The sequence below is a fragment of the Paenibacillus dakarensis genome, from assembly GCF_001373415.1.
Taxonomy (GTDB): Bacteria; Bacillota; Bacilli; order Paenibacillales; family Paenibacillaceae; genus Paenibacillus_AQ; species Paenibacillus_AQ dakarensis.
This window is the reverse complement of the sequence record NZ_CDSE01000042.1, coordinates 1-57671: the sequence shown is the minus strand read 5'-3', so window position 1 is coordinate 57671 and position 57671 is coordinate 1. Positions and strand designations below refer to the sequence as shown.

Sequence of the window (57671 nt, the reverse complement as noted above, 5' to 3'; positions counted from 1 at the left end):
GAATCGGGCATCGGTCTTTATTTAGCAATGTTTCCTCGTTACGGTGACGGTGTGAAGGACTCAACAGGAAACTACTTCACAACGAACTACCCGGAACAAATTATGGAGAATTACACGGCATCAGCTAAAGAGACATTAGCAGCCTACAATGTGAAGATGTGGAAAGATCTGTGGCCTAAAGAAGATGAATTTAAAGAGAAGCCTTGGGGCGCTGCTTACAATATCCCGGTACCGTCGGATTCCAATATCAATATTACGTACAAAAAGGTCGAAGAGATTACACGCAAACGGATTCCGGAAATCATTCTTGCCGATCCTTCTAAATTCGACTCCTTATATGACAGCTTTCTTCAAGAATTGAATGCTGCAGGCGCAGAGAAAATGGAGAAGGAATATACAGAGCTTGTACGCAAGCGCGTAGAGCTGTGGAATAACTGAAAATCCAGGTCGTTCAAGATTTCATCCTTGGGCGACCTGTTTATCTTATGACTGAATTAGGCCCGATCACATTTTTTAGGAGGATTCATTCATGCTTAGTGAACAATTGCCAAAGATCTGGTACGGAGGAGATTACAATCCCGAACAGTGGGATGAGGCCACGTTGGAAGAGGATATGCGGATGTTTAAGCTGGCAGGAATCGATGTCGCAACAATTAACGTCTTTTCCTGGGCAAAGTCCCAGCGGGATGAGAATACTTATGATTTTGCGTGGCTTGATCGTATTATGGATCGTCTGGCGCAGGAGAATATTCGGGTCTGTCTTGCAACAAGCACAGGGGCCCATCCAGCATGGATGGCTAAGAAATATCCGGATGTGCTTCGTGTCGATTATCATGGCCGTAAGCGCAAATTTGGCGGACGTCATAATTCATGTCCGAACAGTCCGACCTACCGCAAATATTCTGTAAAGCTCGCAGCTATGCTAGCAGAGCGTTACAAGGATCACGAGATGCTATCCGCATGGCATATCTCCAATGAGTATGGGGGGTACTGCTACTGTGATCAATGTGAGCAGCAGTTCAGGGTGTGGCTGAAAGAACGTTATGGAACGATCGAGAAATTAAATAAGGCTTGGAATACAGCATTCTGGGGACATACATTTTATGAGTGGGATGAGATCGTTGTCCCGAATATACTGAGTGAAGAGTGGGATGGCAACCGGACGAATTTTCAGGGTATTTCACTCGATTACCGCCGGTTCCAATCGGACAGTCTGCTCGAATGCTATAGACTTGAATACGAGGCTTTGAAGTCCGTGACGCCGCAAATTCCAATTACAACGAACCTGATGGGCACGTATCCGGAGCTGGATTATTTCAAGTGGGCCAAGTATATGGATGTCATATCATGGGACAATTATCCGTCTATGGATACGCCGTTCAGCTTTACATCCATGAGCCATGACCTGATGCGCGGGTTAAAGAGCGGACAGCCGTTTATGCTCATGGAGCAGACTCCAAGCCAGCAGAACTGGCAGGCTTATAATGCATTAAAGCGTCCAGGTGTGATGCGGCTGTGGAGCTATCAAGCTGTAGCGCACGGCGCCGATACGGTTATGTTCTTCCAGCTTCGCCGTTCCGTCGGTGCCTGCGAGAAGTATCACGGGGCTCTCATTGAGCATGCAGGTCACGAGCATACTCGTGTGTTCCGTGAGTGTGCAGAACTTGGGAAAGAGCTGCAGGGACTCGGGGACAAAATCGTTGATTCACGGTCCAGAAACAGAGCTGCCATCATGTTCGACTGGGAAAATCGCTGGGCTGTGGAGCTGTCAAGCGGACCAAGCGTGGCTCTAAAATATGTGGATGAGGTTCATAAATATTACGATGCGCTGTACAAGAACCATATCGGAACGGATATGATCAGCGTCGAAGAGGAGTTAAGTGCCTATGATCTTGTCATTGCTCCGGTCATGTATATGGTGAAGCCGGGCTTTGCGAAGAAGGTAGAGGATTTCGTTGCCCGCGGAGGTACGTTTATAACGACATTCTTTAGCGGAATTGTGAATGAGAATGACTTGGTTACGCTCGGGGGGTACCCGGGTGAACTGCGGAAGGTTCTTGGAGTATGGGCTGAGGAGATAGATGCGCTTTATCCGGGACAGTTTAATGAAATGGTGATGAAAAAAGGTATGGGCAGTCTCCAAGGCTGCTATCCTTGCGGCATATTGTGTGATATTATCCACGCGGAGACAGCAGAGGTACTGGCGGAATACGGATCTGATTTCTATCAGGGGACTCCCGTTCTGACACGTAACAAGTTCGGCGAAGGTCAGGCGTATTATGTGGCCAGCAGTCCGGTTTCGGACTTCTTGGAAAGTTTCCTGGGTCATCTGTGTGCAGACATGGGAATTCACGCTCCACTGGATGCACCGGTTGGCGTTGAAGTATCGGAACGGGTGAAAGGTGATGTCTCTTACCTGTTCGTTCTGAATCATAACACTGATGAAGCCGTAATTGATGCAGGCGACAAGCCGCTTATCGAGCTTCTCACAGGGCGGAAGGTGTGCGGTAAGGTTACCATTGCCGGCCGTGATGTGATGATTCTGGAGCGAGTGGCGAAGGAATAAATAGTATAAATGAAAAACAGCCGGATTAGCAGGCATGGAGCCTGAGGATATCCGGCTGTTTTTGTCCTGTCATATGATGCAGGATAGGAGCCTACTGAACTGAAAGGGTATACGTACCGCGCCCATTTTGCAAGGTAACCTGCTTGTCTCTCACTTCGGTGCGGGACAGATTATCGACTGGAATTGTAAACGTGCTGTCAGGGAGAGGAGCCTCATGCCCGTCAGTAATGACCACTCCGCTTCCATGAAGCAGGAGAGCCTTGCAGGCAATATAGTCGTCAATAGAGCAGTTATCATTATCCCGGTACCCGATAAATTCAAGCAGAAGACGGACCTGATCCAGATCGTCCTGTTCTTTTTTTTCGATAAGAATATTCTGGTTGGTGTGGGATTTTAACCACTCCGATACTTGTTCCAGAGGATGTGCCATACCGTTCACCTTCCTTAAGTACAAAATTGTTCGTATGAGTAGTCATTACCCAAACCAGGCTGTCTTATTTCAATTTTTTATCCATACTGCCAAAGAACCATCGTTTTTTGTGAATATATCGCGGTATGTGTCTAACAGGCCCCGTAAACGGTTAATAGCGATTAGAAACTGTAATTTAGGGAGGATAGACTATTGGAACGCAAACAGCAACAAGACAGAGTCCCTTGGTGGAGCTTAGAGAGGTCAGCAGGGCTTTCTTTGCTTGCAGGCGGATTGCTGCTGGGGATTTCAACAGCTATGCATCCACCTGCGGCGAACCCTTGGAGCGGTCTCGAAGCTATTCATATTATCCATGAAGGCACATTCTATTGGCAGATAGACCATAGTCTGATGCTTCTGGCTGTTCTGCTGTGGTTCAGCGGCCTGTCGGCAGGAGAAACATACGCCGGAGCGGGACCAACAGCCCGGTTAGCCGCGCGTTTTTTCGCTGCTGCATTAACCATCTGGGTCATTATCCTGGCGATGGAGATGACCATTCTCCCTACGGCTGTTCATTATATAGGGCTTGACAGAGAGCCGGCAGCACAAGGGATATTGATCGGAATATATGCCTTCGGGATTATGGTTGGCGACTTCGCCATGGCACTGGCCTGGATTGGGGTGTCCTTGACTGCTTTAGCTCTATTCAAAGAAAAAAACAGCTTTCCAAGATGGCTTTCCACCGCCGGTATTTGGGCGGGAATCTGGGGAGTCGCGGGTATTATTGCGGCGCTTCTGCTGCCTGATTACAGCCTGCCTATCTATCTAGTTAGCGCGGGTCCGCCCTATGTATGGACGCTTCTGTTCGGCTGGAGGATGATGCGTTCAGGTAAATCTGATGTATAAACAGAATGCGCGCTGTTTCAATTGCAAAAAAAAGGATGTTTTTCAGGCCCGGACCTGAGAGACATCCCTTTTTTTGTATATATTGTCCTGACATTTTATAAAAATATGGTACGATTAAACAGGAATCTTCATCTATGCAGAGTCATTCATTATTCCGGTTTGGCCTATATACGATCGTTACTCCAAGCTGGTTATACGTTTCCTCGGTATAGTGATGGTCGGGACAGTGCTTGGTCAGCGTCATATGGTCATAATGCGAAACCAGTTTTTGTTCACATTCGGGACATCTGTCTTGGAACATGGATTTGAACTTGCTGAACAATGGGAGAGCACCTCCTGTTTTTCCGATCTAATTACTTGGTTTTATTATAGTCGATAATCTGGGGACAGTACAGTATTAATATTGCCTATCTCGAACTCATTTCATAACATATACCTCAGTTAAATGTATTAAGCGTTGATTTATTATACAATCATAACGAATGGGGATCCGTCAGTATGGTTATAGAGTATATCATCATGGTTATTATCGGTCTTTTCGGTTCATTTTTCTCCGGACTGCTTGGCATCGGGGGCGCAATCATCAACTTCCCGCTTCTGTTATACATACCTGAATGGTTCGGGTTTACAGGCTTTACGCCTAAAGAGGTTGCTTCGATCAGTATGCTGCAGGTATTTTTTGCATCGTTGTCGGGTATGGTATCGAACCGGATCAGCACGAAGAAGGGACCCTCGCTCGTACATAAAAAGCTCGTCCTTCAAATGGGGCTCGCCACCTTGATCGGGAGTCTGATCGGCAGTGTGTCTTCCCTATATCTAAACAGTGCTTCGATCAATATGATATATGGAGTTCTGGCGATCATTGCCGCAGTGATAATGGTTATTCCGGCAAAAGCCACAGCGGAGAGCAAGCCGGTTTCCGAGGTTGTTTATAATGTATTGATTGCTGTTTCCGCTGCCTTCCTTGTGGGTATTGTATCTGGTATTGTAGGGGCTGGCGGAGCGTTTATTCTGATTCCGATCATGCTTATAGTGCTTAAAATCCCAACGAGAATAACCATTGCCTCATCACTGGCCATTGTCTTTCTCTCAGCCTTAGGCGGAGTAATCGGTAAATTAGCAGCAGGAGGCATACCCGTCTGGCCGGCTGTATTTGCGGTGGTTGGCAGCTTGCTGGGTGCACCTGTTGGCACCTATGTGAGCCGAAGAGTGAACGTGAAGCTGCTTCGGTACGCGCTTGTCGTTCTGATCGCTGTAACAGCGGTGAAGATATGGATGGATATTTTGATATAGAAACAAGGAGGGTTTACGAATGAAGAAAAATCAATTGGGCTCATCGGACTTGTATGTAGGTGAAATCGGACTCGGCTGCATGTCTTTGGGAACGGAAGAGAAGCAGGCGATTCGACTTGTTCAGGAGGCCCTGGAGCAAGGGATCAATCTGCTGGACACAGCTGATCTCTATGATGCGGGAGTAAACGAGGAACTGGTCGGTAAAGCAATTAAAGGCCGCCGGAAAGACGTAATCCTTGCGACCAAGGTCGGTAACCGCCGTGTCCCTGGTGAAGAAGGCTGGGTATGGGATCCTTCGAAGGCGTATATCAAGTCAGCCGTAAAAGACAGTATGCGGCGCCTTGGCACGGATTACATAGATTTATATCAATTGCACGGCGGAACCTTGGATGATCCGATCGATGAGACCATAGAAGCTTTTGAAGAGCTGAAGCAGGAGGGCTGGATTCGTTATTACGGCATATCCTCGATTCGCCCGAATGTGATCCGTGAGTACGTGAAGAGATCAAACATCGTTAGTGTGATGATGCAGTACAGCATTCTCGATCGGCGTCCTGAAGAGGAGGTCCTGCCGCTTCTTGCAGAGAGCGGGATATCTGTTATTGCCAGAGGACCAGTAGCTAAGGGCATCTTGAGTGATCGAAGTGAAGAGAAGGCGGAGAAGGGCTATCTCGACTATACACAAGAAGAGCTTCTGGATATTACGAGACAGCTGAACAAGGAATTCAAATCCGTACGCGATTTGTCTCATACGGCAATCCGGTATGCTCTTTCACATAAAGCGGTTGCCAGTGTTATTCCCGGGGCAAGTACGGTGGATCAGCTAAGACACAATGCCGCTGCAGGGGGGCTTACGCCGCTCACACCGCAGGAGATTCAGTTAATTCAGGCGATTAGCAGGGCGAACCGTTATGAACAGCACCGGTAATTTCTTCTGCTGAAACTCTGTGATTTACTGCGTAAATAATATATATGATTAATGTTTAATATTGTACAGACCCTATACCCGGTGAGCCTTCTATTGGCCGCCGGGTATATTTGGGACTTCATTGAAATTTTATTGAAGGTATATGATAGGGATACAAACTTTTTTATGGTCTGCTTCGTTTCCATAATAAGAACCGCGCGGACTAATTATTTAAGATGTCATGAAAGGGCCTGGCACATGATTACAATTGAGCATTTATCCAAAACTTATAGGAAAGGCGCCTGGGCGCTGCTTGATGTTTCCCTGACTTTTGAGAAAGGGATGACGGGGCTGCTTGGGCCTAACGGTGCCGGTAAAACAACATTAATGCGTATTCTAGCGACACTGCTGGCTCCAACTTCAGGGCAGGTCACGATAAATGGGATACCCATTGGAAGATCAGAAGAAATCCGGAGGATGATCGGATATCTTCCACAGCATTTCCGTATTTACCCGAAGATGACCGGACGTGACTATTTGGATTATGTCGGTGTCATGAAGGGAATCACAGATAAAACGATGCGTCGAAATGAAATTACAAAGCTTCTGGAGATGGTCAATTTGCAAGAAAAGGCGGACCAAAAAGTCCGTACCTACTCCGGAGGCATGAAGCAGCGACTGGGTATCGCCCAGGCTCTTCTCGGCTCCCCGGAGGTGCTCATTGTGGATGAGCCTACCGCCGGTCTTGATCCGCAGGAACGGGTACGGTTTCGCAATATGCTCACCCGGTTCAGCATAAACAGGACGGTACTGCTGTCCACTCACATCGTAGCTGATATCGAGAGCAACTGCCGCCGGGTCGCTGTCATGAACAGGGGCTGCCTGCTTATGACCGGTGATTTAGCCGAGCTTCAGGCCTGCGGGGAGGGATATGTATGGGAGGTCTTGCTGAATTCGGGGCAGCTTTCAGCGGTAAATCCGGCCCGGATTGTTTCAACCCGTACGGTGTCCGAAGGGATTGTGTGCAGAATGACAGGAGCTGCCTCACCCATGAGTGGAGCGGTTCAGGTTCCGCCGACGCTTGAGGATGGTTATTTAACGTTACTTCGGAGGGACAGAAATGAATAAATGGATGAAGCAGTGTGGACTTGAGCTTCGGCTCGTTCTGGGAAATCCTCTATTGGTCCTGCTTCCTGTGCTTTATGGTGTGGCGTTCCTTCTGTTTGCATTGGATGCCCAGGAATACATCGAACCTAGAGTTTACTCCCAGCTTATATCAGTTCATTCCGTCGCCCATACCATCTCTCTTGGACCTGCGATGATGCTTGGCATTCTAACGGTTCGCCGGGACATGAAGCAATCGTCCTATGAGTGGAACCGAAGTTTACCTGTATCTTTCGGGATGCTGCTCTCCTCTAAATATTTGGTGGCTGTCTTATACATGTCCTTGTTCACACTGCCGACGTCTGCAGCGATCTATGCGATATCAGTAAACCAGGGTGTCAGCGGTGCTGTCGCCCTGCGGCTTATGCTGAATATTGCACTACAGGCGGAGGTATCGTATCTGGTTACTGTGGCCCTGGCCATGCTGCTTGCGGTCTGCATTCCGAACCGTGTGGTCTATTTGATCGGGTTCTGTGCATGGATGTTCGGCACCTTTTTTATGGATATTTTCCTGATAGAACAATCGGGATTTTATGCGCTTAAAACCTTTCATTTGAACCAGTTCTTTCTGACCTCCAATCCTTTAACCGATGAAACCTGGGGATATGAGCTGTTCAGGGGAGAGATGAATCAATCGCGGATGTTCGTCTTGTCCTTTACAATGCTCTTACTGACGGTCTGCCTGCTGTTGTTAAACCGTACCCGGCCCACGATGAATATGAAATGGCACTGGCTTGCCGTGGCTGGGGCGGCTCTATTGTCCACGTCAACTTTTATTCCATACGCTACGCTGTGGCAGGATCGATATGCTTCGGTTCAGGTGAAGAAGAACGATCCTTCCATCCGCTTGGCTGAAACGGTTTTTTCCAAGGATGAGAGACTGAACATCACCAAGTACGATATTGCCTTGAAGAGACAGAAGGATGACCTGCTTGTCCTCCATGCCAAGTTGGAGGTTCCGCATAAGGAACTCGAAAGAAGAACGACATTTCCGCTTACACTGCATCGGGGCTTTGAAGTGAATAAAGTGCTTGTGCAAGGAGTCGATAACACATACCGGCGTCAAGGAGATCACCTGAATATTGATATTCCAAGCGGTATACAGGGGGATATGGAGATTGAGATATCTTACCGCGGGAAGATGATGGAGTTTCTCCAGGATTATAATGGGGAAAAATACCCTGTCTTCAGCGTGGGAGCAGAGGTGAATCTGCCCAAGTCTATGGCTTGGTATCCGCTCCCCGGACATCAGGATGTTTACGTAAAGGACGTTGACCCGGCTAGAAGAATATTTACCGGCTTTCGCTACTCAGGAATGTATTTCCCGCCGGCAGAAATGAGACTGAAGGTCGAGGGTTACTCCAATCCCTTGTATACAGGCATCCCGGAGCTGGTCCGAGAGAAGGGATACCAGCTTTTCGAGGGAAAAGAAGTGATGGGGCTTACGCTGATTGGCAGCCGTGATTGGCTCGAGCTGAAGCAGGAGGGACTTCCCGTCACGGTCGTAACAACACCTTTTAACCGGGAGTATACCGAGGGGATGCTGGAGGTGTTAAAAGAACAATATGATTATTTTACCCAGTGGATTCCTGAACTAAAGCCTGATATTACGCACATTATGTATATAGGTTCAGATATAGGTGCGAATCTGGATACGCTGGAGGATGAGCATAGCAAGCGGGACAATGGGTTGATTTTATCTTTCAGAAATTATACCTATGATTCAACAAGCGGCTTATCTGGAACCTGGATGAATAACATGCTTTTCGGCAGTCAAGAAGGGCTGATGTGGTACTCAGAAAGCGCAGATATTGAGCGGGATGTTCGCGGAAAGATCAGCAGCTTGTTCTGGTATATGTATTTACGGGAAGCAGAAGGTTTAAGTAATGAAGAGGTTGTTAATCGATACGGCTGGACGCAGCCTATTCAATTATTGACAATGAAGGATCCGGACATGGATCCTAAGGGGATTGGCCGTCAAATGCTGAAGCAGGTTTCACAAGCCTTAGCCGAGGGAAAAGATGTTCAGGTGAAAGAGCTTCTGCTGCATTTTTATAATCAGGGCATTTTTCAGCCGGGCAGCAGGGACAATCTATATTTGAATGAGCGTCCAATATCTCTGGAAGAATGGCTCCAGGAATGGGATAGAATCGTAGGCGATGCAGGAACGGACTCAAAGAAGTAGTGCTCCTCGTCCGTCATTCAGCTTAGGCCATGATATTAAATACAGAAAGGGGGGATTAGGCTTTGATTTCCGATCAGGAGCTATCCGAAAGAATGGCTGCCGGTGACCAGGATGCCTTCGAGATGCTGATAACCCGTTACCACGGTCCGCTGCTTCATTATATATCCAATCAGCTGCAGGATCGTCAGAAGGCTCAGGATATCGTACAGGAAACCTTCATCAGGCTGATTCGTCATTTTAGAGAACACGGAGCTTTAGAGCATGTCAGATCATGGCTCTATCGTGTGGCCCTCAATCAATGTAAAGACTATTGGAAGAGCTCAGCGTACCGGTCAGAGGGACTGGCTGGTGAGGAGATGCCGGAGCGTTCTGACCCGTCAGCGGGAGCTGAAGAGCTGCTGGAGAGGCAGGAAACATCTACAGAAATTGCAGCTTCACTGGAACGACTTCCGGTGGTCCAGAAGCAAGTTGTGTCATTACGGTTCTTTCACGACATGAAGCTTCAGGAAATATCGGAGCTGCTGGACATCCCCCTTAGCACAGTGAAGACACATTTATATAACGCTCTGAGAAAGCTAAAGAAAGTGATGACATTAGAAGACTCTTACGCACCGGCGTCTGCTGCCCGCTCAAGCGGTCCGCCAGGCGGTTCCGATGCCAAGAAGAAAACCGGAAGTAAAGAAGACTTACCCATCCAACAAAAAGAAAGTGAGGTGTATTCCCATGGATCATCCTTCCGATAACGAACTGAGAGAGCTTGAGGAGGAGCTTAGAGGCCCGTTAACCCGGGCAATCATGCCGCCTCCCTCGTCTGCTGAAACAGCGCAGATGATTGCTTCGCTGCAGGGAGAATTCGATCAGCTTAAGCTTGAAGCCACGCCGCCTAAACTGGATTTCAATCCGCAGGTAGACCCCCCTTCATTAGGACAACTGCTGCGCAATCAGCTTCGACTGAATCAGAAATCGATTCTGCTCGCAAGCAGCGCTGTATTCAGCATGCTTGTCCTGCTCATTAATCCGGAGTATCCGCTGGATCAATTCGCTGGCATCCCGGGTGGGATCTTTCCGCTTATCACACCGCTTCTGCTGATTGCTTCGATGCTCTTTAGCAGCCGGACATGGGACCGGGGCATGCGGGCGGTGGAGTCCATTACTCCTTATCCGCCGGCTCTCGTATTATACAGCCGTTTACTTATGGTCACCGCTATTGTGGTAGGCATGGCACTGCTTAGTACACTGGTACTAGGTATACGAGCTATGAATGCGGAGTCGTCTCATTTTTTGTTTGGACCCTTTGTACTTGAATGGATGAGTGTTCTGCTCATGACAGGCGGTGTCGCCATGTATATGATGTTCCGAAAGGGAATCGTGGCTTCCATGGTATCTGCTATTTTCGTGTACGGCTTGTGGATCCTGCTTCAAGGACAGATCAATGCCTATGGAGAACCGCATTTTATGAAAACTCCAATAGATGTTGGCTTCCTTCTGGTTGGTGCATTTTTTCTGATATCCTCTTATGGCCGGAGTCGCAGAGACAGCACATTTACCGGAGGAGCTGCGCATGATTAACATGGAGGGCCTCGTTCGTCAGGCTGGCACATACCGATTGGAGATCGAAAGAGCGAGACTCTTTTCCGGATTAAACCTGATTGTCGGGGCGAACGGGGCGGGCAAAACAACACTTTTGGAGATGCTGACAACGCTTCAGGCTCCGGATGAGGGGACGATTTTGTACAAAGGGCGCAAGGCTTCGGATCATCTGCCGCTTGTTCGCAGCCAGATCGGCTATGTTCCTTCGGAAATTGAGCTCTATGGTGATATGAAGACTGGCAAGCTGTTGACCTATTTAGCAGAAATGAAAGGCGTTTATGCTTCTGAAAGAATTGATCGTCTTATGAGTGACTTTCGCCTGGAAACATACCGCCGTACCAAGGTGAAGAACCTGTCCCAGGGTGTGCAGCGCAGAATTGCGGTAGTGCAGGCTCTTCTGGCTTCGCCGACATTTCTGTTTCTGGATGAGCCGCTGAATGGCATGGATGCGGAGGAGCGTAAATTCCTGATCACTTATTTATCAAGGTACGCCAAGGATCGATTGGTCGTTGTCGCTGCCCATGAGCTGAATGAGTGGGAGGATGTGACTGACACCGTGCTTTGGATTCATAGAGGACGTATTCGCTACAATGGCTCGCCCAGAGCCTGGAAGCTTGCCGCACCTTTGAAGGTGTGGGAGGGAGCCGTCAGTCTTGAGGAGTTTGAGACGATTCCGGAACAGAATATCATCCACTTCAGAATGCTGCCGGAGGGCGTTCGGGTAAGGCGCATGGGAAGTACGGCGCCCGGCCCCGAATACTCGGAGGTGGAGCCAACGCTTGAGGATACTTTTTTTGTCCATATGGACGTCCTTGCTCGAAGAGCATAACATGAGTCAAAAGAAAATAAGCTGTATCTGCAGCCCGCAGCGTTCCCGCAACCAGGTAACGGCACTGCAGCTAAAGGGGCAGTCCCTTAGGTCATATCGACCTGCCCGGGACTGCCCCTTTCTGGTATTCAGATTAGCTTTTATTCTTGTGTCTGAACCTCTCCGGATTTAGTTATTTTGGGTTCATATTCTATCAGCGATACGCCTCCCGGGTATAAAGAATAGAGGGACAGCGCCATTTTCCAGTGAAGCCTGTTCCGCTAACAACTATTTATCCGAAGGGAGAGAATACATTATGGGAACGGCAGGAGCTCAGGAAAATGAGAAGGTGGCTCTGATTACCGGAGCAGGAATCGGGATCGGCAGGGGAATCGCGAAGGTATTGGCTGAAAAAGGGTATCGGCTGGCATTGACCTATCGCTCCAGCGAGGAAGATATCCGTAAGGTGGAAGAGGATATTTCCCACATTTACGGTAAAGCTCCACTCATCATTCAGAGTGATCTAACCATCAGGGAAGAAGCGGAGTCGGTCGTGAAGAAGACGGTGGAAGAGCTGGGACGTATAGATTTGCTTGTAAATAATGCGGGGGTCGGGAATCATTCGATCCTGACGGAGATGGATGAAGATGATATAGATACAACGATTAATCTGGACTACAGGGCCCCCATGCTGCTCAGCAAATATGCAGTGAAGGAAATGATAGCCCATCATATTCCGGGGAATATCATCTTTATTACTTCTTCCCGGGGAGAAAGAGCTTATCCGAAAGACAGTATTTACGGCGGGATGAAGGCTGCCTTAATCCGTTCGGCACAATCACTGGCACTGGAGTGTGCCCCTTATGGTATTCGCGTCAATTGTGTAGCACCGGGTGCGACTGTAATCCGGCTTAATCAAAATGCGGAAGAAGAGCCGTTGGGTAAAAAAATACCGCTCGGACGTATTGGTACACCGTCTGATATCGGTGAAGCCATTGCCTGGCTTAGCTCGAATGCCGCATCCTACATTACCGGCATCAATCTTCGTATTGATGGCGGCCTGATTCTGCCAGGTATGCCTGAGGATACGTCACCTGAGGCAGGTTATGGCTGGGGAATGGTGAAGGAAGAATAAGTTATCCTGCCAGTGAGGATGATATTAAACGTCCAATTAATTCCGATTGATATAATAGGAATTAATCCTTTTCAAACGTTGGAAAGTGTGAGAGAATGAGAGAAATTATAGCATCATATTTTCCATCGAATGTAAAGGGAGGAAGTATCCATGTCAGAAGAGCACAAATTTTCTTTTGAAACATTAGCCGTACATGCCGGACAAGAGATCGACCCGACAACGATGTCTCGTGCGGTGCCGCTTTACCAGACGACTTCTTATGGATTTCGGGATAGTGAGCATGCAGCTAATCTGTTCTCACTAAAGGAATTCGGCAATATTTATACCCGGATTATGAACCCGACAACAGATGTGTTCGAGCAGCGGATTGCAGCACTGGAAGGCGGGGCAGGCGCATTGGCTACAGCCTCGGGTCAAGCAGCGATCACGTTCTCGATTCTTAATATAGCGGGCGCGGGTGATGAGATTGTATCCTCCTCAAGCCTTTACGGTGGTACTTATAACTTATTCTCGAACACATTTGCTAAACTGGGGATTAAGGCTCACTTCGTGGACTCCTCAGATCCGGAGAATTACCGCAAGTATATTAACGATAAGACCAAGGCCTTGTACGCTGAGACGATCGGTAATCCCCAGGGGAATGTTCTGGATATAGAAGCTTTAGCGAATATTGCGCATGAGCACGGAATTCCGCTTATTGTTGATAATACATTTCCAAGCCCTTATCTCCTTCGTCCGATTGAGCATGGTGCAGACATCGTTGTGCATTCTGCTACGAAGTTTATCGGCGGTCACGGCACTTCGATCGGCGGCGTGATTGTAGACGGTGGTAAGTTTGACTGGGCGGCAAGCGGGAAATTCCCTGGATTAACCGAGCCGGACCCTAGCTACCATGGTGTAGTGTACACAGAAGCGGTTGGACCAGTAGCCTATATAATAAAAGCCCGTGTTCAATTGCTCCGAGATATAGGGGCTTCCATTTCTCCGTTTAACTCCTGGATGCTGCTCCAGGGACTCGAAACCCTTCACCTTCGTATGGAGCGTCACAGCCAGAACGCGCTTAAGGTAGCACAATACCTGGAAAGCCATGATGCTGTGGAGTGGGTTAGTTATGCGGGGCTGCCAAGTCACCCGTCGTATGAACTGGCACAGAAATATTTGCCGAAGGGCCAAGGTGCTATTCTGACATTCGGAATTAAGGGCGGAACAGAAGCGGGACGCAAAGTGATTGAGAATGTAAAACTGTTCTCCCACCTTGCAAACGTGGGCGATTCCAAATCACTGATTATTCACCCTGCAAGCACGACTCACCAGCAGTTAACGGAGGAAGAACAGATTAAGGCAGGTGTAAATCCGGAGCTTCTTCGTATTTCGGTCGGAACGGAGTCCATTGACGATATTTTATATGATCTGGAGCAGGCTTTAGCTGCAAGCCAGAAGTAAAGAGTAAAACAAAAGGCATTTTCCCCTGAATGGAGGAGAGTGCCTTTTTATTTTGGCATTTTTGCAAAACGCCTATTTACATATTTGAAAACCCCATTAATCTGTATATTTCCAGCTGCTTCATAATAATCATTAAGGAGGTTGCAGGAACAACCAATTGAGGTGAAAAGGGGTAGAACGAATATCATGACCGATGGGAAAAGGGGAAACGGCACGGAACTCGGGAAGCGCCTTTATGACATGTTCAGCAGAAGCGACCGGGAGCGGGGGGCAGGAAGTGGAACGGAATTTGATGTATTTAGTAAATGGACAGTTACCGGTGGGATTACTCATGAGGAAGCACTGCTGTTGCTTGCGGCTCCAGAAGATATAGAAGAACTTATACGTAAAAAAGAAGCTTCCGGTAAAGATCAGTCATCATTCATGCGCCTGCTTCAATGGAGTGACAGTAAGAGGAAATTAAAAGTGCTGGCAAGAGCCGAAACCTCGGATCAAGCGGATGCGGGAATGAGGAGAGGCGCTCAGGGGATCGGCCTGTTAAGAGGGGAAGCTATGCTTCATGCGAATGTACTTTTGCATGAGATTTATCGGGATTGGCTTGATAGTCAGGATGAAATAGAGAAGCTGTACTATCGTACTCGTCTGGTCTCGCTTTGGACCGAGGAGGGGACCGCTATTATTCAAGCCGCCCGAGGCGCTTTATGTTCAGTAAGCCTTGCGTGGGATAAGGCAGTAGAATGCAGTCCTGAAGCGAGGTATGAGCTGCAGGATATTCAGCTCGAATCATGGTACCGGGCATTAGCACGTTGTCAGGAAGAAGGAACGGAATGCCGGCTGGAGCTGCTTGCTTTTTGGCCTGCAGATGCGGCGGATTTCACGGCAGCGTATGAATTTATGGATGAAGTAGGTAAACAGACGCTTTGTCAATTGAAGCCTACCGTTGAACTTAGAATCGGTGCGCTGCTCCATCCCGAAATTGCACCGGATGATGCCGCAGACATTGCCCGGTTGGCTGATGTCATTGTTATGGATACAGAGTATGATTTAACACACCAGGTTAGCGAGAATCGTGACAATCCCAGAGCGATACGGGGAGGGATTGATCTTACGAAGGAGATTACGGAATGGGCTAATCCGGTTTTGCTTCAGTACAATATAGAGGAAGTGATCTCCGGAATTCGACGTGTTAAGCCGCATATTGGGATAAGAGTTAGCGGAGAAGTGACCGCAGCTGACCTTCATACGATATACCGTTTAGGTATTTCAGAAGTGTGCTGTGAAGCAGGATCAATTGCTCCGGTACGGCTGGCAGGAGTTCGGTTGGAATGGATGTTTAATCGTTTATCTGCTGCGGAAGAGGCGTGACAAGCCAGAACGAAGATGTGAATAATCCGAGGATAGAGAGTCCATTACATCCGCGCCGGATGTTTGGGCTCTTTTGATCTGTTACAAAGGACAAGCAGGACTAAAGTGTCATCATATATTCATGATTTTATCGAAAGAACAGGCCAACAGATGTTTACAAGTATTTAGGTTGAGGGTAATATAATAATATAAAGTTGCTCTAAGGAAAATAAATTGGTATGAGACAACAATGATTTTCATTCTCAATAAGCATGCTGCTCCGGCTAAGCCGGGGCAGCATGTGGCATTTTAAGGGGAATAAGAATGGCTCTCATTATCAAGTAGGAGGGTGATTAGTTATGGAAATGCTTCATGGAACTAAGTTGGATTCCGTATCTACAGTTGAGGAGGGTTCTGGTCCTCGAAAGCCGAACCATCCGGGTAAATGGGATCTTCGAAGTATGCTTCGAAATCCGGAAGTGCTGGCTGCACTGGGCAGCGGCTGTCTGATGCTTATTGCATGGGCAGTAGGCCATTGGTCAGAAGGATGGTCCGTTGTCCTTTATGTGTTGTCTTATATATCAGGCGGTTGGATCAAGGCTAAAGAGGGTATAAAGACGCTTGTCACCAAGCATGATCTTGACGTCAACTTACTGATGATCGCTGCAGCTGTGGGGGCAGCAACCATTGGTTACTGGAATGAAGGAGCCATGCTGATCTTTATCTTTGCATTAAGTGGTGCACTTGAGAGCTATACGATGCAGCGGAGCCGTAAGGATATTTCCTCCTTAATGGAGCTGCAGCCGGAGACGGCGCTTCTCATCAAAGATGGCGAGGTAACCTCCGTACCTATTGATCAGTTGAAAATTGGGGATCAAATACTTGTGAAACCGGGTGAACTTATCCCGGCAGATGGCAGGGTATACCGGGGCAGCTCCTACGTTAATCAGGCATCGATCACTGGAGAATCTGTTCCTGTGGATAAAACCGAAGGAGATGATGTATTCGCAGGTACAGTGAATGGAGAAGGTGCTCTATACTTGGAAGTTACACAAGCATCGGATGCTACACTCTTTTCTAAAATCATTAAACTGGTTGAGAAAGCAGAGAGTGAAGTTCCAGAATCCGAGCGGTTTATTAAGCGTTTTGAAGCGATTTATGCTCGTATCGTGGTGATCGTGACGATTGCTATCATCGGGCTGGCCACACCGCTGCTTGGATGGGACTGGGATACTTCGTTCTATAAAGCCATGGTGTTTCTGGTCGTTGCATCTCCTTGTGCACTCGTCGCATCCATCATGCCGGCCATGCTGTCCGCTATTTCGAACCGTGCACGGAAAGGGGTATTGTTCAAGGGAGGTGCCCATATTGAGAATATGGCCCAAACTGCGGTCGTTGCGCTTGATAAGACGGGAACACTGACAAGGGGGACTCCGGTCATCACCGATTTTATTACAGGCAGCGGCATTACACGGGAAGAGTTGCTTGGTATTTGTGCATCTGTGGAGAGCGTCTCAAAACATCCGCTCGCCGTTGCGATCGTCAGCAAGGCAGAAGAGGAAAATATTGAACTTTATCCGACTGAGCACGCGCAGTCTATTACAGGCTGGGGAATGCAGGCTGAGGTCCAGGGCAAGCTGTGGAAGATCGGGAAGAGTAATGTTCTGGATGGCAAAGGTAATGAAACTGCTCATTCAGCTCCGGAAGAACCTGAAATGGAAACGGGAACTCCAGCGTTGAATTGGAAAGAAATCCGTACCAAGCTGGAGTCTGAAGGAAAAACGGTATCGGTTGTCATGCAGAGTGACCGGATCATGGGAATGATTGCGATGCAGGATGAGATACGTCCCCAAGCGGTGTTAGCTGTAAAACATCTTCAGGAGCTCGGTATCCAGGTAGCGATGTTGACGGGGGACCGTAAGGTAACTGCAGAAGTTATAGCCAAAAAAATCGGTGTAGATATGGTGTTCTCTGACTTATTGCCAGAGGGTAAGGTCGAGCATCTTAAACAACTGCGTGAGAAGTATGGGCATGTCGTCATGGTCGGTGACGGGGTAAACGATGCTCCTGCACTGGCTACAGCTACCGTTGGTATTAGCATGGGGGTAACCGGAAGCGGAACAGCGCTTGAAGTGGCCGATGCGGTATTAATGAGCGATAACATCGAGGAAATTGCTGAGACCGTTAAGCTGGCCCGCAAGGCTCAACGAATCGTGAAGCAAAATATAGCGTTCGCCATTATGGTGATCCTGACGCTGGTTATTACGAATTTCGTGGAGGGAGTTCCACTCCCGCTGGGTGTCGTTGGACATGAGGGAAGTACGATTTTGGTTATTCTGAACGGACTCCGTTTGCTTCGTACGAATAAATAGCAAGAAAGAGCATTCCACTCTTCATGGCGGGATGCTCTTCTTCGTCTAAAATAAAGTGTTTCAACAGCGTCTATTGACACGGCACGCAAAAGTAATCATAATAATGTAACAATTTATTTAGAATTATTCTAATTTATACCTGTGTTATTTTGCATTATTCTGTGTATTAACTCATCGTAAGATATAAGGAGGTATGTTTCATGTATAAATCTGTTATTATCGGTACCGGACCCGCTGGCCTTACCGCAGCGATATATTTGGCACGTGCGAACCTTAAGCCATTGGTTATTGAAGGCCCGCAGCCTGGGGGTCAGCTGACGACAACCACAGAGGTTGAGAACTTTCCGGGATTTGTAGACGGGATTATGGGTCCCGAGCTGATGGATAATATGCGTAAACAGGCCGAACGGTTTGGTGCTGATTTCCGCATGGGCTGGGTTAACAGCATTGAATTCGGAGAGCGTCCTTTTAAGCTGAATGTTGAAGGCTTAGGAGAGATTGTGACGGACACGGTTATTCTTTCGACAGGTGCGACAGCGAAGTACTTAGGCATTCCCGGTGAAGAGGAGAACGTGGGCCGGGGAGTCAGCACCTGCGCTACTTGCGACGGATTCTTTTTCCGGAACAAAGAGATCGTTGTGGTGGGCGGGGGCGATTCTGCCTTGGAAGAAGCTAATTTCTTAACTCGCTTCGCTTCCAAAGTCACGCTGATTCACCGCCGTAATGAGCTGCGTGCCTCGAAGATCATGCAGGACCGTGCACGTGCTAATGACAAGATTGAATGGGCTCTGAATCGCACCCCGCTTGAAGTCGTTGCTGACGAGCAGGGTGTTACGGGAATTAAAGTTCGAAATAACGAAACGGGAAATGAAGAAATCATTGAAGCCCGTGGTATATTCGTGGCTATCGGTCATCATCCGAATACGGAATTCCTTGGAGGCAAGATCACGACGGATCCTAATGGTTATATCATGACTACTCCGGGAACGACAGAGACAAATATACAAGGTGTATTCGCATGCGGCGACGTTCAGGATACACGCTACAGACAAGCGATTACAGCTGCTGGCAGCGGCTGCATGGCGGCAATGGACGCAGAAAAATATATTGAAAGTTTGGAACACGGCGAAGTCGTGTTGTAACCAGCTAAACACAAAAGGGCTCTTCCCGGTCGGGGAGGGCCCTTTTGTTATGGCGAAGCCGCAGCTTCGGGTTTTACATTATGGATGGTTGTTAGAATAGTTTGTTATGCCGTGCTATCTAAAAAAGATAATCATGATCGTCTGAAAAATAGCGTATACCCCGCCTCCCGCACCAATGAGCGAAAAGCCTGCTTTTTTCTTCCCCTGAAAGAAACGAAGAATAGCCAAGCTGAACAATGGCGCAATTACTAAGAGAAATAGCAGCACGGTGACAAACATCTGAGCCGAAATATTTGATGTATCGACATAAGTCATGAAATGTTCCTCTCCTATTCTGAATCTTCCGAATGCGATTGTTGTGTCAATCTATGACATAAATCACACACATATATAAATCCATTATATAGGAAACGTATACATTTTACCTTAGGTACCGATGAAAAAATGAGGCAAAATTACGTCAATTTTACCGGCATTGATACACGTACAGGTCCAAGGAAATGCGAAGTAGCAGAGTAAGCTGCACCGATTACAGTAGAGCGGCTTCCCAGTTCAGCAAATCGCACTTCCATCCGTTCCCGGTGATAGGGCAGGGTTCGCTGGGAGACAACCTCTTGCATAGGTTTTTGTAACCAATCACGCGCGTCTGACAACGGACCGCCAATCACTACAGATTGGGGATTGAAGCTGTTGACCAGATTCGTAATACCGATTCCAAGAAAACGTCCAATTTCAGCAAAATGAAGGATGCTCTCCGCATGGCCTTGCTCGGCCAAACTTACCAGTTCAGATGTCAGGCGTGAAGGAAGACGGGCTCCTGCAAGATCATAAGCTTTCTCAGAAGCATACAGCTCCCAGCAGCCCCGGTTGCCGCAGGTGCAGGCTTTACCATCTGCCTCGATGCTCATATGTCCCGTTTCACCGGCATATCCCCGTGCTCCGGTATAAAGCTCTCCATTGATGATAATGCCTGAGCCGATACCGCTTCCGGCACTAATGTACAGCAGATGCTGCGTATCACGGCCGGCTCCGAAGCGGAGCTCTCCCTGAGCGCCCGCATTAGCTTCATTATCAATGGTTACCGGAACGCCGATCTCATCTTCAAGAAGCTGGCGGAGCGGAACCCCTTCCCATCCGAGGTTAGGCGCAAACAGAACAATTCCGTCGCTGTCCACCATACCAGGCACGCCAACGCCGACCCCAACAATGCCGTAATGGGAGCTCGGAGCAAGTACCATCAGATCTTTTACCAGCAGAATCATCGTATTCAGTACAGACGATACATCATGCTGCTCCAGTGAGCTTTCATTCTCCGCAATGATGTTCCCTTCCAGATCTGTGAGCACGGCCATCATCTGCGCGAGACGGATCTCTACACCAACGGCATAACCTGCTTTACCGTTAAACAGCAGCATTCTGGGCTTGCGTCCGCCGCTGGATTCGCCGGGACCGATCTCTTGTACCAGATGATTGTCACACAGCTCCAGTACCAAATTCGACACGGTCGCCTTATTGAGCCCGGTTAACTCGGACACCTTGGCACGGGAGAGCGGGGCGAACCGGATAATGGTGTTGAGTATGATCGACATATTTATTTTCTTAACCAGTGCTTGGTCACCGGTGATATTAGTCATGGAAATCCATCCTTCAATAGTCATTAAGATATGCTCATAGTCTAGGCGGAAAAATCGGAAATTGCAACCAAAGGAAAAGGCTTCATGCGGCTAAGAAGGGGTTTATACAGGGGGAATACAGAATGGAATAAATAACTTTGTTTAACCAATAGACAAAGTATTTTTCATGTGCTAGGATAAGGTTGTAAGCGTTAACTATACTTCATAAGGAATAGGGAGGATTTATATCATGGCCTATTTTAACAATGTGAATAAGATCGAATTTGAAGGAAGTAAATCAACGAATCCGTATGCGTTTAAATTTTATAATCCAACTGAAGTCGTAGCAGGCAAAACTATGGAGGAGCATCTCCGGTTTGCAATGGCATACTGGCATACACTCACTGCAGGCGGATCTGATCCATTCGGGGCTGATACGGCTGTTCGTCCTTGGGGAAGCTATTCCGGCATGGATCTGGCTAAAGCTCGTGTAGAAGCAGGCTTTGAGTTCATGGACAAAATGAACATGCCTTACTTCTGTTTCCATGACGTCGATATTGCTCCAGAAGGAAGCAATCTGCGTGAATTCTACAGCAACATTGATACAATCGTGGATATGATTGAAGAGAATATGAAATCAAGCGGCAAGAAACTGCTGTGGAACACAGCGAACATGTTTACGAATCCGCGTTATATGCACGGGGCAGCTACAACCTGCAATGCGGATGTGTATGCTCACGCTGCAGCACAGGTGAAGAAAGGGCTCGAAGTAGGTAAACGCCTCGGCGCAGAGAACTATGTATTCTGGGGCGGCCGTGAAGGTTACGAGACGCTGCTGAACACGGACATGGGACTTGAGCTGGACAACCTGGCACGTCTGTTCCATATGGCAGTTGATTATGTGAAGGAAATCGGATTTGACGCACAATTCCTGATTGAGCCTAAGCCGAAAGAGCCTACCAAGCACCAGTACGATTTTGATGCGGCTACAACCATTGCATTCCTGCAAAAATATGGTCTCGACAAGCACTTCAAGCTGAACCTTGAAGCAAACCATGCTACTTTGGCTGGTCACACATTCGAGCATGAACTTCGTGTAGCCCGCATTAACGGAATGCTCGGCTCACTGGATGCGAACCAAGGGGATATGCTGATCGGCTGGGATACCGATGAGTTCCCGGTTAACATTTATGATGCGACTTTGACATTGTATGAAGTGCTTATGAATGGCGGCCTTGGACGCGGTGGCGTGAACTTTGATGCGAAGGTACGTCGTCCTTCCTTTGAGCCGGAAGATCTGTTCCTGGCACATATTGCAGGTATGGACACTTATGCGAAAGGTCTTAAAGTAGCTGCGAAGCTGATTGAAGATCGCGTCTTCGAAGACTTTATCGCGAAGCGTTACAGCAGCTTCTCTGAGGGAATCGGTGCCGATGTGGTATCCGGTAAAGCTACTTTGGCTTCCTTGGCTGAATATGCGCTGAATAACGAGAAACCTCGCAAGAATGAGTCAGGACGTCAAGAAATGCTCAAGGGCTTGCTCAACCAGTACATCCTTGCTGAATAAGCAATATACGGTGCTGAAACGTAATAAATGAGAATTTCACCGGCACCCGTTAAGGGCGCCGGTGAAACTGTTTCAGGCCGAAAGGATCAGCAAAATGCTGACCCGCTGCGGCCAACCATGAGGAGGAATCAGGATGAGTTACGTAATAGGGGTTGATCTGGGTACAAGCGCGGTTAAGACTGTTCTGGTAGACCGCAGTGGAAAAGTGGTGGCTGAGCATTCAGAATCTTATCCGCTCAGCCAGCCGAAACCCGGGTTTAGCGAGCAGCGCCCGGAGGACTGGGTAGAGAAGACACTGCTTTCTCTGAAACGGTTAATGGAAGACACTGCGATCGAGCCGGCTGAAATTGAAGGTTTAAGCTTTTCAGGACAAATGCATGGTCTGGTACTGTTAAACGAAGAGGGTAAGGTGCTCCGTCCGGCTATTCTGTGGAATGACACACGCACAACAGAGCAGTGCCGGCGAATCGAGAAGACACTCGGCGGTGACCTGCTGCGCATTGCCCGCAACCGTGCCCTCGAAGGATTCACACTGCCTAAGATTCTCTGGGTTCAGGAGCATGAACCAGAACTCTTCCAGCAAGCAGCAGTGTTCGTGTTACCCAAAGATTATGTCCGTTACCGGTTAACCGGAAAGCTTGATATGGATTACTCCGATGCAGCAGGAACGCTTCTTCTGGATGTGACAGGCAAAGCCTGGAGCCCTGATATACTTGATGCCTTTGAGCTTCCGCATTCGATCTGTCCTTCGCTGGTGGAATCGTTTGATCTATGCGGAACGCTTCTTCCTGAAATTGCTGAACAGTCCGGCTTATTATCTGAGACTAAAGTGTTTGCCGGTGGCGCAGACAACGCATGCGGAGCAATCGGAGCCGGGATCCTTGCGGCAGGACAGACGATGTGCAGTGTAGGAACATCCGGAGTGGTGCTTGCCTATGAAGAGCGCAAGGACGTCGATTTTGAAGGCAAGGTGCATTTTTTCAATCATGGTGAGAAGGATGCCTATTATATTATGGGGGTAACTCTTGCCGCAGGCTACAGCCTTGAATGGTTTAAAAGAACCTTTGCACCTGACGTTTCGTTTGGTGAGCTGCTGGGTGGAATCGGTGACATCCCTGCAGGCAGCGGAGGCTTGCTGTTTACGCCGTATATTGTCGGGGAGCGGACGCCGCATCCGGATGCGAACATTCGCGGCAGCTTTATTGGCATAGATGCAAGTCATAAGCTTCCACACTTTGCACGCTCCGTACTTGAAGGAATCACATTCTCTCTTCGTGAATCGATTGATATTCTGCGGGCTTCCGGAAGCACAATCGACTCGGTGATTTCGATCGGCGGGGGTGCAAAGAATGCAGACTGGCTAGATGCAGGCAGATATATTTAATGCGGAGATTGTGAAGCTTGAAAGCGAGCAGGGTCCGGCGATGGGTGCTGCCATGCTGGCGGCCTACGGCTGCGGATGGTTTCCAAGTCTTCAGGAATGCGCGGCTGCATTCTTGCGTCCGGCACAGTCATACAAGCCGAACCCGGAAACGGTGGAAAGATACAATAAACTGTTTGCCATGTATCAGAAGGTATACCATTCAACCCGCGAGCTGAGCAGTCAATTGATGGAGTTCCGCGATTAACGATATACGCAGCTAGATAAGAATGAAGATTTACGCTGTTCCTTGGATGAGGGACAGCGTTTTTTGTGTATTATTTTATATTTTTAGGACAGGGCAGGTCATCTTTCGGAGATTAGAGACATAAGAAATAGAGTGAGATGCTGTGTGGTGTTTTGTGTTCTCTAAGAAAAGAATATGAAAAAAAGGCGTAACCATATACCGCTTACGATTGTTACTACTGTAGGAGAGTTATTATGGCCTTGCTGCACAGATCACTCTTTAGATTTAGCTCACCAATGCATGTAAGAGCATGGTACAGTTCCGGGTCAGTATTTTGAAAAATGCTGAACTATTGAAGGGAGCGGATGAATTGAAGAACAAGTCTACAAAATCTGTCCAGATGAAGTCTGCCGTATGTGCTGTTACGGCGATGCTTTGTCTTGCCCAGCCTGTATGGGGGGATGGGAATAATGAGACAGTCAGCGTTAACAAGACAGAGGTAGAAGCCAAGGCGAAGAATGCCAGTCAAGATATTAGCTCAGAGATTCCAGCGGGTGCCAAAATCTCGGGTAAGCAGGCCGAAGAGACAATCAAGAGGTTGTTCCCTCTGCTGAGAAAAGCTACTGTATCGAGTGTGGAGCTCTCGGAACAGAACAATTATGGCAAGGGGTTAAAGGTTTGGGAGGTTATGTTCTCTTTTCAAAGAGGTAATGCCAGTTCTGGCTTCAGCGGATCTGTAAATGCAGTCACAGGTGAAGTTGTATCCGTACATATTCCGCGCGATCTGCTAACTGCATTAGGGGAAGGGAATGGGCCATCCCTGAGCCGGGAGGACGCTTCCAAGAAAGCACAGGAATGGATCAAACAGAACATGAAGAACATCAATGTTAACGATTTGAATGAAAATCCAATGTACATGGGGGGAGGAGCATTATTTAGTCCGCCTACCTATGACTTCTATTACAACGTATCTGTAAACGGAGTTCAATTCGATGGGAATACGATTAGTTTAAGTATTGATGACCAAGGAAGAATATTTTCCTTTAATCGGAATCAGACCCAAAACGCAGCAATCTCTACTACAGCGAAAATTTCTGCGGCTGAGGCAATGAAGATATATGAGAAATCGTTCGCAGCAGAACTTTCCTATATTCCTTCAACCCAGTATGGCCGGTCAACCGGACCTTATTTCTTGGGATATGTCCCGAAAACCGGATCCAATCTTTCGATTGATGCCAATACGGGAAAGATGCTCGACATGATGGGAGAACCGGCTAAGGCGGATCAATACAAACCCGTGGAGATCCCGGCTGGCAAAGAAGGCTTTACACCTTCACCGAAGCCGCTGGCAAGTGGAGAGGAAGCAGTACAATGGGTGGAGTCGCATATAACGATTCCGGCTAAATATAAGGTAAGCAGCAAACGGCTGGGCAAGCGCTGGAATGATAAGGATTCGAGTGTGTGGAGCATCTCGTATAGAAACAATGATAACACGCCTTTTGGCAGAGAACTTGCGGTAGAGGTTGATGCGAAGACAGGTCAAATTTATGAATACAACAAGTATTTTTATCGCTATGAGTCAGGACCGGATAAGGACAAAGAGCCTGGAGCCAAGAACATTTCGAAACAAGAGGCTGAGCAGATGGCTTTCACCACCGTCTCGAAATTAGTGCCGGATGCGGCTAAGGAATGGAAGCTAACATCCATCACAGAGCCGGGAAAAAGTGAATCATATCCGAACTATCAATTCTCATTTACCCGCTATGCAGGCGGAATACCCATTATGGGTGACCATATTTCATTGATGATCGGAACAGACGGACAATTGAACCGCTTTAGCAGCTATTATGCTGCAAAAATATCAGAACTGCCGCTAAACACCAAGCCGGTGGTAACTGAAGAGGAAGCGAAGGCAGCCTTCCTAAAGGATACAGAGCTGAAGCTGAAGGTTGCGCAATATGGCGGCTATATATCGGTAGACGGCTCACCTGAGCTGCAGTCGAAATTAGTGTATGCTCCTTCAAGAAAGGATGCAGGCTCATGGTATGACATTTCACTGCCGCTGGATGCGGTAACCGGGAAATGGCGGAATACGCTGCCGGCGGAATACTTGAATATAGCAGCTGGCCAGGCACAGGATACGAAGGGACATAAATCAGAGGCTGCACTCGATAAAATGGTTCAGTCCCGTGTACTTGTTCCGGATGCGGACCAGAAGGTCTTTCCTGATCAGGAAATCACGACAGGGGATTGGTACTTGTACGTTGCCAGAGCCCTGAATCCATCGGTAGAACAGCAGGAGGGATATAATACAGCGGCTTATGGAAGTCTGAAGCCGGAGGATAAATATTATAATGCAATTCAAGCTCTGGTTGCACAGAATTGGCTTCCTTATGACCCGGAAGCTTCCTTCAGTACAGAGCGCAAATTGTCCCGGGATGAACTGGCATTTATGCTGACAAGGATATTAAAGTATGAGAAGCTGGCGCTTTCTTTTACGAAAGACGATCAGGTTCCAGGTGTCAGTGATTCGGATAAGATCGTAAATAAGGGAGCTGCAATCATTACGATGAAGCTGGGATTAATCCAGCCTGTAGACGGCAAGTATATGCCTCAGCAGATTGTTACCCGTGCAGAGGCAGCTGATGTACTCCTGCGTTTGTCTAAGCTTGCAGGAAAAAGCGATTCATTCTTGAAAGAATATATGTGGTAGAAAACGTTGCTCCAGCTGCTTTTCCAGCGCATATCTTTGCTTCGTTTCAGAAAGTTAAAATTTGAAGCGTTCGGCCTATGGGTAATATGATACAATAACCATGCAGTCGAGTGTGGAAGACGAAGGGCGGGTGTATCCATGAAACTGAGCCGGTCGGCATGGCTGAAACTGCTGCTGGTCGGGACTCTAGCGGTAACTGTAGCTGCAGTTCCTGAACCGGTTGAACTCAGTGATGTTTATGCCAATTCCAGTAAAGCGGTTGTAAAATCTGTCAGCGAGATTCAGCATAAGCTGCTCGCAGCCATGAATAGCAGGGAGTCAACCGTTCGTTTTGTGTATCAGGGCCAGACCAAGTCGTTAAAGGCACAGCTGAAGGAAGCGCTGGATCAAGCGATGGAAAGCGATCCTTATATTCAATATACCATTGCTAGTTATAGCTATGATTACCGCGGAACCTCGAGCACCGCAGACGTCACGGTCCGGCTAAGCTACCGTGAAACGGCGGAGCAGACCGCTTATGTGAACCGGAAAGTGAAGGAGATTCTGAAAGTGCTCCTGAAGCCGGGGATGAACGATCATGAGAAAGTGAAGGTCATTAACGATTGGGTTATTCTAAATCTGAAATATGATACATCACTTCAGAAATATACTGCCTATGATGGATTGAGCTCAGGAAGCACTGTGTGTCAGGGATATTCCTTGCTGACATATAAGCTGCTGAAGGAAGCAGGGATTCCAAATAAAATCGTAGAAGGTACAGCTTATGCAGAGGGAAATCCGGGAGGACAGCTGCATGCTTGGAATCTCGTGCTGTTGGATGGGAAGTGGTATCACCTGGATACGACATGGAACGATCCGGTTCCTAACCGTGACGGTGAGATATCCTATACGTATTATCTTTTGACAGATGCACAAATGGAAAAAGACCATATATGGATCAAAACCTATCCTAAAGCCAATACATTATACCGAAACACCCTGAGTACCTTAGTATCTGAAGATTCCGGCAAAACTAAAGTTTACCTGAAGCTGATCAAAGACCTGGAATATCATCTTTACGAGAAAAAAGGAATCGTAAGAACCTATGGTGATTTACAGGGAAAGGTGAAGTCAGCGAGTAAAGCAGGAAAGTCGGAGCTGCTATTCCGGTTTGACGGGAAGGAAACAGACCTGCTTGTGGTGCTGCAGGATCTTCAGCGTAAATCCGGGGTGGGCTCGATTCGATACTATCACAGTCTTCTGGATGAAACGGATGACCTAAAAGTTCATATATCGTGGTAATTACAGCTCATGGCGGTGTCAGGGAGATTATCCCGGGCACCGCCATGTTTGTTTTTTTGGTCAATATCATTGGCAGGGAAATGTATATTGAGTTTACAAAGAATCATTCTCTTGTAAATTGGCTGTCGCACGACCCTTTTAAAAAGGGATGGTTTAGTCAGCGTTCGCCTAAAAGCTTTCCGAAGGAAAGCTAACATCGAAAGCATATGCTTTGTGCTCTAATTACCGTTGACTAATACAAGTTCAGGAAATTGGAGTAGAGCAGCGATTGTAGGAATAATTCGTCCCCGTAGCGTCTCCGAACAGCAGCAACAGCAAGAAAAAGAGACCATCCCGAAAGAGATGGCCCCGTTTTAATATATATACTATGAATTAAAGATGCTTCGGCGTGCTGAGATCGCATTCCTGAAGCGGAACGATCCGGCTTTTCTTCACGATTCGATAACCGAACCAGATGGCTATGAAGAGCGGAATGCTGAAATAGGTAGCAATGATCGTATACCAGTCGATTTCGCCGCTAAACCCGCCTTGTCCAATAATCGCGATCAGACAGAGTACGAATGCAAATATAGGACCGAACGGGAACCAGCGAGCACGAAACGGTAATTCCTTCAGATCATGGCCTTGTGCAATGTAGGCTTTCCGGAAGCGGTAATGGCTGACGGCAATGGCTAGCCAGTTAATAAATCCGCACATGCCTGATGCATTCAGAAGCCAGATGTAGACCACACCGTCTCCGAAGAAGGAGGCTAGGAAAGCAAGCATACCTATAGAAGCAGTTACGATTAGGGCATATACAGGCACACCGCGGTTATTAAGCCTGCCGAGCCATTTGGGAGCCATCCCCTGCTTGGCCATTGCATAAAGCACCCGAGTGGATGCATACATACCAGAATTACCCGCTGACAATACAGAGCTTAGAATAACGGCATTCATCACGGAAGCGGCAAAGGCAAGACCCGCCTTCTCAAAGACCAGAGTGAATGGGCTGACGCCGATATTGTCCACGCCCGACTGCAGCAGACTTGGATCGGTATAAGGAATAAGCAAACCGATAACCAGAATAGCAAAGATATAAAATATAAGAATGCGCCAGAATACCTGACGAATTGCCCGGGGTACATTTTCGCGCGGATTCTCACTTTCTCCCGCAGCCACACCGATAAGCTCGGTGCCTTGAAACGAGAAGCCGGCAGCCATGAATACACCGACGAGGGCGAAGAATCCACCATGTACAGAACCGCCGTCCATATTAAAGTTCGTGAAGCCGACAGCTTCACCGCCGAGGATACCAAAGATCATCGATACGCCGACGATCAGGAACAGGATGACAGTCGTAATCTTGATCATCGCAAACCAGTATTCGGATTCCCCGTAACCCTTGGTAGACAGAAAATTCAGACCAAACATAATCCCGAGGAACAAAAGGCTCCACAGGAAGGACGGGCTGTCCGGAAACCAGAATTTGATAATTACAGTAGCAGCCGCAAGCTCGGCGGCAATCGTTACCGCCCAGTTGTACCAGAAGTTCCAGCCCACGGCAAAGCCAAACGCAGGACTAACAAAGCGTGTGGCATAGGTGCTGAAGGAACCGGAATCCGGCAGATAGGTTGCCAGTTCCCCCAGACTTGTCATTAGAAAATAAACCATCAAGCCTACGGCTGCATATGCGATCAGAGCTCCGCCGGGTCCTGCTGAAGAGATGGCGCTTCCGCTTGCAAGGAACAGACCGGTTCCGATCGAGCCGCCAAGGGCAATCATTGTCATATGACGTGCCTTCAGACTTGGTTTAAGAGAAGTTGCAGGTGCTTTATTGCGTCCCATGTTGAACACTCCATTCTTTCATGATATCTCGAGACATAAATTTATCGAATAACATAAATAAGGCCGCAGGTTATCCCTGCGGCCTTATTTGGTAATACCGCATCAACCCCTATGAAGATAGCACAACACGGGCGAAATTCCCGTGACAGTTCCGTCCCTTTCAGGAGCGGACCCAGCAGGCGGTACAAGAGAGCACATACCTACTTCGGCGAAGATGCCTTTCAATCGTGAGTCACCGGTGTTCTCTTCACCTCGCCACGTTTACTAATCATATTCGCAACCTCTACCTCATCTTGGAATGATGAGGCTATCCAGTTATTTATTTTATTATTAAAGAGAGTCTAAGTATAAGGCAAGTTCCTTGCTATAATCAATGGTTAAATATAACATTTCATGTTACTTCTTGGATCTCTTGGCCATTTGCTGCCATACTGTTCCGGCTGCCTCTTCACCGGACTCAATTCTCTCCAGTGCCATTCTGGCCTGCAGGCTTACTTCAAACTCAGGATCCTTAGCTGCCTCTTCAAGCGCAGGACGAGCTTCCTCTGTACCCACTTCATACAGGAAGCGTGCTGCACGCCAGCGTACCAGCTTGCTGCTGTCCTTCAGTGACTCCATCATAACCGGTGTAGCAGCAGCATCACCGATATCGGACAATGTATCCCCGGCTGTACGACGTACGGCGGGCGAATCGTCACGCATGGCCTCATACAGCAGCTCCATCGCTTGGGGTGTGCGAAGATCTCCGAGATATACAACAGCCAGACGCCGGATCTGCATTTTCGGATCCTTCAAAGCGCCGGATAGAATGGATATATGCTCTTCCTTCGGCTCGAGCAGTTCAAAAGCAGCATAGCGTACACGCCAGTCCGGATTTTGCATGGCCGCCTGTATTTCTTCATCTGTCAGTTTCCGGCGCTGCTCCACAAATTCTTCATCCTTCATACCATGAGCGATTGCCTGCGCAACCACTTTATCCAATCGTTCCTGTGGATATGCGGCCTCAAGCTCTTGCTCCACTTCGCGTGCTATATCTGCAAGCTCGCCGTAACGTACGCCATAGTCTTTCAGTTTACGTTCCTTTATCAGCATAGCTGATGCAACCTCGGTCACCGCTTGAGTAAATCGGGGGGAAAGGGCAATGCGCTCTTCACGGCCGCCGCCTTTCACACGAATCTGCATCGGTATTCCCCGGAACATCTGCACAAATACTTCAGCCTCTCCAAAACCGGAGGCATCTTGCTCCGAATCCTCAAGGCCTGTCTTAAGTCCCTGCTGACCGAATTTTTCTTGCACCTCGCCAAGAATGGAAGGCCAATCTGCATTTCCCTTACGGTCAAGCGCAATGAAATCAGCGGTGTGAAATACGCTTTTCACGCCAGGAATATGAAGCAGCTCCCGGATCCAACCAGGTGCAGAGCGTTCATTATCAGTTGTATATGTTTTGCGAATACCCGGCTCGAGTGTTTCATCCAGGTGAAGCTTCATGGAGTTTGGACTCGGAGTAGGTTCGATAAACGTTATCTTCATTCTCTTTTCAACCTCCTTGTCATTCTAACCTATTGTACCTCTTTTCCAGACAGGAAAAAACGCTGTCTCGCAATTACGGTGTTTTTTTCAGCATATTTCTGGATAAAAAGAGGGAGAGATTGTAAAACTGATAAAGTCTGGCTCAGCCTGTTATAGATATAAACGGTCACACTTGCCATATATATTGTATAAATATATCAATATCTAAATGAATGTATCGCCAATCATCCATGCTTATGATGCCCATTAATTACATTATTTGCATCGTAGTTATGCTGGCCGTGTCGGTATCTATCCTTCCTCAGATGCTGTATGCTGAGAAGTATAGAGACCTGACGGAACGAAATTTACTTTAATGAGGGTAAGCATTATGTGTAAATCGGGTAAATATAAGGTAATAGGAGGAGGAGGAAGATTGCCAAAAATCCGCTATAACAATATTGATAATGTTAGTACAGATAAGACCTTGAAGCAATTTAAACAGTGGCGTGATGAACGGCGGAATAAGAAGAAAGATTATTCTTACGTCATTCCGAATCTGACGCCTGATCTTGAATATTTACACGGAAACAGACACGAGACCTCCGTAACCTGGGTCGGCCATGCGACCTTTTTCATCCAATATGAGGGTCTGAATATCGTTACGGACCCGGTGTGGGCACGGAGAATGGCTTTTTCGAAACGCTTCGGAGAGCCGGGGATTCCAATTGGCGAGGTACCGCCGCTGGATATCATCCTTATATCACACTCTCACTATGATCATATGCATATTGCATCCATACGCAGGCTGTACCGGGAAGGCACAACCATTGTTGTCCCAATTGGTTTGAAGCGTAAAATGATCGCTAAAGGGTTTAGGCGTGTGATTGAGATGAAATGGTGGGAGTCAACAACGATTGGAGGCGTTAAAATTTCCTTCGTTCCTACCCAGCACTGGACAAGACGAACGCCGTTTGATACGAACACCTCGCATTGGGGAGGGTTTGTGTTGGAGCCGGAACTGCAGGAGAAGGATAAACCGGATGGGACTTCAGATATTCGTGATCAGTCGCGTGTTCTTCCGCCGAATTTGTATTTTGCCGGAGACAGCGGGTACTTCAATGGATTTAAAGAGATCGGTGACCGGTTTAATATTCATATTGCCATGATGCCCATAGGAGCTTATGAACCTGAATGGTTCATGACTTCCCAGCATGTGAATCCGGAAGAGGCATTGAAGGCATTTCTCGATGTGAAAGCCGAGACGATGATCCCGATGCATTATGGAACATTCCGGCTTGCCGATGATACGGCGCAGGAAGCGCTGGAACGGATGGAAATGGAGCGCGATCGCCTCGGTATTAGCGAGGAGCAAATTCTTGTACTGAAATACGGGGAGACTTTTAAAGTGCAGCCTGAACGAAGAAAAGTCGAGGGTTGACTGTTGCAAGATCATATACCATAAACCTTCTGGAACTTGTCCGAATGGACAGAGGACTATCAGGAGGTTTTTTCTTTGTTACAGGACTTTTTCGCTACGAATGAGTCATCAGGACGTTTTTAAGCAGCAAAGCTTCGTTAAAAGGAGTTCTTATGCTATAATGTGCACAAACCAATTGTTAAAAAGGATGGTAATGCTTAATGATCAGTACAAGCGGGATTACGCTCCGCTATGGCAAACGAGCACTATTTGAAGATGTAAATATAAAGTTCACTCCCGGCAACTGTTATGGCTTGATCGGAGCGAACGGTGCAGGTAAATCTACTTTCCTGAAGATTCTGTCTGGAGAGATTGAGCCGAACCAGGGCGAAGTTCATATGACGCCAAACGAGCGGATGGCCGTGCTCAAGCAGAACCATTATGAGTATGACGAATATCCAGTTCTAGAGACCGTTATTATGGGTCACTCCCGTCTTTATAAGATCATGAAGGAGAAGGATGAGCTTTATGCCAAAGCTGATTTCTCTGAAGAGGACGGTATGCGTGCGGGTGAGCTAGAAGGTGAATTCGCAGAGCTGAACGGCTGGGACGCAGAACCGGATGCTGCTGCACTCTTGATTGGCCTGGGTATCCCGCGCGAGCTTCATGACAAGAAGATGTCAGAGCTGAGCGGTAACGAGAAGGTTCGCGTGCTCTTGGCACAAGCCTTGTTCGGACGTCCGAACAACCTTCTGCTCGATGAGCCTACCAACCACCTGGATTTGGAATCCATTCAGTGGCTTGAGAACTTCTTGATGGATTATGAAGGCACCGTAATCGTGGTATCCCATGACCGTCACTTCCTGAACAAGGTATGTACGCATATTGCGGATATCGATTTCGGCAAAATCCAGCTGTATGTCGGTAACTATGACTTCTGGTACGAGTCCAGTAAGCTGGCGCTTGAACTTCAGCGCGAGTCGAACAAGAAGAAAGAAGAGAAGATTAAAGAGCTTCAAGCCTTTATCCAGCGCTTCTCGGCGAATGCCTCGAAATCGAAGCAAGCGACTTCCCGTAAGAAGCAGCTCGATAAAATCACACTGGATGACATTCGCCCTTCGAACCGTAAATATCCGTTCCTTAACTTTAAACCTGAGCGTGAAGCGGGTAAGCAGCTTCTGACGGTGGATGGAATTACGAAGACAGTTGAAGGCGAGAAGGTTCTCGATAACGTAAGCTTTGTGGTAAACAAAGGCGACAAGATTGCGTTTGTTGGACCGAACGGTCTACCAAAAACTACGTTGTTCCAAGTGATTGCCGGAGAGACTGAGCCGGAAGCAGGGGAATACAGCTGGGGTGTTACAACAACTCAAGCCTATTTCCCGAAAGACAACTCTGCTTACTTCGACGGTGTTGACTTAAATCTGGTTGATTGGCTTCGCCAGTATTCCAAGGATCAGGATGAAACATTCCTGCGCGGATTCCTTGGACGCATGCTCTTCTCCGGTGAAGAAGCACTCAAGAAAGCGAGTGTCTTGTCCGGTGGTGAGAAGGTACGCTGCATGCTGGCTAAAATGATGCTGAATGGCGCGAACGTGCTTATCTTTGATGAGCCTACGAACCACCTGGACCTCGAGTCCATCACCGCGCTGAATAACGGGTTGATCGATTTCGATGGAACCATCCTGTTTACATCGCATGACCATCAGTTCATTCAGACGATTGCAAACCGGATTATCGAGATTACACCTAATGGCATAATTGATCGTCAGATGAGTTATGACGAATATCTGGAGAGCGAAGAGATCAAGGGTCTCCGCGAAAGCATGTATCCGGTAGAGGTATAATATAAACTTTGCATATGAAAAAGCTGCTCTTTTCGTGAAAGAGCAGCTTTTTTTCGTTTTGAATGGCGTTTGTTTACGATCCGCCAGTACGCCGGCGTTGGTTGTTCGGCTTCTTGTTGTTTTGGCTTTTCATTTTTTTTGTGGCGTTAGGCTGAAAAGATCCCGGATTCGTTGAAGAGTTTTGCTGCTTCTTCTGCTCCAGCTTTTGACGGATCGCATCGGCGAGATTCACCTTGCGTGAATCATTGTTTTCCGACATGACAGGTTTCCTCCTCGGATTATGGGTTGTCCTCATTTTATTCGTTTTTAAAACGCACGGCAAGGGTAACAATAATAAATATATTTGCCTGATGCCAGCTTTTTGCCTAATGCAACTTTTTTTCGCCAAACTCACAAGGTTTCTTTAGACTCACAACGTTTCTCTAGACCCACAACGCATGGTTTTGCTAGGATAATAAAGAAGTTTTGAAAAAAGTCCCCTTGACAGAGGAGAAGCAGTAAAGGAGAGACATTCCCCGGTGAACGCATATGAAGACATCAAAAAGGGAGAACGTGGGGCATGGATTAGCATTTTTGCTTATCTGATCCTGTCGGCATTCAAATTAATCTGTGGTTACATATTTGCTTCCAGTGCACTGACCGCGGATGGTTTTAACAATCTGACGGACATCGTTGCTTCTGTAGCTGTACTTATTGGATTAAAGATATCTCGGAAACCGCCAGATTCTGATCATGCTTACGGACACTTCAGGGCAGAAACGGTTGCTGCTTTAATCGCTTCATTTATTATGGCAGTCGTCGGACTTCAAGTGTTGATGGAAGCGGTGGGTTCCTTTTTTGAAGGGAGCAAGAATACACCTGATCTTTGGGCGGCGGGCGTAGCGGGACTATGTGCGATTGCGATGTACGGAGTATACAGATACAATGTCAGACTGGCCAAACAGATTAATAATCGTGCGCTGATGGCAGCTGCAAAAGATAATTTATCAGACGCCATGGTAAGTGTAGGAGCTGTGATCGGAATTGTTGGTGCCCAATTTGGCCTGCCTTGGCTCGATACCGTAGCTGCACTGGCTGTTGGCATTCTGATATGCAAGACAGCTTGGGAGATCTTTCGGGATTCGACGCATAGTCTGACAGATGGATTTGATGAGGAGCGGCTGCTGGATCTGAGACAGACGATTGCAAAGACCCCGGGTGTAGAAGGAATTAAGGATTTAAAGGCTAGAATCCATGGCAATCATGTACTGGTTGATGTCGTTGTAGAGGTGGACCCACAATTGAGTCTTATTGAAGGGCACCAGATTAGTGATACGATTGAAGAGCGAATGATGAAGTATCATAACATCATAAATGTTCATGTACATGTAGAGCCGAGGGGAATGGAATGCGGCGAATGAAGCAACAAAAAGGACTGCAAGAAAGTATTGCGGTCCTTTTTTATTGCAGTCATATGAAAAATGATCGCTTAAATGCTGTTGCCTACATAGATCCATGCCTTACCGAGCCAAGTATAAATTTCAACCCATTCTCCGTTCACTTCCTGCAGAGCACTGGTTGTTGTCGTGTCAACCTTCTGAGGAGCGAGAGATCCGATAATTTTACCGTTCGGCATATCGTAGAAATACGTCTTACTTGTCAATTGGATGACCTTGGTAGGGATAATAACAACGTCTTCGGCTTTGATAACAGGTTCATCCGTAGCTGGTGTCGAAGTCTGTGTTGATACGGCTTCAACTACTGGAGTGCCAGTAGTAGCTGGTACTGTGTTCGTAGTTTCATTTGGGTCTGCGCTTGCTACCGCTGTCATTGTTAGTGCAAGACCGAGCATTGTGGCAATACTTATCGTTTTTTTCATGGTTGATCTCCTCCTTGAATTGGATAAAATATGTAGCGACATTATCGATATAACCACCACAAAGGTAAAATGAACCAATTTGGCAGGTATATTTTAAAAAAAGAAAATCAAGCAGACTTCAGCTAACATGGTGATTGATACAGATCCGTGACAAGGTCAGCCGAATCGGCTATACTTTGGGTCAGTATTTCAGAAGAAATGCAGCCATACTTTTATCCTTAGGAGGGAAGCCAAATGGGTCGCCGGAAGAAGAAGGGCGGGAGAGTCCTGCTGGGACTTTTAATATTCATATTGGTCCTCGCCGGAGCAGGGATTTGGTACATCTCCCCGTCAAAAAGCTTGAATTTGCAGTACCGCTCCATTGATATAAAGGATAAGATCCTAACCATGATAGATACACGGCAGCCGCAAATCGTATTAACCAAAGACGAAGTGGGGCAGATGAGTAAAAAAAATCTTATCAAATATATGAGAGAGCATAATGTTGGTGTTGATATTACGGGTGCGGATTTTCATTTGGATGGACAGACGATGACTGCTGATGTGAACGGTAAATGGGGAGTGATTCCTTTTGGTGCCACACTGCAATTTCACATGACAGCCAATGGAAGCTATTTGTTCTTGGAACACAAGGCAACCAAGATCCGGGATTTGAATATACCTTTGCCTGTATTTAAACTCGATCCGATTGAAGTTTCTTTAAGAGAGTATCTGCCTGATATCGTTACCGTTAAAAAAGTTGATTTTCTGAATGAAGGGATGAAGCTTACCTTTAAAATTGACTGGCTTTCCATTCCTTCATTGTGGTAATTAATATTGAAAAAACAAACGGGGCTGTCCTTAGTCAATAGACTTTTGGATAGCCCCGTTTGTTATTATAACCTTTTTAATATCTCTTTTTATATGTGTATGCATCACTTAAGAAGCAAAGCTGTTACATGGATCGTCTTCGTCCGGTAAAGAGAGATATAACAAAGAGAACCAAGAAGATGAAGAATAGTACTTTTGCGATACCTGCTGCTGCCTGTACAATTCCGAAGAAACCGAAGATTCCTGCGATAAGTGCAATTACAAGTAGTATGACTGACCATCTTAACATCATCATCACCCTGCTTTCTATTCATAGTTTAGATTCAAGCTGGGATAAGGTCCCAAGCCGTCTCGTAGTTCTCTTTAACCCGGACGATTTTTCTTGAAACAGGCAAGGTTCGCTGCGTCATTCCGTCTCCGGGAGCTTTGTTTCGTGCCGAAAGAGAGAGGGTAACTATGCAATAACACGATAAACATTCTGAAAGTGAGGTTTTGATGTATGTTAACACAGATCAGTGTGGCGGTAATTGCCATTGCTTTTGCAGTGCTTGTCTTCTTTCTTATAAAGACATTAAAAGCAGCAACAGGTTCCTTGGATAAGGTGACACAGACACTTCAAGAAGTACAAAAGACGATTGATGAATTAAGTTATGAACTGAAGCAAACGATTCGTCACACCAATGATATAACTGTTGATGTTCAGCACAAAATGAAACAGATCGATCCGGTTATGGATACGGTTAAGAACTTGGGAGAGTCACTGAGTGAAATTACTTATGCAGTGAAGCAAGTATCCTCCGGTTTCGTCAGCAGATTTAAACAATCTAAAGCAGAAAGCAAAATGAATAAAGAGCTGCAAACTCCAGCGCGAGCATCTGTATCTACATCTACATCTGCATCTGCATCAGCTCCGGTGGCTGTGACAGCTCAAGACCGTACATTCCAATCTTATGATGCGGTATATAACAATGACTCTAAGGAATCAAAAGTAGGAAAATGGTTGGGTTATGTTGATATGGCAGCTGGTTTGTGGAGTAAGTTTCGTCGGCAGAAAGCCCGCTAAAACAGAATAGGTATTCCAGTTAAATGAGCCGGTTGTCAGTAAGAAAAAGGAAGGGTGAAATGTGATGATGAATGTCGTGCTGCTGTTGGTGGGTATGCTTTCGCCCTATATTGGCGGAGAAGGGATCGCGCCTGTTTCCGCTGGAATGACTGCACCTGTAGTCTATGCCACAACGTCCTTGTATGCACCTGTGCAGCAGGAAGAACAGATTGTTGGTTATGAGACTCTGAATGGAATTGCTCTAACGGATGACAAGGAAGAGGTTATTCGGAAGCTCGGTGAGCCGCTTGAAGTAACACATGATCAGATATTAGGCACAACAGACTATCAGTATGAGGATATGATTGTCGGCCTTAATAACGGGGTAACCGAATATGTTCATGTGAAACCTTCTGCTGAATCCATTCAGGTGAATGATCAGTCCATCTTACTGACAAACGGTCATATTTCAGCGTCTTTAGGGGAGCCGTATTTTGTGGCTGAAGACGGAGATGTATATGTTCAGAATCACCATGCAATCAAGGTTTTTAAAGATCACGGCGGACAAATAACAGGTGTGGATTTATTTTACGACTTTAGTGAGTAGCCCTGTTTCAATTGGTAAAATTAAGTTTAAATAACTAAGGGCTAAAATTTAGTAAGTCTACAGGAGGTTTTTAATATGGAGTCTACTAATAAACAAGCCTACGCTAAGATTGTTGAAAATGGGACATTGGCTGTTCAGGAAATCCAAAATTTAGCCAATTCGGGATATATGCCGGATCATATTTACGTACTCGCACATGATTCTGACAAAACAGAACGGATTGCTCAAGCAGCAGAAGCCAAAGAAATTGGTATTAAGGAAGAAGGTATATTTGATTCGATTGCGAATTTGTTCCGTTCACGCGGTGATGAATTACGTGCAAAAATCGTTTCCCTTGGCTTTACGGAGGCGGAAGCGGCTTTTTATGAGAAGCAGCTCGATTTAGGTAAGGTTCTTGTTATTGCGAAAAAAGACCAGCCTTAACATAAATTATCCGGTGCATTTCCGGATTGTATATAGGGCTTTAAACATAGATAAGGAATGGGACAATCCTGTCCCATTCCTTATCTATGTTTTTAAATGAGCATTTTGCTAATTGGCTCCAAGCCATTTCAAGGACTACATATTGATTGGGAGGACTGAAGTTTTCAATATATTGAATTTAAAGATGATTGAGTTTAATTATGCATAATGCTGAAAATTGATTTTTCCATTAAACGGAACATTCTTCAAACAATCTATTAAACAGATTTATATAGTATAATAGGTAGTGAATAAATTTCTGCATATAGACATCGCCGTTAAGGAGAGGATTATGAGAATACTAATTGTTGATGACAATCCGACAAACGTCATTATTATTCGAGAAATTTTGAAGAAAGAACAGTATAGGGATATTGAAACAGCATCTTCCGCTCTAGAAATGCTTGAATATATAGGTATTGGAGATCATACTTCGGAAATCCGTCCCAGACGTGTTGATATTGATTTAATACTGCTTGATATGATGATGCCTGAGATGGATGGAATAGAAGCATGCCGGATCGTGCAGCAATATGAACATTTGAAGGATATCCCGATTATTATGGTAACAGCCGTTGGGGATTCTAAGAAACTGGCTGAAGCACTCGATGCAGGGGCTGTTGACTATGTAACAAAGCCTATCAATAAAGTAGAACTCATGGCCCGTATTCGATTGGCTCTTCGTTTGAAGCATGAGAAAGATTGGCATAAAGAGAGAGAACAGCGAATCCAGGATGAGTTAACTTTAGCAGCCATGGTTCAAACGGCGGTGTTAAGCTCCCCGATTGAAGAGGAATTGTTTGAAATCCATGCTCTCTATCAACCATCGGCAGAGTTGGCTGGTGATTTATACGCTTGGTATCCGCTTGGAGACGGTCGTTACGGAATTATTCTGCTTGATATGATGGGACACGGAATTTCTTCATCATTATTCTGTATGTTTATCGCCTCCGTACTGAAAGACACTGTCACTACATATGTAGAGCCCGAAAAGGTCATTCAGGAATTAAACCGCAGATTTAACCAGCTTCATTTGGAAGATCAATTAATCCAGTATTATTTTACAGCCATATATCTGGTAGTGGACACACGTATGAAGCGAGTGGATTATGTGAATGCCGGCCATCCGCCGGCGCTATTCTTTCAAGAAGACGGGACAGTCACAACACTGGAACAAGGCTGTTGTCCTGTAGGATTGTTTAACCGGATTGAGGAAATGGAGCCGCGCAGCTTCTACTATGAAGGTAATGCGCATATCGCCATGTATACAGACGGTATTCTGGAACTCGTGACGGGTGACCATGAAGATAAGCTTGATTACTTGAAGCAGCATTTAGCTGGAAGCCATGCATGGAGAGAGAACGAAATGAAGGACCGTTTCTTTATCAGTAACCCGACAGAGGAACGTGAGGATGATAAATGCCTTGTATGGATAACCCTTAAAGGGAGCGGGGGAAATGAATGAAAATTAGAAGTAAGCTAGTCATTGGTTTTGCCATACTGCTGTCAATTATGCTTGTTCTAGCCTTGATAGGCTATGATCGAATCAGTTTTATGAAGGGTCAGCTGGATGACATATACAATGAGCGGTATGCGAAGGTTCGTGACTCCAGTGATGTTCGCGGTAATGTGAACGATATGGCACGCATGCTTACCAATATGATGATAAACGATGACACAGCCAATTCTCACAGGGCTATTGAAAATATTAAAGCACTGAATGAAAAGGCGGATTCCACTCTGGAATTGCTTAAGAGCAGGGGGAACAGTGCTGAAGAACAGCAGCTGCTTGACCGAATTGACAAGGCCAGAGCCGATTACGGCAGTTATCAATCGCGCACGTTAGATCTTATCTCGGCCGGTAAACTAAATGAGGCTAACTCTTACCGTATTAATACCGGACAAGCGGTTCAAGAAGAAGTGCTCGACAGTCTAAATACGCTCGCCAATTTTCAAAATGCAAAGATTAACGAAGCCATTACTGACGCAAAGACAGCATACGACCGCTCCATTCAGATTACAACGATTGTCATGACTGCAGGTCTTCTGATCGGACTTATCGTAATTTTGTGGGTTGTTCCTAGCATAACCCGGGGGATTAATGTTGTTAATTTGATGATCAAGGGTTTTGGTGAAAATCGTCTGAAGGATATTCAGAAAATTGAGGTTACCTCCAAGGATGAGATTGGAGATGCAGCGCGCGTCTTCAAGGATATGGCTGAAGATATCGAGGAGAAACAAAGACTGGAGCAGACTTATCTCGAAGCCCAGCGGGATCAATCCTGGATTAACTCTAACATGGCCAGAATCACGGAACTGCTTGAAGGAATTGAATCACTGGACGAGGTAGGACAGCGATTCATAAGTGAATTTACCCCGGTAATTGGTGCCCAATACGGGGCGTTGTATATGCGGCAAGAAGATAATAGTCCGAATAAGCTTGAGGTTAAAGGAGCTTATGCATTTGAAGGCGGAGAAAAGCCAAAAGAGTCATTCATGGTTGGTGAAGGCTTGGTAGGACAAGCGGCTCTTGACAAAAAATCGATTAAGCTGGATAATCCGCCGGAGAATTATATGAAGGTCCAATCTGGCTGGGGTTCATCCAAGCCGGGAGCCGTTATGATCTATCCGATCCTATTCGAAAACAATCTTCTGGGTGTAGTAGAGATGGCATCGTTTGAACAGTTCACGCCGCTTCAGGAGAAATTGCTGGCTCAGTTAAGCCAGTCTCTTGGTACCGTACTGAATAGTATTCTGGGCCGTATGCGTGTGGAAGAACTGCTGCGTGAATCCCAAGCCCTTACGGAGGAGCTGCAGTGTCAATCGGAAGAACTGCAAACCCAGCAAGAAGAGCTTCGCCGTTCTAATGAGAATTTGGAAGAACAGACAGAAGCGCTTAAACGGTCTGAAGAGCTGCTTCAGCGTCAGCAAGAAGAACTGGAGCATTACAATACGGAGCTTGTTGCCAAGACGCGTGCACTGGAAGAACAGGTGCAAGAAGTGGAAGAGAAGAATCTTGAAATTGAGAAAGCTCGGGAACAGCTTGAGAAACAGGCTATGCAGCTTTCCGTTACAACCAAATACAAGTCTGAGTTCATGGCGAATATGTCTCATGAGCTTCGGACCCCACTCAACAGCTTGTTGATTCTATCCCAGCTTCTTTCAGAGAATAAGGGCGGTAATTTAACACCTAAGCAGGTTGAATATGCACAGACGATTTATATGTCAGGTTCTGACCTGCTTAAGATGATTGACGAAATCTTAGATCTGTCTAAAGTAGATGCCGGTAAAATGGAAATTAACAACGAGCCAGTGAAAATGTCAGAGATTGAAGCATTTGTGCAGCAGAATTTCACTCCGGTTGCATTAAAGAAAGGGATTGAACTGAAGGTTGATATAGAGGATGGCGTTCCTGACAGCATCATTACGGATGGTCACCGGGTGAAGCAAGTATTGCGTAATCTGCTGTCTAATGCTTTTAAGTTTACGAGCACCGGGTCTGTTAAAGTGAACGTCACTTCAGCAGAACGCGATAAACTTCCATTCTTTCTGGATCGTAAACGCGATTATATTGCCTTTTCTGTGATTGACACGGGAATTGGTATCCCAGCCGATAAAACAGATCTGATCTTTGAAGCCTTCCAGCAAGTTGATGGCACAACGAGCCGAAAATATGGAGGAACCGGACTTGGACTGTCCATCAGCAGGGAGCTTGCGCGTCTTCTCGGAGGCGGCATAAATCTGGAATCGGAAGAAGGTAAGGGCAGCTGCTTCACCTTGTATCTGCCTAGTGAGCATCCAGTAGAAGCGAGCTCTGCTGAACAAGTGGCTGCAGCTTCGGCTGATTCACCTGAGACCGGGTTATTGTTAGCTAATAACTTCTTGGCGAATCAGAAGAAAAAAGAAGTGAAGGTGAATCCTTCATTAAATGTAGAAGATGACCGGGATGAAATCGGCCCATCTGATAAAGTGTTATTGATTATTGAGGATGATGACAAGTTCGCCAAGATTCTGGTGGATATGGCAAGAGGCCGTGGATTTAAGGCGTTAGTCGCGCTGCAAGGTGATGTAGGACTTCAAATGGCCCAGTCGTATAAACCAGATGCTATTATACTGGATATTCAGCTGCCGGTAATGGATGGCTGGTCCGTGCTTGGAGAATTGAAGAGCTCAGCGATAACCCGTCATATCCCGGTTCATGTCATTTCTGTGGTGGACGAAGTGAAGCAAGGACTTATGATGGGAGCCATTGCATATTTGAAGAAGCCATCAACACGCGAAGCGCTAGAAGGTGCCTTCTCACAAATTGAAACCTATGCGCAGCAATCGATGAAACATCTACTGATTGTCGAAGATGATGATATTCAGCGTAACTCGATCATTGAGCTCATCGGTCATGATGATGTTTCAATAACGGCTGTCTCGACAGGTAAAGAGGCTCTTGAGACACTAAGGACTCAGCATTATGACTGTATGGTTCTTGACTTGATGTTAACGGATATGACAGGTTTTGACCTGCTTGATCAGATTCGTGATGATGAGAAACTCGTAGATTTGCCGATCATTATTTATACGGGTAAGGAATTAGACAGCAAGGAAGAGACTCGTTTGCGGAAATATGCAGAGTCTATAATCATCAAAGATGTTAAATCGCCGGAACGCCTGCTTGATGAAACGACACTTTTCCTGCACAGGGTAGAAGCTAATTTACCGGAAGACAAACGGAAAATACTTCAAAAGCTGCATAACAAGGAGGTTTTATTCGACGGTAAGAGGATCCTGCTCGTCGATGATGACATTCGGAATGTGTTTGCTCTATCGAGTGTGCTGGAAGGATACAATATGGAAGTCACTTTTGCTGAAAATGGCCGTGAGGCCTTGGAGCTGCTTGAGGCAGATCCGAATTTTGATCTGATATTGATGGACATGATGATGCCGGAAATGGATGGATATGAAGCTATGCGCAGATTGCGTCAAATGCCTCAGTTCGAAAAAATGCCAATTATAGCCCTTACGGCCAAGGCTATGAAAGAAGATAGGGCGAAATGTATTGAAGCAGGGGCATCGGATTATATGAAGAAGCCGATTCAGACAGAACAACTTCTTTCCCTGATGCGTGTGTGGCTATATTCGTAAGGCGTATTTTTGGTTAAGTAATAAGTAATAGATAAATGCAAAGGGAGAAAGTCGGTGTACATGAATGACATCTGGTGATCATACTGGGATCGAATTGAATTTGGAAGATAAAAACGATTGGGAGCTGGAACAAATCGAGATTGAGCTTTTGCTCGAAGGAATTCATCGATTCTACGGGTATGATTTTCGCAACTATGCTCTCCCTTCATTGAGGCGAAGAATCTGGCATCATGTTCATGCGGAAGGACTAACCACTATATCTGCTTTACAAGATAAAGTGCTGCATGAGCGGTCATGCTTTGAACGCCTTGTGCACAATCTATCCATTCCTGTAACTGAAATGTTCCGGGACCCAAATCTTTTTCTGACATTCAGGCAAAAGGTGATTCCACTCTTGAGAACTTACCCGTATATCCGGATTTGGCATGCTGGATGCTCAACTGGGGAAGAGGTTTATTCCATGGCTATCCTGCTGCATGAAGAAGGGCTTTATGATAAGGCTCGTATCTATGCGACAGATATGAACTCTCGCTCTTTGCAGCAAGCCAAGGAAGGTGTTTTTGACATTAAACGCATGAAACAGTACACGAAAAACTATTTGGAAGCGGGCGGGAAACAATCCTTCTCCGAATACTATACAGCTAAATACAATTCCGTAATCTTTCAGCCGTTTCTTAAGAAAAATATGATTTTTGCGGAACATAATTTGGCGACGGACCGTTCTTTTAATGAGTTTAATGTTATCTTTTGCAGAAATGTGATGATTTATTTTAATGATGAACTTCGAAATCACGTGCACGGATTATTTCACGAAAGTTTGAGTCATTTCGGAATACTTGTTCTGGGGGCAAAGGAATCGATTCATTTCACGAACTTTAGTGATTCGTATGAAGCGCTTGACCGGACAGAGAAAATATACCGGAAGATTAAATAGAGATTTGTAGGAGGATTCCATGGGTTTTCACGATCCGATTCATATTTTGCTGGTAGATGACCGCCCTGAGAATTTGCTTGCACTGGAAGCGGTGTTAGACAGCGAGCAATATTCGCTTGTCAAAGCAACCTCCGGGGAAGAAGCATTGAGAAGTCTCTTGAAATATGACTTTGCCGTGATTGTCCTCGATGTTCAGATGCCGGGCATGGATGGGATAGAAACGGCGCGGCTCATTAAAGCAAGGGACAAGACGAAGGACATTCCAATCATATTTATATCGGCTAACAGCAAGGAGGCAGAACATCTCTTTGCAGGGTACTCAGCCGGAGCTATTGATTACATGGTAAAGCCATTTATTCCTCAAATCCTGAGATCAAAAATCGAAGGCTTTGTGGATATGTACCTGACAAATAAAAGGCTGAAGACTCAGTCTACGCTGCTTCAACAAAAGACACTGGAGCTGGAAAAGATCAATCATGAGCTGGTGCAGGCTAAGAATGCTGCGGAAATAGCGGCAAAAGCTAAAACTGAATTTTTAGCCATGATGAGCCATGAAATCCGAACACCTATGAATGGGGTGATCGGCATGATTGATCTTTTAATGGACAGCGATCTTGGCGATGAACAAAAAGAGTATGCTGACATTATCAGAAACAGTGCCGATGCGCTTATTTCTATTATTAACGATATCCTTGACTTTACGAAGATGGAAACCGGAAAGATGGAACTGGAAGAACATCCGTTTGAATTGAAATCGTGTATTCAAGAGGTCACTGGACTCTTTTCGGCGGAGGCTCACAAAAAGAATCTGGAGCTGCATTATTTTATTGATGAGAATATTCCGGATATTATTTATGGAGACATGGGGCGATTGCGTCAAGTCCTCATAAATCTCGTATCGAATGCTGTTAAGTTTACGCATCATGGAGGTGTATATTTAGGAGTTTCCTTGGTTGAGAAAAATGAGGAAACCTATACACTAGAGTTTAATATTAAAGATACAGGCATCGGAATTTCAGCCAATAAGATGGACCGGCTCTTTAAACCATTTTCCCAATTGGATTCTTCCATGACGCGGAAATATGGCGGAACGGGTCTTGGCCTTGCCATTTGTAAATCATTAGTACAGATGATGGGTGGGGATATCCACGTCGAATCAACAGAAACGAAAGGTGCCACATTTATCTTTACGATTAAGGTAAACAAGTATGAAAAGTATGACCAGTTACCTGACAGGAACACCCCGGAGGTTTATTACAACCTGAATGGAAAGAACGCTTTACCGAGTGTACTTGTCGCAGATGATCACCCTATTAACCGCAAACTTATTTTGAGCATGTTGGACAAGATAGGTCTGAGTGCTGATATAGCGGAAGATGGAGATCAGGCCGTAAAGCTGGTAAAGGAAGGTCATCATTATGATATTATTTTCATGGATCTTCAGATGCCGGTGATGGATGGCCTGGAGGCAACAGGCTTGATTCGGGAACAGGAGCCGCATGGAAAGCGATCAGTCATTGTGGCCATGACGGCTAATGTAATGGGGGATATCCAAACTCGATGTTTGGAAGCCGGGATGGATGATTATATCAGCAAACCGGTTAAAATCGATGACATCAAACAATTGTTGTCCAAGTATGCCCCGGCTGTATCTCATGAAAATTCCCTGTCTCAGGAACAAAAATCGGTAATGTAAGTTGACGGATGCCAGCTTTGAAAAATAAACTTGCTAAATGGTTGCCAGCTTGTTTCAACATTCAATAGAACGGGTTATTTGTAATGAAAACAAATTTCGGGAGAGAGTGTCTATGAATACAAATACGAATGATAAGTTCAATGCCAAGACCCAAATGGGTGAAGGTGCTTGCACGGTGTTTTTAAGCGGAGAACTTGATTTGTCCGTTGCACCGGATTTTAGATTAGTGATGGAACCGCTTGTGAGTAATCCGGAAATTGATTTGATCGTTAACATGAAGGATATGACATATATTGATAGCACGGGAATCGGGATTTTGTTATCACTATTGAAGGCAAGACATGGTATGGATGCACGATTTGCTGTTGAAGAGGTCCCTCCACAAATCCAAAAACTGTTCGATATGACGGGGATTGCAAAGTTCTTTGCCTCTCAGGAGAAATCCCAATAGAAGGAAAGGAAAGAAAATAATGAATGCTGATGCACATAAAGTTACACTTAATTTGCCTGCCGTTGCGGAATATGTAGATATTGTTCGTTTGAATTTGTACGGAATCGCTTCGAAAATGGGATTTTCTTATGAAGAGATCGAAGATATGAAAGTTGCTGTTTCAGAGGCATGTAACAACTCGGTATTATATGCTTATGGGCACGAAGGCGGAATGGTCGAAGTCGTGTTTGATGTTAATGCTGATTCGTTATCGATCACAGTCAGAGACGAAGGGGAGAGTTTCGACAGTGATGACAATACAAACAACCGTGTTACCCTTCATGATCAGGATCTGGATGAGGTTCAGATCGGGGGCCTTGGCTTCTACTTAATGGAGGCACTCATGGATGATGTGAAAATTACAAATCAGTCAGGAAAGGGAACACAGGTTATTCTTACTAAGCGGCTTGCGAGAAGTGAGGAGCCAGTATGAGTGATAAAGTGACTCCCCAAGAGTCAAAGGATGAAGCGATTAGCCTAATCCGGGAATACCAGGAGACGAAGGATAATGAGATCGCTACCGTCTTGATTAAAAAATATGAACCGATGGTCAAAATGGCTTCAGGCAAAATCGCCCGTAACCGCCCTGATCTATATGAGGATTTATATCAGGTGGGGCAGATGGCTCTAATCAGACTGCTTCAGCAGTATGACATTAGCCTGGGTATTCCTTTTGAGCCATACGCTATGAAGAGTATGATCGGTCATATGAAGAACTTCCTGCGTGATAAATCATGGTACATCCAGGTTCCGCGTCGAATTAAGGAAAAAGGTGCACTTGTTCAGCACGCTATCGATGAATTGATGGTGAAGCTGGAAAGGTCACCTGACGTTAATGAGATTGCGGAGTATCTGGATCTAACAGTTGAGGAAACGGTGGAGGTTCTGGCGGGACGTGAATGTTATCATTATGTTTCACTGGATTCACCGCTGTCCCAGGAAGAGACAGGCGCTACGCTTGGTGAACTGATTAGTTCCGATGTAAATGACTTTGACTCTGTAGAAAAACGTATGGATTTACAGCAGGCCTTAAGCCAATTGAAGGAGCAGGAGCAGAAAGTACTGCTGCTTGCATTCCAGGAGGGCCAATCACAGCGAGCCATTGCACAAAAACTGGGTGTATCCCAAATGAGTGTGTCTCGTATTCAGAAGAGGGCAACCGAGAAGTTGAAACAGATTATGTCTAATTCATTAAATTAATATGGAAAATTCTTTTTGCATTAGATATAAGGACCTGTCTACATAAATGGCACGCAATTCCTAAAAAAGGAGGGCGTGCCATTTTTAATATAAGATTAGGGACATTAATAAAAGGATGTGATCATAAGGTGAATACCTCACAGCTGGAGGAAGGGCATAATATATATTCATTTGCAGGAGGTTGGAAGTGGTATGATCTTCAAACAGATGATTGGAATACTCCTCTAATTGGAGAATTACGCACTCAATTTCCTAACACAACAAGATGGCTTGACCTTGCTCCTACACTCCTGGATAAAAATTATTTATCTGTTTTTTTTCCTGACGGTATTGACCCTGTAATGATGGGCACGATCCTTTATACGGTTGTAAATGATTTGAATGATAAGCATTCGGATGAACAATTCTACTTCTATGTAGATGACGAGGTGTTAATAACCTTTAATATGGATGAAATAACCAGAGGGGCAATGAGGGATCAGAGCCGCGTTTCCATGATGCATCAGTGTGCAAGTCCGATTGAGGGGATGTTTGTTCTTTCCAGAGTGATACTGCATTATTTCCATGCAGGAATGGATAAATTTGAGCACCGGCTGCGTAAACTGGAATCGGAAATGAGAAAGCATAATAAGCGTTATTTGATGGACAGTATATTAACTTCCCGTTTTGAGCTAATCTTCTGGAACAATTTATTCGTATCATTCCAGGAACTGATAACTGCCTCTAAAGAAGGATATCTTGATCGATTGGATGATAGCCGATTCTTTAAGCAGTTGCTGTATAGAGTGGAGCGAATGGAGAAGCTGTTCAGGCATTATGAGCAGGAAATTGATACGCTCGTTTCCATTGATGATGCTATTGCCGGATTCCGGGGAAATGAAATCATGAAGACCCTTACGATTATGACCGTTATCTTTACACCGGCGACAGTAGTTGGAGCCATATGGGGAATGAATTTTGACAATCTTCCTTTAATTAAATTCCCTTGGGGATTTACAGCTTCTATCCTGCTTACACTGGTATTGACAGTGGGTATGTACATTTGGATGCATATGAAGGGCTGGACAGGGGACATACTGAGGGCGAAGTCACGAGACAAGAACATATAGTCTGGTATATAAAAAGAAGTTCTGACTGCTGGATAGAGTCGGAACTTCTTTACGCTTATTACTTCGATTTATCAATATAACCTTGCAGCTCAGCAATATAATCGCCGATAAGAGGCATGTCGACAAACAGACTGAGAATATAACCTAGTAAACCGAGAACTACGAAAGTACCGATCGTCATCCCAAGCCCCCTGGAAAGTCCAGCTGTAAAGTTAGTGATCATCCGTTTCTTAGGATTCATGTAGTTTTCTACGATGTCTTTGAAATCAGCCTTCTCCAGTGAATCCGCAATTTTATCCAGCCGCGTGTTAAGGCGTTTTACCTCATGTCTAAGCTCAAATGGATGCTCGTCCACTTCATAGGCACTTTTCGTCTTTATTTCTGATGAAGTGGCTTCTTCCCGTCCTGTTTGCCTTTCTTGATCACGATCGCGTTCCTGGGAACGCGAAGGACGTTCCGAAAATTCAAAGGCTTTTCTGCGGTTAGAAGTGTTATAAGGATTTGCTTTTCCCATATGATATCCCTCGCTTTCTTTATGAAATAAAAATAGCCAGCTATGTCAGCTGGCTATATCCGCATAGCGGTTTTAGTATTTTTGTGTATTCATCTCTTGGCTAAGGTCAGATGAAGCATTCTTTGTCTCTTCTTTAACATCCTCTGATGCAGAAGCTACTTCATTGCTTACATCCATCGAAGCTTCTTTCACGCTGGACATGATGTTGTTCTTGCCTTCATTCACCGTAGTCATGATGTCAGTAGCTTTCGTACCCACGGTTTTAGCCAGATCAGTCGCTTTCACACCAACCACACCAGCAACTTCTTTCGTCTTGTCTGTCACTAATGTAATCTTCTCGGAAAGATCTCCGCGGATTTCGCGTCCTGGCTTCGGAGCAAACAGCAGGGCAGCCGCTGCACCGACCAAAGCTCCAATGAAAGCACCTTTAAAGAAAGTTGATCCACTTTGTACTGGATGTTCTTGTTCTGTGTTATTCATAACATTCACTCCTTAAATTAGTATAATTACTTATGTCTAATCATTAAGATTAGGTCGTGCGCTTAAACATCTTGGCTATGATTCCTAGTAGGAATACGAAGATTGCGGTACCGATAATTGCCGGGATGATGGCAAATCCGCCGATTTCCGGCCCCCAAGCCCCCATTAACATGGGTCCGAGCCAAGCACCGACAAAGCCGGCAATCATGGAGCCGATAATACCACCTGGCATATCATTGCCAACCAACGCATCGCCGATGATTCCAATAATGATCGCCATTACGATACTTATAATTAGCCCCCACATAATCTCGCCTCCTTTTCAGATGCCTTGATCTCGCTAAGGCTTGCTTATCTGGTATTTAAACGTGAGAGGAAATGGTGAATCAAGAATCATGAAATATAAAGTAAATAGAAGTATTTAAATGAAATACTTAAGTAATACTGGGAAAAGTGTTGAATTTTAATGCTTTTAAAGCTTTACAAATTCGGCAAAGTGGATATGTGAGTGATTTTGACTGCTGAACTATGACGATTTTTGTACTATACTTATGAAGCGACTTGGTTATTTAGGGACTAGAAGGAGAGAGGCAGCATGGAGACTAAGCTTGTGAAGGAATATCGTGCAGATATTATGGAATGTGCTCACAGTGGACATATATGTATCGTTAATGAGGAAGGAAAGGTTGAAGCGTATGCAGGAGACCCTGAGTATGTCACGTTCACCAGGTCTTCCGCAAAGCCCCTGCAAGCTATCCCTGCGATTCGGGCACACATGGCGAGTCACTATCATCTGACAGATCAGGAAATTGCGATTATGACAGCATCTCACCGTGGACAGCTTGAGCATCAGGAAACGCTGATAAATCTGATGAACAAGACGGGAATTGCTGAGCAGCGGCTTGTATGTGCGCCAAGCTACCCGCTTAATGAAGAAGCAAGAGATGCTCTGATTCTGAGCAGAAGTGACAAGCGTAAACTGCACCATAATTGTTCGGGTAAGCATCTGGGTCTGCTCGCATATTGTCAAATGCAAGGGTACTCTTTAGAGGGATATGAGAACCCGGACCATCCGGTGCAGCAAGAAGTTCTTAATACAGTGGCTTATATGAGCGGACTATCCAAGGAGAAGATTATCCTTGGTACTGACGGCTGCGGATTACCTGTATTTGCATTGCCGATGCATGCCCTGGCAACTGCTTATATGAAGCTGGCCTGCCCGGATCTTATCGAAGACAAGGCAACTCGTCTTGCAGTGGAGACGATAACCAAAGCCATGAATGCACATCCTTTTATGGTGGCGGGGACTGGAAAGGTGGATACGCTGCTCCTGCAGGATGAGAACATTGTTGCCAAGGGCGGATTTAAGGGTGTTTATTGCTTTGGCCTTAAGAAGGAGAGGCTGGGAATAACCTTTAAAATATTGGACGGATCGGAAGAAGAATGGGGACTCGTTACCGAATCCATTCTTGCTCAGATTGGTTACCAGAATAAAGCTACAATGGAACGTTTAAGAGAGGCTTATACCAAGGACCTATATAATGATGGAGGTCAAAAGGTAGGAAGAGTGGAAACCGTATTTACATTAAAAAATGATTATTAAAAATGATGATTGATTTAAAATTCACCGGGGTACTAAAGTATAATCCCTCAGGGAGAAAACTTTATCTCGCTTTCGAACTAGGAGAGTGAGGGTGCGGAGGTGAGCGGGCATGATCAAGATCATGACTGCGGCAGAGAGACATACATCACAAAAGGAATGGGTTCACAGTGAATACAGCTTTTCTTTTGCGGATTATGACGACCCGCATAATGCGCATTTTGGTGCTCTTCTGACTCATAATGACCATCTCTTACAACCTCGGGGTATGTTTGATCCAGTGCTTCACCATGACTTGGAGATCGTGAATATTGTCCTTAAAGGAACGATTCATTATGAGGACGATACGGGTGAACAGAAGCTTGAATCCGGATCGGTTCAGGTTGTTAGTACAGGTGAGGGATTAACTCATCGTGAGAAGAATGAATCAGACACGGAGGAAGCCAGGCTAATTCAAATGTGGTTTTTGCCGGATCGGCGGAATATTCCTTCCGCAAGTCACAGTAAAAGATTTACCCGCGATCAGTGTTTAAACAGCCTGCAGCCTGTTGTTGGTGGTCTGGAAGGTGAAGAAGCGCTTAATATCGCTCTTGATATTGTCATTTACAGATCCGTTCTTAGAACAGATACAGAAATCCAGTATGCTCTTGCCGAAGGACGCAGAATGCATGTTTATCTTATAGAAGGAAATCTTGAAATATGCTCGGAAGATGAGGGAACATTCGATCTAAGCCCTGGAGATGCTGCCCGGATAAAGGATTGTGAAGATATTACCTTTAGGGGGATATCAAGCACGGGTGAAGCCGAGTTCATTGTTATTGATATGCCATAGTGAAAAAAATACGCAAAAGCCCCTGTGCAGATACTTCGTAAATAAGATCTGCATGGGGGCTTTTGCGTATTGTAAAACGGGAATCAGTTCCCGCGCAGACGACCGAGTTCTGATACGAGTGCTTCGACCTCGGAAATACTCAGCGTATTCTTGCTCATAACCATATCGTACAAGTCCCGAATGTCTTCATATTGGTCTTTCGAGAAGGCTGAGGCTTGCATGGCGGCAGCTGATGCCATACGGAGTTTCAACTTCATTTGTTCGATCATATACTCAATATTTTCTTGAGATTTTTCATTCAGATCCATGGCGGGCACCACTCCTCTCACTGCTTTCATCCCTGTATTGTACCATGCTTAACGCCCTGTAAACCAATATTTTTGCCACGCGCCCTTCGTATAGGGTAAAATCAGGAGAACTATGGTTACTATTCTATGTATTTCATCCATGGAACGTATTTTATGAAGGAGGGAAGGGATTGGGCGACTATGCGGGATTTCAGCAGGAAGAATCTGCAGCGAAAATTAAATTAACGGGACAACAATTGCAGGGCTTTTTTACAAATATAGCTCAGCAGCATACCAGGGACCAGATTACTTTTGTATGTATCGGTACAGATCGTTCAACAGGTGATGCACTTGGTCCTTTGACCGGAAGCAGATTGCTGGAATACGGGTTTCCGAATGTGATCGGAACGCTACAAGACCCTTGCGATGCTTGTAATCTGGAGACCAAGCTGCAGGATATTCAGGCAGAGAGTATTGTAATTGCTATTGACGCTTGCCTAGGCAAGCCCTCCTCCGTCAATTGTTTCTTTGTATCTGCGGGCCCGCTCAATCCTGCGCAGTCTGTGGGAGGAGCACTTCCCTCGGTTGGTCATTACAGCGTTGCTGCGGTTGTTAATGTTCAGGGTCCAAAGCCATATTGGACATTACAGGTTACTTCACTCTATTTGGTGATGACCATGGCAGAGGAAATAGCACATGCTGCTGCATCCGCCTTTGGTCTTACTACTTGAGACAGGCGTTTCAGTCGGACTGGTTTTTGGGTTAGTAGTAGTACATCTTTATAAAAATATGGGTGCTTATTACAGTGCCGACTTCGTAGAAAGAAGGGTATCGCAATGGAAAAAGTACAATGTAACGGACATACGATATGTTATGTGGATCAGGGGCAGGGAGAACCGGTAATTTTACTTCATGGCTATTGTGGCAGCTCCTCTTACTGGGAACAGGTACTGCACCATCTTAACGGTTACCGGGTCATTGTACCGGATCTTCGGGGACATGGACGCTCAGACGCTCCAATGGGCCCTTATACCATTGAACAGATGGCGGATGATGTGATGATGTTAATGGATGAGTTAAAGATTGAGAAGGCGACAATGCTCGGCCATTCTCTTGGAGGATACATAACATTGTCATTTGTTCAACGATACTCTTCAAGAGTGAATGCGTTTGGACTGATTCACTCTACAGGCTATCCGGATTCGGATGAGGCTAAGGAGAAGAGGGTAAAAGCGGTAAGTGTCATTCAGGGAGAAGGGATCACCAGCTTTGTGGATGGACTCATTCCTGGCCTGTTCGCCCCAGAGACGGAGAAGCTTAAACCGGAGTGTATCCAGAAAGCGAAAGAGATTGGCTATTCGACTCCGCCACAAGGGGCTATCGGAGCTGCACTTGCTATGCGAGAGCGGATCGATCGGCGTGATGTAATATCATCAACAACGCTTCCTGTGCTCCTGGTAGCAGGGGAGAAAGACGGGCTTATGCCGCAGGAACGTGTCTTTACGACAGATCATTCGAATGTGACACAAGTGGTTATAAACGGAGCGGGTCATATGAGCATGATGGAAAGACCGGAAGAGTTGGGCGAAGCCATTCATTCATTTTTAAATAAAGTATATCCGGCCTGATTCATAAGCGATAAAGTTGAGGGCCTGACAGATTGAAGCCGGAGGCGATGCACTCCGGCTTTTTTATGCCTGAATTTAGATATGAAGAACGCCCGGCACTGGTAATGCAAAGGTCAATCTTTTACAATCTATAAAGGATATATAAAGAATTTGTCAGTCAGGAAATGGGGGGACAGCATGTACCGGAAAGATTATCTTCTTCGTCTTGTAGAGGAAATGACGCAGGTGATATCCAAAGTGTTCGGTTTAAAGCAGGAGAAGAAGCATGTGGAAGCTCTGTGGGAAATCGATGAGATGCTGAGCCGTCAATTCCGGCTGAATTCGAAATTGTTAAACTCCTTATCGCCAGATGATATCGTTCAGTTATTTCGGAGCGGTGAAATGGTAGAGGCGGACAAGCTGCAGAGTGCTGCGAGATTGCTTGAGGAAGAAGCTGAACTTGATTCGGAAATGGAAAAGCTGGAAGAGGGGAAGGCTTTATTTATAAAGGTTCTTCACTTATATCTTGCGGCTGCTCTTCATGATGCAGATTTGCGTCTGTATAATCTTCCGCAGCGAATAGACAGTCTTCTTGAACGCGTTCACGCTTACGGTTTACCTAATACAACGGAGCGCCTTTTATTTAAATATGCAGAACAGGAAGGCCGGTATGCAGCTGCAGAGGATAGCTTATACAGGCTGTTAAGCCGTGGAGCCGCTGATGTTCGTGAGGGAAAGCTGTTTTATGAAAGGCTGCTTACCCTAAACTCGGAAACACTGAAGCAGGGAGGACTACCGCTTTCAGAGGTCGAGGAAGGGCTCAGAGAACTGAACACGCGGTTTTCCGTTTAAGCGGCTTTGGGTAGATCACAGCAAAAGCAAAGGACACCCGCTTAGGCAGCATTGACCAGGAGTGGTATCATATTTAATGTGGTTTTATGGGCTGCAAATACAACATGAAAGTGAGATGTACCCATTTGGATGCACTGCGTAAACTTATACACGAAATCATTGATGATACATCTTTGATTACAGCCTCCCTCAGCCAGCTGCGCAAGCGGGAAGGGATTACTTATACGAAGGTGACGGTCAAACCCGTCGAATTGAAAAACAAGCTTCATTATCAGTTTGCATATTACTCAGGAAACAAGGTGACACATCAGAATGTGCCGCAAGCAGAGGCTGAAGCGGCTCTGATGAAGCTGCTCGAGGAGACATTCCGGCAGGCGGTCATCTGCACGCCTGAAGCTGACTATCAGGTATTGATATCCAAGAAGTACAAGGTATCCATTCTTACCAAGTCGCCAACGAAAACGAAAAGTGACATGGCCCATAACCGGAAAAAGACATATGTGCTTGAAGAAGGCAAACCTGTCCCGTTCCTGGTGGAACTTGGAATTATGAATGATGAAGGTAAAGTCTTCGCACGCAAGTATGACAAGTTTAAGCAGATCAATCGCTTTCTGGAAATGGTCGAAGATGTGCTCCCTCATTTACCCGATGATCGGCCGCTTACGATTGTTGATTTTGGCTGCGGGAAATCCTATCTGACCTTTGCGCTTTACCACTATTTGTCGGTGACAGCGCGAAGATCGTTGAAGATTGTTGGATTAGATCTGAAGGCAGATGTCATCGAACACTGTAGTTTGCTGGCGAAGAAGCTGAATTACTCGCAATTGCGGTTTCTTGTCGGTGACATTGCAGAATATGATGAATTGGAGCAGGTTGATATGGTTGTAACGCTCCATGCTTGTAATACGGCCACCGATGCGGCTCTGGAGAAGGCAGTTCGCTGGGGAGCTTCCGTCATTCTATCCGTCCCTTGCTGTCAGCATGAGCTGTTCTCGCAGGTCAAGAGCCCTGTCATGGAGCCTCTTTTGTCACACGGGATATTGAAGGAACGTTTCTCTGCCCTTGCAACAGATGCGATTCGCGCCAAGCTGCTGGATATCATGGGGTACCGAACCCAGCTGTTGGAGTTTATAGATCTGGAGCATACACCCAAAAATATTCTCATACGCGCGGTTAAAGGAACAGCAGGGGATAAGGATAAATTGTGGCAGGAGTACATCGAATTTAGAGATTTTTTGAGTGCAGCCCCTTACCTGGAAAAGGCTTGTCAGGACCTGCTTCCGCAATCCGCTTCGGGAAAAGATATTGAACAGTGAAATAACATACACGCGCTTATACAGACGGGCCCTGCTTCTAAAGTTCTAAACTTTAAAGGCATGGTCCCTTTTTTACGTGGGAAAAAGGAATACATTGATTTCGGCTCGACCACAATGGGATGGAGGAAACTCTTTCGAATGATCTCTTAGGTGGAAGGAGCGCGCAATGGCAGTTATAGTGCGGCGGTTGGGGG

The 57671-nt window shown here is 46.1% G+C and carries 52 protein-coding genes, 1 pseudogene and 1 riboswitch (1 of these 54 running past the window's edge); of the genes and pseudogenes, 40 read left to right on the top strand and 13 right to left on the bottom strand.

Features of this window, described 5'->3' with window-relative positions:
* Both BN1234_RS12100 and BN1234_RS12095 read left to right on the top strand, forming a co-directional pair.
* Positions 1 to 438, top strand: the final stretch of a protein-coding gene (locus tag BN1234_RS12100) for an ABC transporter substrate-binding protein (RefSeq protein WP_054956919.1). The gene continues 1251 nt to the left of window position 1, outside the view; 438 of the gene's 1689 nt are visible here — the last part of the coding sequence; the start codon falls outside the window, past its left edge; its stop codon occupies positions 436 to 438.
* Positions 439 to 529: 91 nt separating this feature from the next.
* Positions 530 to 2566, top strand: a complete 2037-nt coding sequence (locus BN1234_RS12095) for a beta-galactosidase (RefSeq protein ID WP_054956918.1) — start codon at positions 530 to 532, stop codon at positions 2564 to 2566.
* Positions 2567 to 2657: 91 nt separating this feature from the next.
* On the opposite strand, the gene ymzB is transcribed toward BN1234_RS12095, so the two are convergent.
* On the bottom strand, positions 2658 to 2996 hold the full coding sequence (ymzB, locus tag BN1234_RS12090) for a protein YmzB (RefSeq protein ID WP_054956917.1): 339 nt from the start codon (positions 2994 to 2996) through the stop codon (positions 2658 to 2660).
* Between the two features lie 192 nt (positions 2997 to 3188).
* Here ymzB and BN1234_RS12085 point away from each other — a divergent pair, with 192 nt between their 5' ends.
* On the top strand, positions 3189 to 3881 hold the full coding sequence (locus BN1234_RS12085; protein ID WP_054956916.1) for a hypothetical protein: 693 nt from the start codon (positions 3189 to 3191) through the stop codon (positions 3879 to 3881).
* Positions 3882 to 4023: 142 nt separating this feature from the next.
* Here BN1234_RS12085 and BN1234_RS21905 read toward each other — a convergent pair whose 3' ends face one another.
* A complete protein-coding gene (locus tag BN1234_RS21905) occupies positions 4024 to 4203 on the bottom strand; it encodes a hypothetical protein (RefSeq protein ID WP_082423184.1) in 180 nt (59 codons plus the stop codon).
* 176 nt (positions 4204 to 4379) lie between these two features.
* Between BN1234_RS21905 and BN1234_RS12080 the strand changes: the two genes are divergently transcribed.
* The 12 genes from BN1234_RS12080 (at position 4380) to trxB (ending at position 19264) form a co-directional block, all read left to right on the top strand.
* Positions 4380 to 5174 carry a sulfite exporter TauE/SafE family protein gene (locus BN1234_RS12080; protein ID WP_054956915.1) on the top strand — a complete coding sequence of 265 codons (795 nt, stop codon included), beginning with the start codon at positions 4380 to 4382 and terminating at the stop codon, positions 5172 to 5174.
* Positions 5175 to 5193: 19 nt separating this feature from the next.
* The gene (locus tag BN1234_RS12075; protein WP_054956914.1) at positions 5194 to 6102 is read left to right on the top strand and encodes an aldo/keto reductase; all 909 of its coding nucleotides are present in this window, start codon (positions 5194 to 5196) and stop codon (positions 6100 to 6102) included.
* A gap of 237 nt (positions 6103 to 6339) precedes the next feature.
* Positions 6340 to 7209 (top strand): ABC transporter ATP-binding protein, encoded by an 870-nt coding sequence (locus BN1234_RS12070; protein WP_054956913.1) that lies wholly within the window; start codon positions 6340 to 6342, stop codon positions 7207 to 7209.
* Positions 7202 to 9430 (top strand): ABC-2 transporter permease family protein, encoded by a 2229-nt coding sequence (locus tag BN1234_RS12065; protein WP_054956912.1) that lies wholly within the window; start codon positions 7202 to 7204, stop codon positions 9428 to 9430. Before BN1234_RS12070 ends, BN1234_RS12065 begins: the two co-directional genes overlap by 8 nt.
* Positions 9431 to 9492: 62 nt before the next feature.
* Positions 9493 to 10173 (top strand): RNA polymerase sigma factor, encoded by a 681-nt coding sequence (locus BN1234_RS12060; protein WP_054956911.1) that lies wholly within the window; start codon positions 9493 to 9495, stop codon positions 10171 to 10173.
* A complete protein-coding gene (locus tag BN1234_RS12055; protein ID WP_054956910.1) occupies positions 10154 to 10999 on the top strand; it encodes a hypothetical protein in 846 nt (281 codons plus the stop codon). Before BN1234_RS12060 ends, BN1234_RS12055 begins: the two co-directional genes overlap by 20 nt.
* A complete protein-coding gene (locus tag BN1234_RS12050) occupies positions 10992 to 11849 on the top strand; it encodes an ATP-binding cassette domain-containing protein (protein ID WP_054956909.1) in 858 nt (285 codons plus the stop codon). The genes BN1234_RS12055 and BN1234_RS12050 overlap by 8 nt, the downstream gene beginning before the upstream one ends.
* A 295-nt stretch (positions 11850 to 12144) precedes the next feature.
* The gene (locus tag BN1234_RS12045) at positions 12145 to 12963 is read left to right on the top strand and encodes an SDR family NAD(P)-dependent oxidoreductase (protein WP_054956908.1); all 819 of its coding nucleotides are present in this window, start codon (positions 12145 to 12147) and stop codon (positions 12961 to 12963) included.
* A gap of 150 nt (positions 12964 to 13113) precedes the next feature.
* Positions 13114 to 14406, top strand: coding sequence for a homocysteine synthase (locus tag BN1234_RS12040; RefSeq protein WP_054956907.1), 1293 nt, complete (start codon positions 13114 to 13116; stop codon positions 14404 to 14406).
* Between the two features lie 186 nt (positions 14407 to 14592).
* Positions 14593 to 15771 (top strand): aldolase/citrate lyase/malate synthase family protein, encoded by a 1179-nt coding sequence (locus tag BN1234_RS12035; protein WP_054956937.1) that lies wholly within the window; start codon positions 14593 to 14595, stop codon positions 15769 to 15771.
* Between the two features lie 338 nt (positions 15772 to 16109).
* Complete coding sequence (locus BN1234_RS12030; protein ID WP_054956906.1) at positions 16110 to 18122, top strand: heavy metal translocating P-type ATPase; 2013 nt, start codon at positions 16110 to 16112, stop codon at positions 18120 to 18122.
* Positions 18123 to 18322: 200 nt separating this feature from the next.
* On the top strand, positions 18323 to 19264 hold the full coding sequence (gene trxB / locus BN1234_RS12025) for a thioredoxin-disulfide reductase (RefSeq protein WP_054956905.1): 942 nt from the start codon (positions 18323 to 18325) through the stop codon (positions 19262 to 19264).
* Positions 19265 to 19378: 114 nt separating this feature from the next.
* Here trxB and BN1234_RS12020 read toward each other — a convergent pair whose 3' ends face one another.
* Positions 19379 to 19579 (bottom strand): hypothetical protein, encoded by a 201-nt coding sequence (locus BN1234_RS12020; RefSeq protein WP_054956904.1) that lies wholly within the window; start codon positions 19577 to 19579, stop codon positions 19379 to 19381.
* 140 nt (positions 19580 to 19719) lie between these two features.
* A complete protein-coding gene (locus BN1234_RS12015; protein WP_054956903.1) occupies positions 19720 to 20898 on the bottom strand; it encodes an ROK family protein in 1179 nt (392 codons plus the stop codon).
* 229 nt (positions 20899 to 21127) lie between these two features.
* Here BN1234_RS12015 and xylA point away from each other — a divergent pair, with 229 nt between their 5' ends.
* The 4 genes and pseudogenes from xylA (at position 21128) to BN1234_RS11995 (ending at position 28045) form a co-directional block, all read left to right on the top strand.
* A complete protein-coding gene (gene xylA / locus BN1234_RS12010) occupies positions 21128 to 22444 on the top strand; it encodes a xylose isomerase (RefSeq protein WP_054956902.1) in 1317 nt (438 codons plus the stop codon).
* A gap of 133 nt (positions 22445 to 22577) precedes the next feature.
* Positions 22578 to 24072: pseudogene (gene xylB / locus BN1234_RS12005) on the top strand (xylulokinase).
* 349 nt (positions 24073 to 24421) lie between these two features.
* A complete protein-coding gene (locus BN1234_RS12000; protein ID WP_170308029.1) occupies positions 24422 to 26764 on the top strand; it encodes a YcdB/YcdC domain-containing protein in 2343 nt (780 codons plus the stop codon).
* Between the two features lie 138 nt (positions 26765 to 26902).
* Positions 26903 to 28045, top strand: coding sequence for a transglutaminase domain-containing protein (locus BN1234_RS11995; RefSeq protein WP_054956900.1), 1143 nt, complete (start codon positions 26903 to 26905; stop codon positions 28043 to 28045).
* Positions 28046 to 28417: 372 nt separating this feature from the next.
* Here BN1234_RS11995 and BN1234_RS11985 read toward each other — a convergent pair whose 3' ends face one another.
* A complete protein-coding gene (locus tag BN1234_RS11985) occupies positions 28418 to 29869 on the bottom strand; it encodes an amino acid permease (RefSeq protein ID WP_054956898.1) in 1452 nt (483 codons plus the stop codon).
* Between the two features lie 110 nt (positions 29870 to 29979).
* Positions 29980 to 30163, bottom strand: a riboswitch (Lysine riboswitch).
* 102 nt (positions 30164 to 30265) lie between these two features.
* Complete coding sequence (locus BN1234_RS11980) at positions 30266 to 31399, bottom strand: virulence factor (RefSeq protein WP_054956897.1); 1134 nt, start codon at positions 31397 to 31399, stop codon at positions 30266 to 30268.
* Positions 31400 to 31814: 415 nt separating this feature from the next.
* On the opposite strand from BN1234_RS11980, the gene BN1234_RS11975 reads away from it, so the two are divergent.
* Both BN1234_RS11975 and BN1234_RS11970 read left to right on the top strand, forming a co-directional pair.
* Positions 31815 to 32819 carry an MBL fold metallo-hydrolase gene (locus BN1234_RS11975; RefSeq protein WP_054956896.1) on the top strand — a complete coding sequence of 335 codons (1005 nt, stop codon included), beginning with the start codon at positions 31815 to 31817 and terminating at the stop codon, positions 32817 to 32819.
* Positions 32820 to 33019: 200 nt separating this feature from the next.
* The gene (locus tag BN1234_RS11970) at positions 33020 to 34645 is read left to right on the top strand and encodes an ABC-F family ATP-binding cassette domain-containing protein (protein WP_054956895.1); all 1626 of its coding nucleotides are present in this window, start codon (positions 33020 to 33022) and stop codon (positions 34643 to 34645) included.
* 73 nt (positions 34646 to 34718) lie between these two features.
* Here the strand turns inward: BN1234_RS11970 and BN1234_RS11965 are convergent, their stop codons facing one another.
* Complete coding sequence (locus tag BN1234_RS11965; protein ID WP_054956894.1) at positions 34719 to 34904, bottom strand: hypothetical protein; 186 nt, start codon at positions 34902 to 34904, stop codon at positions 34719 to 34721.
* A 259-nt stretch (positions 34905 to 35163) separates the two neighbouring features.
* Between BN1234_RS11965 and BN1234_RS11960 the strand changes: the two genes are divergently transcribed.
* Complete coding sequence (locus tag BN1234_RS11960) at positions 35164 to 36045, top strand: cation diffusion facilitator family transporter (protein ID WP_054956893.1); 882 nt, start codon at positions 35164 to 35166, stop codon at positions 36043 to 36045.
* A 68-nt stretch (positions 36046 to 36113) separates the two neighbouring features.
* Here BN1234_RS11960 and BN1234_RS11955 read toward each other — a convergent pair whose 3' ends face one another.
* Positions 36114 to 36503, bottom strand: a complete 390-nt coding sequence (locus BN1234_RS11955) for a hypothetical protein (RefSeq protein WP_054956892.1) — start codon at positions 36501 to 36503, stop codon at positions 36114 to 36116.
* Positions 36504 to 36737: 234 nt separating this feature from the next.
* Here BN1234_RS11955 and BN1234_RS11950 point away from each other — a divergent pair, with 234 nt between their 5' ends.
* Positions 36738 to 37313 (top strand): hypothetical protein, encoded by a 576-nt coding sequence (locus BN1234_RS11950; protein ID WP_054956891.1) that lies wholly within the window; start codon positions 36738 to 36740, stop codon positions 37311 to 37313.
* A 124-nt stretch (positions 37314 to 37437) separates the two neighbouring features.
* Here BN1234_RS11950 and BN1234_RS21900 read toward each other — a convergent pair whose 3' ends face one another.
* Positions 37438 to 37602, bottom strand: a complete 165-nt coding sequence (locus tag BN1234_RS21900) for a DUF1328 domain-containing protein (protein WP_082423185.1) — start codon at positions 37600 to 37602, stop codon at positions 37438 to 37440.
* Between the two features lie 210 nt (positions 37603 to 37812).
* On the opposite strand from BN1234_RS21900, the gene BN1234_RS11945 reads away from it, so the two are divergent.
* The 11 genes from BN1234_RS11945 to BN1234_RS11895 all read left to right on the top strand — a co-directional run bounded on the left by BN1234_RS11945 (position 37813) and on the right by BN1234_RS11895 (position 49989).
* On the top strand, positions 37813 to 38376 hold the full coding sequence (locus BN1234_RS11945) for a DUF948 domain-containing protein (protein WP_054956890.1): 564 nt from the start codon (positions 37813 to 37815) through the stop codon (positions 38374 to 38376).
* 64 nt (positions 38377 to 38440) lie between these two features.
* Positions 38441 to 38962: a hypothetical protein gene (locus BN1234_RS11940; protein ID WP_054956889.1), complete on the top strand. Its 522-nt coding sequence runs from the start codon at positions 38441 to 38443 to the stop codon at positions 38960 to 38962.
* A gap of 75 nt (positions 38963 to 39037) precedes the next feature.
* On the top strand, positions 39038 to 39385 hold the full coding sequence (locus BN1234_RS11935; protein WP_054956888.1) for a YflT domain-containing protein: 348 nt from the start codon (positions 39038 to 39040) through the stop codon (positions 39383 to 39385).
* A 331-nt stretch (positions 39386 to 39716) separates the two neighbouring features.
* Entirely contained in the window at positions 39717 to 40889 is a 1173-nt protein-coding gene (locus BN1234_RS11930; RefSeq protein ID WP_054956887.1) for a PP2C family protein-serine/threonine phosphatase, read from the top strand.
* A complete protein-coding gene (locus BN1234_RS11925; protein ID WP_054956886.1) occupies positions 40886 to 44560 on the top strand; it encodes a response regulator in 3675 nt (1224 codons plus the stop codon). The genes BN1234_RS11930 and BN1234_RS11925 overlap by 4 nt, the downstream gene beginning before the upstream one ends.
* Positions 44561 to 44624: 64 nt before the next feature.
* Positions 44625 to 45494, top strand: coding sequence for a CheR family methyltransferase (locus BN1234_RS11920; RefSeq protein WP_054956885.1), 870 nt, complete (start codon positions 44625 to 44627; stop codon positions 45492 to 45494).
* A gap of 19 nt (positions 45495 to 45513) precedes the next feature.
* Positions 45514 to 47190, top strand: coding sequence for a hybrid sensor histidine kinase/response regulator (locus tag BN1234_RS11915; RefSeq protein WP_054956884.1), 1677 nt, complete (start codon positions 45514 to 45516; stop codon positions 47188 to 47190).
* Positions 47191 to 47302: 112 nt separating this feature from the next.
* Positions 47303 to 47641 carry an STAS domain-containing protein gene (locus tag BN1234_RS11910; RefSeq protein ID WP_054956883.1) on the top strand — a complete coding sequence of 113 codons (339 nt, stop codon included), beginning with the start codon at positions 47303 to 47305 and terminating at the stop codon, positions 47639 to 47641.
* Between the two features lie 19 nt (positions 47642 to 47660).
* Positions 47661 to 48113: an anti-sigma B factor RsbW gene (gene rsbW, locus BN1234_RS11905; RefSeq protein ID WP_054956882.1), complete on the top strand. Its 453-nt coding sequence runs from the start codon at positions 47661 to 47663 to the stop codon at positions 48111 to 48113.
* The gene (locus BN1234_RS11900; RefSeq protein WP_054956881.1) at positions 48110 to 48880 is read left to right on the top strand and encodes a sigma-70 family RNA polymerase sigma factor; all 771 of its coding nucleotides are present in this window, start codon (positions 48110 to 48112) and stop codon (positions 48878 to 48880) included. Before rsbW ends, BN1234_RS11900 begins: the two co-directional genes overlap by 4 nt.
* 128 nt (positions 48881 to 49008) lie before the next feature.
* Positions 49009 to 49989, top strand: coding sequence for a magnesium transporter CorA family protein (locus BN1234_RS11895; protein ID WP_082423182.1), 981 nt, complete (start codon positions 49009 to 49011; stop codon positions 49987 to 49989).
* Between the two features lie 58 nt (positions 49990 to 50047).
* Here the strand turns inward: BN1234_RS11895 and BN1234_RS11890 are convergent, their stop codons facing one another.
* From BN1234_RS11890 to BN1234_RS11880, 3 genes are all read right to left on the bottom strand, one after another.
* Entirely contained in the window at positions 50048 to 50503 is a 456-nt protein-coding gene (locus BN1234_RS11890; RefSeq protein WP_245640161.1) for a DUF5665 domain-containing protein, read from the bottom strand.
* Between the two features lie 72 nt (positions 50504 to 50575).
* Positions 50576 to 50983, bottom strand: coding sequence for a YtxH domain-containing protein (locus BN1234_RS11885; RefSeq protein WP_054956880.1), 408 nt, complete (start codon positions 50981 to 50983; stop codon positions 50576 to 50578).
* 49 nt (positions 50984 to 51032) lie between these two features.
* Entirely contained in the window at positions 51033 to 51290 is a 258-nt protein-coding gene (locus BN1234_RS11880; protein WP_054956879.1) for a GlsB/YeaQ/YmgE family stress response membrane protein, read from the bottom strand.
* 288 nt (positions 51291 to 51578) lie between these two features.
* On the opposite strand from BN1234_RS11880, the gene BN1234_RS11875 reads away from it, so the two are divergent.
* Both BN1234_RS11875 and BN1234_RS11870 read left to right on the top strand, forming a co-directional pair.
* Positions 51579 to 52586: an asparaginase gene (locus BN1234_RS11875; protein ID WP_054956878.1), complete on the top strand. Its 1008-nt coding sequence runs from the start codon at positions 51579 to 51581 to the stop codon at positions 52584 to 52586.
* Between the two features lie 109 nt (positions 52587 to 52695).
* On the top strand, positions 52696 to 53415 hold the full coding sequence (locus tag BN1234_RS11870) for a pirin family protein (protein ID WP_054956877.1): 720 nt from the start codon (positions 52696 to 52698) through the stop codon (positions 53413 to 53415).
* A gap of 83 nt (positions 53416 to 53498) precedes the next feature.
* Here BN1234_RS11870 and BN1234_RS11865 read toward each other — a convergent pair whose 3' ends face one another.
* Positions 53499 to 53723 (bottom strand): DUF1128 domain-containing protein, encoded by a 225-nt coding sequence (locus BN1234_RS11865; protein ID WP_054956876.1) that lies wholly within the window; start codon positions 53721 to 53723, stop codon positions 53499 to 53501.
* A gap of 170 nt (positions 53724 to 53893) precedes the next feature.
* Here BN1234_RS11865 and yyaC point away from each other — a divergent pair, with 170 nt between their 5' ends.
* The 4 genes from yyaC to BN1234_RS11845 all read left to right on the top strand — a co-directional run bounded on the left by yyaC (position 53894) and on the right by BN1234_RS11845 (position 57477).
* Complete coding sequence (yyaC, locus tag BN1234_RS11860) at positions 53894 to 54433, top strand: spore protease YyaC (RefSeq protein WP_054956875.1); 540 nt, start codon at positions 53894 to 53896, stop codon at positions 54431 to 54433.
* A gap of 105 nt (positions 54434 to 54538) precedes the next feature.
* The gene (locus BN1234_RS11855; RefSeq protein ID WP_054956874.1) at positions 54539 to 55330 is read left to right on the top strand and encodes an alpha/beta fold hydrolase; all 792 of its coding nucleotides are present in this window, start codon (positions 54539 to 54541) and stop codon (positions 55328 to 55330) included.
* A gap of 177 nt (positions 55331 to 55507) precedes the next feature.
* Positions 55508 to 56161, top strand: coding sequence for a DUF6483 family protein (locus BN1234_RS11850; RefSeq protein WP_054956873.1), 654 nt, complete (start codon positions 55508 to 55510; stop codon positions 56159 to 56161).
* A 104-nt stretch (positions 56162 to 56265) separates the two neighbouring features.
* Complete coding sequence (locus tag BN1234_RS11845) at positions 56266 to 57477, top strand: class I SAM-dependent methyltransferase (RefSeq protein ID WP_054956934.1); 1212 nt, start codon at positions 56266 to 56268, stop codon at positions 57475 to 57477.
* Positions 57478 to 57671: the final 194 nt, after the last annotated feature.

Coding starts and splice junctions, on each gene's coding strand:
- BN1234_RS12095 (WP_054956918.1), top strand. CDS start 530: ATGCTTAGTGAACAATTGCCAAAGATCTGGTACGGAGGAGATTACAAT.
- ymzB (WP_054956917.1), bottom strand. CDS start 2,996: ATGGCACATCCTCTGGAACAAGTATCGGAGTGGTTAAAATCCCACACC.
- BN1234_RS12080 (WP_054956915.1), top strand. CDS start 4,380: ATGGTTATAGAGTATATCATCATGGTTATTATCGGTCTTTTCGGTTCA.
- BN1234_RS12075 (WP_054956914.1), top strand. CDS start 5,194: ATGAAGAAAAATCAATTGGGCTCATCGGACTTGTATGTAGGTGAAATC.
- BN1234_RS12070 (WP_054956913.1), top strand. CDS start 6,340: ATGATTACAATTGAGCATTTATCCAAAACTTATAGGAAAGGCGCCTGG.
- BN1234_RS12065 (WP_054956912.1), top strand. CDS start 7,202: ATGAATAAATGGATGAAGCAGTGTGGACTTGAGCTTCGGCTCGTTCTG.
- BN1234_RS12055 (WP_054956910.1), top strand. CDS start 10,154: ATGGATCATCCTTCCGATAACGAACTGAGAGAGCTTGAGGAGGAGCTT.
- BN1234_RS12050 (WP_054956909.1), top strand. CDS start 10,992: ATGATTAACATGGAGGGCCTCGTTCGTCAGGCTGGCACATACCGATTG.
- BN1234_RS12045 (WP_054956908.1), top strand. CDS start 12,145: ATGGGAACGGCAGGAGCTCAGGAAAATGAGAAGGTGGCTCTGATTACC.
- BN1234_RS12040 (WP_054956907.1), top strand. CDS start 13,114: ATGTCAGAAGAGCACAAATTTTCTTTTGAAACATTAGCCGTACATGCC.
- BN1234_RS12035 (WP_054956937.1), top strand. CDS start 14,593: ATGACCGATGGGAAAAGGGGAAACGGCACGGAACTCGGGAAGCGCCTT.
- BN1234_RS12030 (WP_054956906.1), top strand. CDS start 16,110: ATGGAAATGCTTCATGGAACTAAGTTGGATTCCGTATCTACAGTTGAG.
- trxB (WP_054956905.1), top strand. CDS start 18,323: ATGTATAAATCTGTTATTATCGGTACCGGACCCGCTGGCCTTACCGCA.
- BN1234_RS12020 (WP_054956904.1), bottom strand. CDS start 19,579: ATGACTTATGTCGATACATCAAATATTTCGGCTCAGATGTTTGTCACC.
- BN1234_RS12015 (WP_054956903.1), bottom strand. CDS start 20,898: ATGACTAATATCACCGGTGACCAAGCACTGGTTAAGAAAATAAATATG.
- xylA (WP_054956902.1), top strand. CDS start 21,128: ATGGCCTATTTTAACAATGTGAATAAGATCGAATTTGAAGGAAGTAAA.
- BN1234_RS11995 (WP_054956900.1), top strand. CDS start 26,903: ATGAAACTGAGCCGGTCGGCATGGCTGAAACTGCTGCTGGTCGGGACT.
- BN1234_RS11985 (WP_054956898.1), bottom strand. CDS start 29,869: ATGGGACGCAATAAAGCACCTGCAACTTCTCTTAAACCAAGTCTGAAG.
- BN1234_RS11980 (WP_054956897.1), bottom strand. CDS start 31,399: ATGAAGATAACGTTTATCGAACCTACTCCGAGTCCAAACTCCATGAAG.
- BN1234_RS11970 (WP_054956895.1), top strand. CDS start 33,020: ATGATCAGTACAAGCGGGATTACGCTCCGCTATGGCAAACGAGCACTA.
- BN1234_RS11965 (WP_054956894.1), bottom strand. CDS start 34,904: ATGTCGGAAAACAATGATTCACGCAAGGTGAATCTCGCCGATGCGATC.
- BN1234_RS11955 (WP_054956892.1), bottom strand. CDS start 36,503: ATGAAAAAAACGATAAGTATTGCCACAATGCTCGGTCTTGCACTAACA.
- BN1234_RS11950 (WP_054956891.1), top strand. CDS start 36,738: ATGGGTCGCCGGAAGAAGAAGGGCGGGAGAGTCCTGCTGGGACTTTTA.
- BN1234_RS21900 (WP_082423185.1), bottom strand. CDS start 37,602: ATGTTAAGATGGTCAGTCATACTACTTGTAATTGCACTTATCGCAGGA.
- BN1234_RS11945 (WP_054956890.1), top strand. CDS start 37,813: ATGTTAACACAGATCAGTGTGGCGGTAATTGCCATTGCTTTTGCAGTG.
- BN1234_RS11940 (WP_054956889.1), top strand. CDS start 38,441: ATGATGAATGTCGTGCTGCTGTTGGTGGGTATGCTTTCGCCCTATATT.
- BN1234_RS11935 (WP_054956888.1), top strand. CDS start 39,038: ATGGAGTCTACTAATAAACAAGCCTACGCTAAGATTGTTGAAAATGGG.
- BN1234_RS11930 (WP_054956887.1), top strand. CDS start 39,717: ATGAGAATACTAATTGTTGATGACAATCCGACAAACGTCATTATTATT.
- BN1234_RS11925 (WP_054956886.1), top strand. CDS start 40,886: ATGAAAATTAGAAGTAAGCTAGTCATTGGTTTTGCCATACTGCTGTCA.
- BN1234_RS11920 (WP_054956885.1), top strand. CDS start 44,625: ATGACATCTGGTGATCATACTGGGATCGAATTGAATTTGGAAGATAAA.
- BN1234_RS11915 (WP_054956884.1), top strand. CDS start 45,514: ATGGGTTTTCACGATCCGATTCATATTTTGCTGGTAGATGACCGCCCT.
- BN1234_RS11910 (WP_054956883.1), top strand. CDS start 47,303: ATGAATACAAATACGAATGATAAGTTCAATGCCAAGACCCAAATGGGT.
- rsbW (WP_054956882.1), top strand. CDS start 47,661: ATGAATGCTGATGCACATAAAGTTACACTTAATTTGCCTGCCGTTGCG.
- BN1234_RS11900 (WP_054956881.1), top strand. CDS start 48,110: ATGAGTGATAAAGTGACTCCCCAAGAGTCAAAGGATGAAGCGATTAGC.
- BN1234_RS11890 (WP_245640161.1), bottom strand. CDS start 50,503: ATGGGAAAAGCAAATCCTTATAACACTTCTAACCGCAGAAAAGCCTTT.
- BN1234_RS11885 (WP_054956880.1), bottom strand. CDS start 50,983: ATGAATAACACAGAACAAGAACATCCAGTACAAAGTGGATCAACTTTC.
- BN1234_RS11880 (WP_054956879.1), bottom strand. CDS start 51,290: ATGTGGGGGCTAATTATAAGTATCGTAATGGCGATCATTATTGGAATC.
- BN1234_RS11875 (WP_054956878.1), top strand. CDS start 51,579: ATGGAGACTAAGCTTGTGAAGGAATATCGTGCAGATATTATGGAATGT.
- BN1234_RS11870 (WP_054956877.1), top strand. CDS start 52,696: ATGATCAAGATCATGACTGCGGCAGAGAGACATACATCACAAAAGGAA.
- BN1234_RS11865 (WP_054956876.1), bottom strand. CDS start 53,723: ATGGATCTGAATGAAAAATCTCAAGAAAATATTGAGTATATGATCGAA.
- BN1234_RS11855 (WP_054956874.1), top strand. CDS start 54,539: ATGGAAAAAGTACAATGTAACGGACATACGATATGTTATGTGGATCAG.
- BN1234_RS11850 (WP_054956873.1), top strand. CDS start 55,508: ATGTACCGGAAAGATTATCTTCTTCGTCTTGTAGAGGAAATGACGCAG.
- BN1234_RS11845 (WP_054956934.1), top strand. CDS start 56,266: ATGAAAGTGAGATGTACCCATTTGGATGCACTGCGTAAACTTATACAC.